This is a genomic window from Dyella ginsengisoli LA-4 (genome assembly GCF_000334915.1).
GTDB lineage: Bacteria > Pseudomonadota > Gammaproteobacteria > Xanthomonadales > Rhodanobacteraceae > Dyella_A > Dyella_A ginsengisoli_A.
In genome coordinates this window covers 1-45,701 of sequence record NZ_AMSF01000060.1, presented here as the reverse complement: position 1 = coordinate 45,701, position 45,701 = coordinate 1, and the positions used below count along the sequence as shown (strand labels likewise).

Genomic DNA, 45,701 nt, shown 5'->3' with positions numbered 1-45,701 from the left:
CCCCGCCGGTGGCGGGACTGCCGGATTCGCTCGGCGCGCAGTGGCAGGAGGACGGCAGCGGCTACCGCATCGAGCTGCGCCTGTCCGCTGCCGCCGGCATCACCGGGCTTGGCGTAGGTGTGTTCGATCCTTCCGATGGCGGCGATCCGATGGCGGTCGAGCAGCGCCCGTTGCTGGCCTATTCGGATGCGCTGTCGGCCGAGCTCGCACGACTCGCGCCAGACGATGTCTACGCCCGCGTGCTCTCGCCCCAGGGCTGGTTGATGGCACGCAGCGGGCGACTGCGACCGGAGGGCGGCGGCAAGCAGCCCGGTTGGTTCGCCGCCCTGATCTACCGCTCGCTGCTGGCCGACCGGGTACAGGCGGCCGAGCCGTGGATGCAGGATACGCCGCGGCTGGAGTCGCCCGAGGTCGCCCAGGCGCAACGCGGGCAAACGGCGGCGGTCTGGCGCGAGGGCGAGACGCGCGCTTCGGTGGTGCTCGACGCGGCCGTGCCGATCGAGCGCGGCGGCAAGGTGCACGGGGTGCTCTTGCTGGAACAGACCAGCCGGGCCGTGCCGTTGCTGGCGAACCGGGCATTGTTCGGCCTGCTGCTGACCAGCTTTGCCGTGTTGCTCGTGGCCGGCGGCATCCTGCTCGCGTTCGCTACCCGGCTCAGCCTGCGCCTGGGCAAGCTGCGCGATGCGGCCGAGCGGGCACAGGCGGCCGACGGCCGTCTGGACGGACTGTTCCAGCGCGGTCGCTTTCCGATGAGCGATGCCCCGGACGAGGTCGGCGACCTCGCACGCAGCTTCGAAAAGCTGTTCGAGGCGGTGGGTGGCTACACCGACTACCTGCGGACGCTGGCATCCAAGCTCTCGCACGAACTGAACACGCCGATCGCGATCGTCAAATCCTCGCTGGACAACCTGGAGCATGCGCTCGAGGCCGAGGGGGGCGTGCCCGCGGATGCTGCTTCCTATCTGGCTCGCGCCCGCGACGGTACCGCCCGGCTCGGCATGCTGGTGCGGGCGATGAGCGAGGCCAGCCGGATGGAGCGCGCGATCGCCGCCGCCGAGCCGGAGGACGTGGACCTGCGCGAGGTGGTGCGCGGCTGCGCCGAGTCGTACCGGGCACTCGCCGGCACGCGCCGCTTCGAATGCGTGCTGCCGCCGGCGCCGCTGCCGTTCCACGGCGCGCCCGAGCTGGTCGCGCAGGCGCTGGACAAGCTGTTCGACAACGCGCTCTCGTTCACCCCGGCGGACGGCTGGCTGCGGCTGGAGCTGCGTCCGCTCGAACGCGGCGCGGAGATCACCCTCGCCAACCAGGGGCCGCCGCTACCGGAGGCCATGCAGGGACGGCTGTTCGATTCGCTGGTCAGCCTGCGCGACAAGGCCACGCCGGGCGACGCGCCGCATCTGGGCCTGGGCCTCTACGTGGTGCGGCTGGTAGCCGAACGACACGGCGGGCAGGCGCTGGCCCGCAACATCGACGACGGGCAGGGCGTCGCCTTCACCCTGCAACTGCACGGGATGCCGCGCGCGCGGCTATAGCGCGGGCTTGTCCAGGTGGAAGCGCACCGGCACGCGGGTGCTCGCCGTGGTGGCATGACCGTCCGGTCCCAGTGCGCGAAAGCGCCACTGCCGGGCCGCGTCCAGTGCGGCGGCATCCAGTTCCGCGAAGCCGCTGGATTGCGCGACCCGGATGTCCAGCGGGCTGCCGTCCGAACCGATCGTGAAAGCCAGCAGCACCGTACCCTCGTGGCGTTGGCGCACGGCTTCGGCCGGGTACTTCGGCGCGGTACGGCTGACGATCTCCACCCTCGCCGCGCCGGGCGCACCGCCGTAGGTGAGCGCCCAGCCGCCGTCGCTCGGCTGCAGGCGCACGCGGAAGTGCTCCGCCGGATTGCACGAGGTGCCGGGGCTCTCGCAGCGCTGCACCGTGTAATCGATCTGACCCTGCGCATCGAGAGAGAAATCGAGCCGGGTATGGCGAGGGTCGACCGGCGGGTCCAGCGGCGTGCCGACGAAGACGCCGTCGTGGAACACATACAGCTGCACCGCGTCCGGACGGCAGCGGTCATCGCGCCCGACCACCGCCTCGGCCACATAGTTGTCTCCCTGGCGCTGGGCGCGACCGGTGAGCGAGCGCTCGCCTCCGGCCAGCAGGAAGCGGTCCTCGTCGCCAGTTGCCGCGGCGCCGGCCGCGTCCGGGCAATGCGTGGCCGGTGCGGCGGCCGCCATCGGCTGCAGCGGGCGTGGCACGTAGTGCACCGGAGGCGTGGCGGGCGGGGCAGGCGTGCGCAGGTGCAGCCAGATGCCGGCCAGCGCAACCACCACCGCCGCAGCCGCCAGCCAGCGTCCATGGCGACGCAGCAACCCCTTCGGCGGTTGCGGCCGCGCCGGCAGCGGTGGTGGTTCGCCAGCGGTCGGCAGCGGTGGGGGCATGATGGGCGGGGGCAGATCCTGCCAGCTGTCGTCACCGTCATGGCACCAGCGGTCGGCCGGTTTGCCGAAACGGCCCAGCACGCTGTCGGGCAGCGGTCCCAGCACGCGCTCGCCACGCAGCAGCCAGATCAGCGGCTGTCCGCCGGGCAGGGTCTCGGCCTGCGCGCCCAGCTCGCCGAGCTGCCCGCGCTGGCGCGTCGCGGTATCGGCATCGAGGCCCTGGCGAATGATCAGCGGCGCCCGCTGCCACACCTTCTGCTCGAACGCCTCGGGAGTCATGCCGAATGCCGCGGCCAGCCGGGCCCGGGCGGCCGCGGGGTCCGGATCGGTGAATTCGCCGGTGAGGATCAGGCAGTACGTGTCCATGCGCCACGCATTCCTCGGAGGTCTGTCCGCAAGCTTACCCAAGACCGCGGGTGGACCGCGCCGGCCTGCGACCCGACGCGGCACCGCTGCCGTCGCCTCAGGGGCGACAGCGGACCGGCAGGTACTGCGGCCGGATCGTGGTCTCGGGGCTGTTGCAGCTCCATTGCAGTTGTCCCTGGCCATCGCGATGCGGTTCCAGCACCAGAACCCTGCCGCGCAGCGTCGCAGTCGCCTGCGGCGAGTCGAAGTGGATCACCAGCTTGCCCGCGTCCACGTCGACGGCGGACACGTAGCGGCCCGTCAGCGAGTCCGCCGCGCCGATACCCGCGTCGGCGTTGTCCTTCGGCAGGTCGCCATGCTGGGCGTAGTACCCGGCCACGGCCGACTCGGCGCTGCGAGCGACCGAGAACGCTTCCGATACCTGTGCCCGCACCAGGTAACCCTGGTAGGACGGAATGGCGATCGCGGCGAGAATGGCCAGCCCGAAGGGAAACGCCCACAGCAGATAGAACACGCCCTTCGGCGGTGGCGGGGTGGTGCGGCCGGTCTCCTTCCAGCGGGCCAGCCAGCGCAGCTGGCCCTGCAGGTAGTACACGTTGAAGAAGAACAGGGTGATCCCGCCGATCCTCACCGCGGGGTTCCCGCGGCTGAAGTGCCGCTCCAGCGAGCCGGCCATCGAGAAGTAGGCGGCGATGAACAACACGAAATACGCCAGCATGAGCAGCGACCCGAGCATCGCGGTGCCGCCCGCCGATTCCCCACGCGGGACCGCGCCGGCGATGACCATGACGTAGCCGAGAACAAAACTGCCGAAAGCCAGCCCGAGCATCAGCGTGGCGCGGCTGCGCGGGTCGACCTTGCGCACCCAGCTGGACTGGATGAATGGCCAGACCAGGCCGAACAGGCCAAAGGTCACCATCACCAGCAGCAGCAGTACGCCCCAGTGCATCGAGGGTGGTGCGGGCAGGTCCGCGCGCCGCTGGCCGGACGCATCGGACGGGTCGCCGCTGAAGAAGTCTCCGGGCGGTGCGGCCGGAGCGCTGAACGGCGGCGGCGCGGCCGGCGTCAGGTCGGGGAACACCTGCGCCAGCGGCTGCCAGGTGGCCATGCCCTCACGCCAGGCCAGCGTCTCCAGGTCGAACCGGCCCTCGCCGATCCACTGGCGGACGTTCGCCTCGCTATAGGGTCCGAACTTCTGGCCGTTCCGGCCGATCCAGTATCTGGCCTCGCTACCCACTGCAGCACTCCTTTCCATGGTGATCGACAGGCCCGCTCCACCGGTTCGGCGGTCGGGTATGCGAAGTTCTCCGGGATGTCCGTCTTCGGGCACATGCGCGCCGCCGCGGCGACACCCGACAGGTGCCGCCTGGACCAAGGGCGATGGATCGATGACCCCCCTGAGTTCCCCCTCACGCAGCCTAGGAGCCCCGCCCTGCCGCCGCAACACCGGCGCGCCGTGCCCCGGGCCCGACGGGCTGGTATCTTGGCGCGGCTGTCTTTCCTGTCTGGATCGCTCCCCCGTGATTTCCCGCGACGAATTCGACGCGCTGGTGGCCCAGGGCCACACGCGCATCCCCCTGGTGCGCGAGGTGTTCTCCGACCTCGACACGCCGCTGTCGGTGTACCTGAAGCTGGCCGACGGCCCGTACACCTTCCTGTTCGAGTCGGTCGAGGGCGGGGCGACCTGGGGTCGCTATTCGATCATCGGCCTGCCGGCGCGCCGCGTGTATCGCCTGCGCGGGCACGAGCTGGAGGTGGAGGATGCCGGCGAAGTCACCGAGCGCCGCCACCTCGACGATCCACTGGCCGAGATCGAGAAGCTGCGCCAGCAGTACGACGTGCCGCGGCTGCCGCAGCTGCCGGCTTTCAGCGGAGGCCTGGTCGGCTACTTCGGCTTCGAGACGATCGGCTACATCGAGCCGCGGCTGGCGAAGTGGGACCGCCCCGACGAGCTGGGCACGCCCGACGTGCTGCTGATGCTGGCCGAGGAAGTCGCGGTGTTCGACAACCTCAAGGGCCGGCTGTACCTGATCGTGCACGCCGACCCGTCGCAGCCGCACGCCTACGCACAGGCGCAGCGCCGGCTCGATGCGCTGGTCTACCGGCTGCGCCAGGGCGGTGCCTCCTATCCGCAGCTCACCCAGTCGGTGGCGCTGGACGAGAGCGACTTCAAATCCTCCTTCACCAAGGCCGAGTTCGAGGCGATGGTGGAAAAGGCGAAGGAATACATCCGCGCCGGCGACATCTTCCAGGTGGTGCCGTCGCAGCGCCTCAGCGTGGGCTTCAACGCGCGGCCGGTGGACGTCTACCGCGCGCTGCGCGCATTGAACCCGTCGCCGTACATGTATTTCGTCGACCTCGGCACCACGCAGATCGTCGGCTCCTCGCCGGAGATCCTGGCGCGGCTGAAGGACGGCAAGGTGGTCGTGCGCCCGATCGCCGGCACGCGCAAGCGTGGCGCCAGCGAGGCCGAGGATGTCGCGCTCGAGGCCGAGCTGCTGGCCGATCCGAAGGAACGTGCCGAGCACGTGATGCTGATCGACCTGGGTCGCAACGACGTCGGCCGCATCACCGATACCGGCAGCGTGGCGGTCACCGAGTCCTTCGTGGTCGAGCGCTATTCGCACGTCATGCACATCGTCAGCCAGGTCGAGGGCGAGCTGCGCGACGGGCTGTCCTACATGGACGTGCTCAAGGCCACCTTCCCGGCCGGCACGGTCAGCGGCGCACCGAAGATCCGTGCGCTGGAGATCATCCAGGAGCTGGAGCCGGTCAAGCGCAACATCTACGCCGGCGCGATCGGCTGGATCGGCTGGTGGGGCGACGCCGACACCGCCATCGCGATCCGCACCGCGGTGATCCAGGACGGCCGCCTGCACGTGCAGGCCGGCGCCGGCATCGTCTACGACTCCGACCCGGCGTCGGAGTGGGAGGAGACGATGAACAAGGGCCGCGCGCTGTTCCGCGCGGTGGCCCAGGCGGCGAAGGGGCTGTGAGTCGCATGGTCCGTCACGGAGGCGCCGGCGTGCTGCTGGCTGGCGTGCTGGCTGCGGGCGTGCACGCCGACGGGGTGCCGCGGGCACCGGCCTGGCCCGACACCGCGCTGGCGCGCACCGAGGCGCTGGCCCTGCTGCAGACCCTCAATGCGGACCTGCTCAGCCACGACAGCGCCACGCTGACGCTGGAACGCTGGTGCGCGGCGCACGGCATGGCCTCGCCCGCCCGGGTCACCGCCGAGCACGTGCACGGCCCGGCCCGACCCTTGCCGGACGATCTGCGCGCGCAGCTCGGCATCGCCGCCGACGAGCCGGTGGCCTACCGCCGGGTCGCGCTGCGCTGCGGCGGGCGCACATTGTCCGAAGCGGAGAACTGGTACGTGCCGTCGCGCCTGACCGCTGCCATGAACCACACCCTGGAAACCACCGACACGCCCTTCGGCAAGGTCGTCCGACCGCTGCATTTCCGCCGCCGCACGTTGTCCGCCGAGCTGCTCTGGTCGCCGCTGCCATCCGGCTGGGAGCAGGCCGCCGAACTGCCGGCCGATCATGCCGGCCTGCTGCCGATACCGCCGCGCCTGCTGCAGCACCGTGCGCTGTTGTTCGATGGGGAAGGGCATCCCTTCAGCGCGCTGATCGAGACCTATACCGACCAGGTGCTGGCGTTCGAGCCCCCCTCCGCGCACCCGTGAAAGCGGGTTAACATGCTGATCGGCGCTGCCCAGGCGTCGAACCGCAAGGCCCGTCCGAGACCGCCATGTACGATCACGAACTCGCCCGTCTGCCCTATCGTCGCCCACCGATGAACCGCGGGATCGATCCGCAGCGGTTGAACTGGCTGTGGCGCCTGATCTGCGAACTGGGCGAGGTGCAGCCGGACGAAGTGGTCGAAGCCCTGCACGCGGCGGTGGTGCCGGTCGATGCGCATCGCGCGCGCAGCTGGACGGTCGGCGATCGGGACCCGGGCTTCTTTCCGATCACCCTGGCCGAACTCGAGCGCAACATGCGTGCGCTGATCGCCCTGCGCCAGGCCCGCGAACACACCGAGCGTGGCCTGCGGCGCGCCGTGGCCGACTCGGCCGCCCTTGACGGCGACCCGCCCGCCCGGGATCTGCCGCTGGAGTGGTGAATCCCGCCACCGTCGCAGCCACTGCGATGCCCCGGTGATGTGATGGCGGCCTCCTGCCGCCGGCTATCATCCCGACGATGCGACCTGCCCCCACGGACGAATTCCACCGCGGCCTGGTGATCTACCGGGCCAGCCGGCTCGAGGCCCTGCTCGACCCGCTGCTGCAGCTGCTCGACAGCGCGCCGCCGGCCCACGTGCTGGCGCCGCAGACGGTGATCGCCGCGCACCCGGGCATGCGGCACTGGCTGGCTGGCGCGCTGGCGCGCCGGCGCGGCCCCGGCGGCATCGTCGCCAACCTGCGCATCTCGCTGCCCAGCAGCTGGCTCGACGAGCTGGCGCTCAGCGTGCTCGGCAGCGGCGCGGTGGCGCTCACGCCGTACCGGCGCGACCGCCTGCGCTGGCGCATCCACGAACACCTGCCGGCGATCGACGACACCCGCGTGCAGGGCTACCTCGCCGGCGGCGACGCGGCGCGCCGCCGCTACCAGCTGGCCGACCGGCTGGCGCGGCTGTACACGCAGTACCTGGTGTACCGGCCGGACTGGCTCGACGGCTGGGAGCACGGCCGCGACGACGTGCCGGAACCCACCTTCATGGCGCCGCTGTGGCGCCAGCTGCGCGCGGAGATCGGCCTGCCGCACCGCGGCGAGCGCGTGCAGGCGCTGGTGCGCGAGCTGGCGCGCGATCCCGCCCGCCACGCCAGCGACGAGCCGCTGCACCTGTTCGGCATCAGCCATCTCGCCCCGGCCGAGCTGGCCCTGCTGGGCGCGGTGAGCCAGCTGCGTCCGGTGGTGCTGTACGTGCCCGATCCCTGCCGCGAGTTCTGGGCCGGCCTGCGCGGCGAGCGCGAGCAGCTGCGCGAGCTGGCCCGCGCCACCGATTTCAGCGCGGCGTCCGAGCAGCATTTCCTGCAGATGGGGCATCCGCTGCTTGCCGCCTGGGGGCGCATGGGCCAGCACTTCATGCTGAACCTGCAGCGCTTCGACGACGCCGTGGCGATGGACATACGCCACTGGCAGGACGAGGCGCCGCCGCCGGAGCCTTTGCCGGGCCTGCTGCAGCGACTGCAGGAAAGCCTGCGCCAGCTCGATCCGGCGCTGATCGATCCGCTGCGCGGCGGCACCAAGGCGACGCTGGCCGACCGCTCGCTGCGCGTGCACCTGTGCCACACCCGCCTGCGCGAGCTGGAGGTGCTGCGCGACGCGCTGCTCGCCGAGCTGGCCGCACGGCCGGACCTGAAACCCTCGGACATCGTGGTGATGGCGCCGGACATCGCCGCCTACGTGCCGCTGCTGCCGGCGGTGTTCGGCGAGGCCGGCCGTCACCAGGGGCCGCTGCCGTATCACCTGGCCGACGTGGCGGTGGCGCGCACGCACCCGCTGCTCGACGCCTTCAGCCGCCTGCTGGCGATGCCCGAATCGCGGCTCACCGCGCCGGAACTGCTCGACCTGATGCAGGTGCCGGAAGTGGCCCGCGCGCTGGGTTTGGGCGAGGGCGACCTCGACACGCTGGCCGGATGGCTGCGCCAGGCGCGCGTGGCCTGGGCGCTGGACGGCGCGTTCCGCGAAGGCTTCGGCGTGCCCGGCATCGACGAACACACCTTCGCCTGGGGCATGGACCGCCTGCTCGCCGGCTACGTGCTGGGCGACGCCGACACCGGCGACACCGGCTGGGCGTTGCCGGACGGCGAGCTCTGGCCGGCCGAAGGCGTGCACGGTCCGCAGGCGGCGATCCTCGGCGCGCTGGACCGCCTGCTGCTGGCGCTGGCCGAGCTGCATCGCGACGCGTCCGAGCCGCGCACCGCCTCGGCCTGGGCCACGCGGCTGGAGCGCCTGCTCGACACGCTGTTCCGCATTGATCCGCGCGACCGCGACGCGGTGGAAGCACTGTCGCTGCTGCGCCGCTTCCTGCAGGCGACCAAGCTGGAGACCGCCGACTGCGGGCTCGACCCGCTGCTGGAATTTTCCGTGGTGCGCGAGGTGCTGCGCGAGCGGCTCGCCGCCGCGCCGGAGCGCCAGCGCTTCCTGCTCGGCGGCGTCACCTTCTGCGGCATGGTCCCGCAGCGCGCGATCCCGTTCCGGGTGGTCGCCGTGCTCGGTCTCAACGACGGCGAGTTCCCGCGCAGCCCGGGCGACGCCGGGCTCGACCTGATGCAGCGCCATCGCCGTCTTGGCGACCGCGACGTGCGCAGCGACGACCGCTACCTGTTCCTGGAGACGGTGATGGCCGCGCGCGAGGTGCTGCATCTCTCCTACCTCGGCGAGGGCGTGCGCGACGGCAAGCCGCGCAACCCGGCCGCGCCGCTGGCCGAGCTGCTGCAGTGCCTGGACGACCGGGCCAACCTGCGCGACGTCGCGGCCGACGAGGACGACCGTCCGCCTGCGTCGGGCCGGCCGCGCACGATCCATCGGCCGTGGCGGATCAAGCACCCGCTGCAGCCGTTCGACCGTCGCTACTTCGATGGCAGCGACCCGCGCCTGTTCACCTTCGACGGCGGCAGCGCCGGCATGGTGCGTGGCGCGCCGGTCAGGCCATTCCTCGAGCCGGCCGAAGTGGCCCCTTCAGCGGCCGGCGACGACGCTGGCGTGATCGCGCTGCGCGAGGTGCAGGCCTATTTCCGCGATCCCGCGCGGCAGTTGCTGGCGCAGCGGCTGCATATCCGCCTCGACGCGCTGGAGGACGACCGCCTGCAGGCCGACGAGCCGCTGCAGCCGGGCTTCAGTGCGGTGGACCAGGTCGGGCGACGGCTGTTTTTCGAGGCGCTGGGCGAAGGCCGCTTCGATCTGCCGGAACAGGCCCCGGCCTGGCTGCGGCTGAGCGGCCTGCTGCCGGGCGGCCGGCTTGGCCTGGCCGCCTGGATGGCCGAGCGCGACGCGGTGAACGCGCTGCTCAAGGTTGCCGAAGCGCATCCCTTGTTCGCCGGTACGCTGCCGCAGCGCCAGCCGCGCGCGCTGGCTCTCTCGGTGGGCGAACACACGGTAGAAGGTTCGCTGGAGCGCGTGTTCGACACCGACGGGGCGTTATGGTTGTTCGAGGCCTGGCCTGGCAAGAAGGCTGAGTCGCTGACGTTCGCCCAGCGCGTGCCGCTGTTCCTCGACTGGACGCTGCTGCGCCTCGCCGCCGACGCCGCCACGCCGGTGCGGGTGGCGGTGTTCACCGCGGACGAAAAGACCGATGTGGGTGCCCCGTTCAATGCCTGGGACGAGGCGATGCTCGCCGCGGCGCCGGAGACGGCGCGCGCGATGCGCGAGGCGCTCGCCGCGCGCGTCGCCGCGCTGTTGACCATCTGGCGGCGGGCGCAGCAGCAGCCGCTGCCGTACTTCCCGCGCACCAGCTGGGCCGCGCTGGACGAGAAGGCCGACGCCGCGCGCCAGGCCTGGGAGGGCGGCTTCAATACCGGCGAGCGCGACTACGCGCCCGGCTACGCGCGCCTGCTCGCCGGTGAGACGAGCTTCGCCGACGGCCAGCCGCCGCACGCGGAATTGCTGGCGCTGGCGCTGCGCCTGGCGCGCCTGATCGACCCCGCCACGCTGGGCGAGGTGAACGCATGACCGGCACCGCCGAACACGCCGCCGCGCTGGACTGGTCCCAGCTGCAGCTGGCCGGCGATGGTCGCACCCTGATCGAGGCCAGCGCCGGCACGGGCAAGACCTGGACCATCGCCGTGCTCTACCTGCGCCTGCTGCTGGAGCAGGGCCTCAGTCCACGCGCGGTGGTGGTCACCACCTTCACCGACGCCGCCGCGCAGGAGCTGCGCGAACGCCTGCGCGCCAAGCTGGTGTGGGGCGAGATGGCCGCGGCGGACTGGCAAGCCGGCATCGCCGCAGCGAACGTCGGCGCCGACCTCGCCTGGCTGCAGGCGCGCTGGCAGGACGATCCCGCCCGGGCCGAACGCGACCGCCTGCGCCTGCGCCTCGCCCAGGCCGAGCTGGACCTGGCCCCGGTCGGCACCCTCCACGGCCTGTGCCGGCGCATCCTCGGCGACTTCCCCTTCGAGAGCGGCGCCGGCTTCCAGCTGGGCGAGATGGTGTCGTCCGAGGCGCTGCTGGACGAATGGTCGGCCGACCTGTGGCGGCGGCTGCAGCAGGGCGAGGTCGCGGTGCCGGAGGCGCCCGCGTCGCTGGCCGCGCTGCGCCGTCAGCTCAAGGCCTACCTGCAGCCCGGCGTGGCGTTGTGGGCGCCAGACGCCGCGTGCCTGGAGGCCGAACTGCCGCCCGCGCGCGCCGATGCACTCGAAGCGTTCGCTGCCGACAAGGCGAACTTCCTGCCGCGCAAGACCGCCCTGAAGAACGCGCTGCTGGTGCTGGCGCAGTGGCTGCGCGAACGCGGCGAGCCGCCCAAGGCCTCGGTGATCGGCAACCTGCTCGCCGCCGAAGCCGATGCCACGGAGCAACTCGCCGTCGAGGCGCTGGGCGCATCCGAGACACAGGCACTGCTCGCCTTCGCCACCCGCGCCGGCCGTCTGTTCGAGTACGCCGCCAAGGCCGACGAGGTGCGCGCCTGGCAGGGCTGGCTGGCGCAGGTGCAGGCCTGGCGCGAGGAGCGCCTCGCCGCGCGCGGCCAGCTCAGCTTTGACGAGTTGATCGCCCGCGTTGGCAGCGCGCTGAAGCGCGAGGACCGCGCGCTGGCCGACCGGCTGTTCGCGGCCTGGCCGGTGGCGCTGGTGGACGAGTTCCAGGATACCGACGGCCAGCAGTACGACATCCTGCGCGCGATCTACAGCGACGCGGCCGGCGTGCCGCGCGGGCACATGGTGATGATCGGCGACCCCAAGCAGGCGATCTACCGCTTCCGCGGCGGCGACATCCACACCTACCTGCGCGCCGCCGACGGCGCCGACCAGGTGCTGCGGCTGGACACCAACCACCGCTCCTCGCGCCCGCTGGTCGCGGCGCTGAACCAGTTCTACCAGGCCGCCGGCGAGGTGCTGAGCGCGGATCCGGAAGGCCGCATCCGCGTCGAGCCGGTCAAGGCCAGCGGTCGCCGCGACGACGCGCCGTACACGATCGACGGTGTGCCGCTGGCGCAGCCGCTGCAGCTCCACTGGCAGCCGAACTATCCCGCGTCGGTGCCCGCACGCGCGCGCGAAGCGCTGGACGCCTGCGCGCGGCAGATCGCCGAGCTGCTGGCCTCCGGCCGCCATCGCATCGACGATCGCGCCGTGCAGCCGGGCGACATCGCCGTGCTGCTGCCCGGCAACCAGGACATCACCGAGCTGCGCGCACGCTTGCAGCGCCTGGGCGTGCCCTGCGTCGGTGCCGGGCGCTCCAGCGTGTTCGCGCTCGACGTGGCGCGCGAGCTGCAGATCCTGCTCTACGGCATCGACCACGCCAGCGATGAGGGCGCGGTGCGCGCGGCGCTGGCGACGCGGCTGTACGGGCTCGGCTTCCACACGCTGAGGGCGCTGCGCGAGCAGCCGGAGGCGTGGCTCGACTACGAGCAGCAGTTCCAGCAGTGGCGGCTGCGCTGGCAGCGCGAGGGCGTGCTGGCGGTGGTGCGCGAGTTGATCGAGCATGCGGCGCCCGCGTTGCTCGCCGGCGATGACGGCGAACGCATGCTTACCGACCTGCGCCACCTCGGCGAGCTGCTGCAGGCGCAGGCGGATCAGCTGCACGGCAGCGAGCAGCTGCTGGCCTGGTTCGCCCGTCAGCGCGAGGGCGAGGCCGCCGGTGGCGACGCGGCGGACGAGCAACAGCTGCGCATCGAGTCCGACGCGCAGCGCGTGCGCCTGATGACTTTGCACGCCAGCAAGGGCCTGGAGTTCAACCTGGTGTTCCTGCCGCTGATGTGGGACCACACGCGCAACGCCAACGACACCTTGCCGGTGATCGACGAGCCGCTGTGCGGCCAGCGCGTGATCGGCTTCGGCAAGGCGGCCAAGGCGCAGTACGACCACGAGGGCCAGGACGAGCGCTTTCGCGTGCTCTATGTGGCGCTGACCCGCGCCGTCTATGCCTGCCACGTCTACGTGCTGCCGCCGGATCGTCCGGCGCGGGCCAATAGCGACAAGCCGGCCAGCGACCCGGAACGCGCGCCGCTGGATGTGTCGATCGAGCGCCTGCTCGCCGCGCGGGCCGCCGGACTCGATCTGGCGACGGCGGCGCCACAGCTCGGCTGGTCCGACGACGGCTGGCCGTGGCGCGGCGAACGCCTCGTGCCGGACGTGATGGAAGAGCGCGAGCGCGTGCCGCGCAAGGAACCGCCGCCGCATCCGGACGCGCGCGTCTACAGCTTCTCCAACCTGGTCCGCGGCGCCCACGAGGGCACGCTGGAAGACGCGGCCGCCAGCGACGAGGCGCCGGCCACCGATGCGGCTGCCGAGGCGCTCGACGCGGCGCTGCCCGCCGCCGAACCGGCGCCGCCGCATCCGGAGCTGCAGGCGCTGGCGGCGATCCGCGGCGCGGACATCGGCAACGCGCTGCACGCGATGTTCGAGCACCGCACCATCGGCGAGCCGATGACCCGCCAGCTCGGCCTGATCGATCGCGAGCTCGGCGACGCCGGCGTGCCGCTGGACGAGCGCGAGCGCCCGGCGTTGATCGAGCGGATCGCGCGGCGGCTGCAGGCGAACCTGGAGGCCGAGCTGCTGCCCGGCCTGCAGCTCGGCGACGTGCCGCCGCAGCGCCAGCTGGCCGAGATGGAGTTCCACTACCAGCTCGACGGCGCCACCATCGCCGCGCTGCGCGAGGCCTGCGCGCGCCACGGCGATCCGACGCTGGTGCCGTTCACCGCGGTCAACCAGCTGCGCGGGCGGATGACCGGCAAGATCGACCTGATCCTCGAACACGACGGACGCTTCCACGTGCTCGACTACAAGAGCAACTACCTCGGCGACCATCTGGACGGCTATACGCCCGACGCGCTGCGCGTGGCGATGGACGACCACCAGTACCGCTTCCAGGCGCTGCTCTACACCGTGGCGGTGGACCGCATGCTGCGCCAGCGCCTGCCCGGCTACCGCCGCGAGCAGCACCTGGGCGAGGCGATCTACCTGTTCGTGCGCGCGGTGGGGCTGGCGCCGCGCTCCGGCATCTGGCGCCACCGCTTCGACGATGCGCTGGTCGAGGCCGCCGACGCGGCGCTGGCCGGGCGCCTCGAAGGAGCCGCCGCATGAGCGCCTACCGCTTCGTGCCCTCGCCGCTGGAGCTGACGGCCGACGCGCCGTGGCGCCCGCTCGACCGCGCCCTGCTGCGCTGGACGCTCGGCCACGGCGGCTCGCCGCTGCTGGCGAAGATGGCGGCCTGGGCCAGCTACGCCGACGGCGAGGGCGACACCGCCCTGCCGCTCTCCGGCGACGGCCCGGGTCGCCACGGCATGCCGCGGCCGGACGCCGAGGCGCTGGCTGCGCTGCGCGCCGAGCCGATGGTCGGCGACGGCCGCGTGCCGACGCCGTACGTGATCGATGCTGACGATCGCTTCTACCTGTGGCGCAACCACGCGCACGAGGTGGCGGTGGCGAACGCGGTGCGCGCGCGTCGCGCGGCGGCCGAGCCCGCGACGATCGACGAAGCGCTGCTCGACACCCTGTTCCACGGCGACCGCTCGGACGCCGTGCAGCGCCAGCGCGAGGCGGTGGCGGCGGTCGCCGGCCGCCGGTTGTTCGTGCTCACCGGCGGCCCCGGCACCGGCAAGACCACCACCGTGCTGCGCATGCTGCTGGCGCTGCAGCGCCAGGCGGCCGGCGCGACGCTGGCGATCCAGGTGGCCGCGCCCACCGGCAAGGCGGCACAGCGGCTGGTGCAGTCGCTGCGGCAGGGCAAGCAGGCGCTGGCCGCACGGCTCGACGACAGCTGGAGCACCGCGCTGGCGGCGATCCCCGATGGCGAAGCCCTGACCCTGCATCGCCTGCTCGGCTACGACCCGCGCCGGAACCGCTTCACCCGCGACGCGGCGCATCCGCTGGCCGCCGACGTGGTGGTGGTGGACGAGGCGTCGATGGTCGACCTGGCGATGCTCCGCGCCCTGCTCGACGCGGTGCGGCCGCAGGCCACCCTGGTGCTGGTGGGCGATGCCGACCAGCTCACCTCGGTCGCCGCCGGCTCGGTGCTGATGGATCTGGTGACCGCGTTAGAGGCCGATCCGCGCGGCGACCTGGTGCGGCTGGAGCACAGCTTCCGCGCCGAGCGTCAGCTGGTGCCGATCAACCGGGCGGTGCGGGCCGGCGACGGGCGCGCCATGCACGCGGCGATGGAGGCCGCCGGCGACGACGCGCGCTGGCGCGAGGTGGCCGATGCCGCGGCGCTGCGCCGGGCGCTGGCCGGTTGGTGCGACGCGCTGGCGGCCCTGCCGATCCGTCCCGCGCTGGCGCCGCGCGAGGAGGACCACACCGAGGCACGGGCCGCGGTGGCCGTGCAGGCGCTGCGCGCGCTGGCGCAGCGGCAGCTGCTGTCGGCGCTGCGCGAGGACGCGTTCGGCGCGCTTGCGCTCAACGGCTGGATCGAGCAGCGCCTGAAACAGCTCTGGGGCGTGCCGCCGGACCGCCTCTGGTACGCCGGCCGCGCCGTGCTGGTGACCCGCAACGACTACGCCGCGCGCCTGTACAACGGCGACGTCGGCCTGTGCCTGGCCGAGCCGGACGGCTCGCTGCGGGTGTGGTTCGAGACGGTGGACGAGCACGGCCGCGCCAGCGCGCGCAGCTTCGCGCCCGGCACGCTGTCGCCGCACGAGGGCGGCTTCGTCATCACCGTGCACAAGAGCCAGGGCTCCGAGTACGACCTTGCCGCCGTGCTGCTGCCTCCCGATTCCGAACACCGCCTGCTGTCACGGCAGCTGCTCTACACCGGCCTGTCGCGCGCCAAGCGGCAGGTCGAGCTGTGGGGTACGGCGGAGGCCATCGCGGCCGCGCTGGATCGGCCGGTGCAGCGCGCCGGCGGGCTGGCTGCGCGGCTGCTGGCCGGCCGCTGAGTCGGGCTCAGCGCGCGGGTCCGGTCGCGGCGTCGGTGCTGATCGGCAGCGCCGGTGCGGCACAGGCATTGCCGCCGCCGTCGATCTGCTGCGCGAGGTTGTAGAGGATCCGCGCATCCTCCGCGTCCAGCGTCTCGCCCTGCATTGCGCGGAAGTGGTGGTGGAACGAGCGCACCGCGCCCGGGCGGTCATCCAGCGGGTAGCCGACCACGGCCAGCGCCATCCACGGGTCGAAGCCGGCGGGCGGGTCGCACAGCGGCCCCTTCGGCCACAGGCCGAAGCCGGCCTGGGCCAGCGTGCTCCACGGGAAGTATGGGCCCGGGTCGTCCTTGCGCGTGGGCGCCAGGTCTTCGTGGCCGATGATCTGCGTGGGCGGGATGTGCAAGCGCGTGGTGAGGTCGCCGAGCAGGCGCAGCAGGCTGTCGATCAGCGGCTGGCTGAAGGGCTCGTGGCCGTTGTTGTCCAGCTCGATGCCGATGGATGCGGAGTTGAGGTCGGTGATGGTGCCCCAGCGGCCGCCGCCGGCATGCCAGGCGCGCAGCTGGTCGCTGACCAGCTGGTAGATGCGACCGTCCCTGCCGATCAGGTAGTGCGCGCTGACCGGGCCGCCGCTGTTGCGCGTGCGCAGGGTCTCCAGCGCCTGCTGCGCCGAGTCCTCGTCGGTGAAGTGCACCACGATCAGCACCGGCCGGCGGATGTCGTGGTTGGGCGAGGGCACCCAGGTCGCCAGCGGATTGCGCGGCGGTGCGTGCGCGCAGGCGGCGAGCAGGGCGATGGCGGCCAGCAGGCCGAGGTGGCGGATCGTGCGGGGCGGGGACGGACGGGACATCGGTGCAGCGTTCCTTCGGGTGTGCATCAGGTGCGTGAAGCGCAGCGTCAGTCGACCAGCCAGGGCCGGGCGATCTTCAGCACGGTCTGGTAGGGCTCGGGGTCGTTGCGGTTGCTCAGCAGGATCACGGTGAGGTGCCGCTTCGGCCATCGCACGATCACGTTGCGGAAGCCCATGCTCTCGCCGGAGTGCCACAGCGTGTCGCCGGTGATGCGCCAGCCGAAACCGTACTGCGCTTCGTACGGCTCGCCGGTGACCTTCACGTGCGGGCTGAAAGCGAGCTGGCGCGAAGCGGCGCTGAGCAGGCGGTCGTCGTACAGCGCGGCATCCCACCTGGCGAGGTCGTCGATCGACGCGTAGATGCCGCCGTCGCCGCGGGTGGCCGAGGTGACGCTCTGGTCGGTGCGCTGCCAGTGGCCGTCGACCAGGCTGTAGCCGTAGGCGCGGTTCGGCACGGCCGGGCCGCGTTGGTGTTCGTAGAGCAGGGTGTGGTCCATGTGCAGCGGCGCGAAGATGCGCGCTTTCAGGAACGCCGGCAGGGTCATGCCCGACGCCTTCTCGATCACCAGGCCGAGCAGCACGTAGCCGGTGTTGCTGTAGCGGTAGGCCGAGCCGGGCGGGAAGTAGCCGTGGTCGGTGCGTGCGATCAGCCGCAGCACCTCGGCGTCGCTGACCTGTTCGGTCTGCGTGGCCGGGATCAGGTCCTCGTAATCGAGCAGGCCGCCGGTGTGGTCGAGCAGCTGGCGCAGGGTGATGCGGTCGGCGAACGGCGGCAGCGTCGGCAGCCAGTGGCGGACGGAGTCGTCCAGCGACAGCCTGTGGTCCTCGGCCAGCAGCAGGATCGCCGCGGCGGTGAACTGCTTGCTTACCGAGGCGAGCCGGTAGTCGGTGGTCGGCGTGGCGGGCACGTGGTGCTCGAGATCGGCGTAGCCGAAGCCGCGGCGGATCACCGGCTTGCCGTCCTTGAGGATCAGCAGCGAGGCGCCGGGGACGTCGCCGGTGTAGGGCTGCATGAGCTTTGCGACGGAGGCCGGCAGCTCGTCGGCGCGGCAGGGCGCGATGAGGGCGAGGGCGGCGAGCAGGATCAGTGCGAGGCGCATGCTTGTTTCACCTCATGTGCGTGGCGCTGCGGAAGGCGCTGGATGCCAGCTTGACCAGCCATTCGGCTGTTCGGAGCCGCTGGCATGACGGGGATCGGGGTGATCGGCAAGCCTCCCGCTCGTCGTCCCAGCGAACACTGGGACCCGGCGCCTTTGTGAACAGCATCCATCACCGGATCGGCACGTCGTACATCGTGTGCGGCGTGGGCTCGGGCTGGAAGGTGTAGTGCCACCACTCCATCGGGTAGTTCTTGAAGCCTTCGCGCGCCATGGCGTGCAGCAGGCGCTGGCGGTTGGCGCGCTGTGCGGCGGTCACTTGCTGGTTGTCGGTGTTGGCGCGCAGGCCGAACCAGTCGAAGCCGGTACCCATGTCCAGCGGTTTGCAATGGCGATCGTGCGCGTCGCACTGCTCCAGGGTCAGGTCGGTGGTGGCGCCGCGGCTGTGGCCGGAGACCGGGGCGATGTAGTCGCCGAGCAGCTGCGACTTGTCCAGGTTGGGATAGTGCGCGGCCTTGGTCTTCTGGTCGGACAGGTCGTGCGCCCAGCGCACGAAGTCGGCGACCGCGCGGGCCGGGCGATAGCAGTCCCACAGACGCAGACGCGCGTGCTCGCGGCGCAGGTCGTGTTCGACGCGCGCCAGCGCTTCGGCTACGGGTCTCAGCAGCAGGCATTTCGGCGCGAGGTAACCGTCCACCGGGCGGCCGACGAAGTTGTCGTGACCGGCGTACTTGATGTCCTCATGGATGTCCGGCACCAGGCTGCGGACGTCGACCAGGTGCGCTTCGGCAGCGGTTCTGGCGGGTGAGCGCGTGACGGGCTGGTCGGCGGGGGCTGGGATGGCAATCGCCAGCAGAACCCACGCGATCACGCGGGCATGTCGAAGGTTCACGGGCAGTCTCCGCTGCGCGTGAAGTGCAGGTCCTCGTAGTCGGAGCTGAAATCGGCGAGCGCGTCGACCTTGGCCATCGTCAGGGTCACCGGCGTGCCGGGATGCACGTCGAGCCAGGCGTCGGGGTAGACGGTGGCGTCGTCCCAGTGCACCAGCAGGCGACCGTCGAGGCGACGCATCTCGCCGGCGAGCTTGGGCGACTTCTCCACCGCGAAGCGCACGCGATCGCCGGCAGTGCACAGCGTCATCTCGCCCAGCCAGGGATCGCGGTAACGGCCGGTCCATGCCGTCGCGTCCGCGGGTACCACCGGCACGGCGTGCGAGGTGTCCGGCGCCGGGGTGCGGTGACTGTCGGCCTGGTTGGCGCGGTCCAGCGCAGCGGCGTACCAGGCGGCATCGCGCGTGTCGTGCGGCGCGGTGAAGTGCTTGAGCAGCAGTTCGCCCAGCACGGTGCGCGCGTCCTCGGCCTCGCCGTTGATCAGGAACACGAAGCCGCTGCGCTGGTCCGGCAGCAGCATCAGCTCCGAGTACATGCCCGACAGCGTGCCGGTGTGCCACACGGTCCAGTGGCCGTCGACGTCGGCCATGCGCCAGCCGTAGCCGTAGGCCATCACGTGGCTGTGGTCCCACACGCGGCGCTGCTTCGACACCGGGATCAGCATGTGCGGCGACTGCAGCACGCGGCGCTGCTCTTCTGACAGCCAGGCCAGCTGCGCCGGCGTCGGCGCCAACCAGCTCCTGGCCCAGGTGAGCATGTCGGTGAGATCGCAGCGGATACCGCCGGCCGGTGCCGAGGTGATCGCCGGGATCGTCGCGCCATCCTCGCGGATCGGCTCGTTGCGGCCGTCGACCTGGCGATGCGGCTGCGCCACGTCGCCCACCGCGTCGCGGTTCCACGTGCCGACCTGGCAGCGGCCGAGGCCGAGCGGCTGGAACACCTCGCGATGCATCAGCGTCTCGTACGGCGCACCGCCCGCCGCGGCGGCGACTTCGCCGGCCACCACGTAGAGCAGGTTGTCGTACTGGTATTTGGAGCGAAAGCTGTAGCCCGGCGCGATGTAGCGCAGGCCGTGGATGATGTCCTGCCGCGTGTAGGCGTTCGGCTCCGGCCACAGCATCAGGTCGCCGCCGCCTTCGGGCAGGCCGCTGGAGTGGGTGAGCAGATCGGCCACGCGCATGTTCTTCGTCACCCACGGATCGTGCATGGCGAAGTCGGGCAGGTACTTCGTCACCGGGTCGTCCCAGTGCAGCTTGCCCTGGTCGACCAGGCGGCCGAGCAGGGCGGTGGTCATCGCCTTGCTGTTGGAGGCGATCTTGAACAGCGTGCGGGCGTCGATCTTCTGGCCGGATCCGGCGACCGTCTCGCCGCGGGTGGCGGTGTAGACGACCTTGCCGTGGTCGATCACGCCGACGGCGATGCCGGGGAGGTGGTAGCGGGCGACCACGCTGTCGAGGATGTGGTCGTAGGTTTCCTGGCGAGAAGAGGCTGTCGCGGTGGATGTGGCCAGAGTGAGGAGCAGGGCAAGGCAAAAGCGCCCCCTCACCCCGGCCCTCTCCCCCTGCATTGCAGGGGGAGAGGGAGCACAGGCGGAGCGCGCTCTGACTCCCTCTCCCCCCGCCCCGAGGGGGGAGAGGGTTGCGGTGAGGGGGCGCTCTTGATGGAGCTTCACCTCACCGCTCCGCATCACGTTCCACCTCGCCCCACACCCGCAGCAGATTGCCGCCCCAGATCTTGGCGATGTCCTGCTCGCTGAAGCCGGCGCGCCGCAGCGCGGCGGTGAGGTTGCGGGTCTGGCTGGCGTCGGCCCAGCCGGTGATACCGCCGCCGCCGTCGAAGTCCGAGGCGATGCCGACATGGTCGATGCCGGCGACCTCCACCATGTGGCGGATCTGCTTCACGTAGTCGTCCACCGTGGGCAGCGGGTAGGTCTTCTCGATCTCGGCCATGCCTTCGGCCATGGCCGGCAGGTAGTCGTGCTTGTCCGAGTCGTATTCCTTGTCGCCGGCTGCGCGGGCGACCTGCGCCTGAAGTTTCTTCTCCGCCGCCTCGCGGCCGGGGTCTTTCTTCAGGAATTCCTTGTACGCCACTGCCTGGACCACTCCGCCTTTCGCCGCGATGGCGCGCAGCAGGTCGTCGGGGAGATTGCGCGGGTGGTCGAGCACGGCGCGGGCGCCGGAGTGCGAGGCGATGAGCGGCGCGGTGGAGACGGCGAGCACGTCGCGCACGCAGCGGTCCGACGCGTGCGAGATGTCGACCATGATGCCGAGCCGGTTGGCGCGCTTGACCACCGCGCGGCCGAAGTCGGTCATGCCGTGGTCGCCGGGGCCGTTCATCGCGCTCTCGCCGTGTTCGGTATCGGGCAGCGAGCTGGTGCAAAGGTCGTTGTCGCCCACGTGCACCAGGCCGACGTAGCGCGCGCCGCGGTCGTAGGCGGCATCGAGCCGGTGCAGGTCGTGGCCGAGCGAGTAGGCGTTCTCGATCCCGATCATCGCCGACAGCAGTCCGGCCTTGTGGTTGGCCATCACCTGCGCCGGCGTGGTGGCCAGGCGGATGCGGTCGGGGTACTTCATCAGCATGTCGCCGATGGCGTCGTACTTCTGCTCGGCCTGGCGCATCGCCTCGGCGTAACCGGCGGCATCGAGCCGATGCTGCGGCACCCAGACGATGAAGAACGCCGCGTTCAGGCCGCCGCGCTCCATCTTGCCCAGGTCGACCCGCAGCGGCGTGTCCCTGCCGACGTCGAAGCGATCCTCGTGCATGTAGGTGAACGGGATATCGACGTGGGTGTCCAGGGTGATCGGCGGATCGTCCTGGGCCGGCGCGGCGCCGGCCAGCACGTTGCCGGCGAAGGCGAGGGCGGTGAGGCAGGCCAGGCGTCGGAGCATGGTTCGGGTTCCCTCTGGGTCAGGTCGTAAGCCAGTGTCGCGCAGCTTGCTCGCCGGCGGTCATCTCGCGCCAGCTCTGGCGGCGCCGGACCTCGGCGTAGCGTCCGGAGTCCAGCAGCACTTCGGCGGCCAGCGGGCGCGAGTTGTAGGTGGAGGCCATGGATGCGCCGTAGGCGCCGGCGGTGCGGATCATCAGCAGGTCGCCGGCGGTGCAGCGCGGCAACGTGCGGGCGCGGGCGAAGGTGTCGCCGGTTTCGCACACCGGGCCGACCACGTCGTAGGTCGCGGGCGGGCGCGGTTCCGCGCCTACCGGCTCGATGTCGTGCCAGGCCTCGTACAGGCTGGGGCGCAGCAGGTCGTTCATCGCCGCATCCAGCACCAGGAACGGATGATTCGCGCCCGGCTTGATGCGGATCACGCGGGTCAGCAGCACGCCGGCCTCGGCCACCAGCCAGCGCCCCGGCTCCAGCATCAGCCGCCCGTCGAAACCGGCCAGCGCCTCGCGGATCGCCGCCACGTAGTCGACTGCGGCGATCGGTCGTTCCCCTTCGCGGTAGCGCACGCCGAGCCCGCCGCCGACGTCGATGCTGGTGATCGCATGCCCGCTGTCGCGCAGCTCGTGCCAGAAGGCGGCGACCCGCTGCAGCGCCTGGCGGATCGGGGCCAGTTCCAGCAGCTGCGAACCGATGTGGGCGTGCAGGCCGTCCAGCCGCACGTTCGGGAAGCCCGCGGCCTGGTCGAACCAGTCGCGCGCCTCGTCCAAGCCCACACCGAACTTGTTTTCGGCGCGTCCGGTGGAAATCTTGGCGTGGGTGCGGGCATCCACGTCGGGGTTGATGCGTACCGCGGCGCGGGCGACGGTGTTCATCGATGCGGCGACCGCCTGCAGCGTCTCCAGCTCGTCGCGCGACTCCAGGTTGAAGCGGCCGATGCCTGCCTCCAGCGCCTCGGCGATCTCGCCGGCCGTCTTGCCGACGCCGGAGAACACGATGCGCTCTGGCCGGATGCCTGCCTGCAGGCAGCGCCACAGTTCACCGGCGGACACGATGTCCGCGCCCAGTCCGCGTTCGGCCATCAGCTGCAGGATCGCCACGTTGCTGTTGGCTTTCGCGGCGTAGCAGACCTGCGCATCCGTGCCGGTGAGCGCGGACAGCAGCTCGTCGATCCGTGCACGGATCGCGTTGGCCGAATAGGCGTAAGTCGGCGTGCCGACGCGGGAGGCCAGGGCGACCATGTCGACACCGTCGAACAGGGGGACGGATCCGGCCCGGGAGGTGATGTCGGGAGTGGAGGAACGGTGCGTGTCGTGCGTCAGCAAGCGGGCGTCCATCGTCGGCGGGCAGGGTTGAAAAAAAAGCGGCCCGCACACGCGGTGCGGGCCGGGCGGGGAGGGTGTGCCTCAGAAGTCCACTGCGACGGTGAGCTGGGTGAAGCGCGGGCTCTGGAAGCCGAGCGGTCGCAGGAAGGTGGGGTTGGTGGAGCTGGAGATGTCGGTCTGCAGGTCCTGGTCCACCTGCACCGTGCGTTGCTGGTTGAGCAGGTTGTAGACCGACAGCTTCACCCGCAGGTTGCCGCCGTTGAACGGACGCAGGTAGCTCAGGCTGGCGCCCAGCGTGTAGGTCCACGGCAGGCGACCGTACTTGCCGCGCGGCGAACGCTCGTAGACGCGGTCCTCCGACACTGGCGACTCGCAGTTCTGCACGCAGATGAAGTAGCTGTGGTAATTGGTTGCGTCATACGGATTGCCGACGCCGAAACCGGTGATCGGGCCGCCGGAATGCACGTCCAGGTCGCCGCCGACCTGCCAGTGTGGGGTGAGCGCGTAGGTGCCGCGCAGCTTGAGCTGGTGGCGGCGGTCGTTCGGCAGGTAGCCGTTGCCGCCGAGGTTCACCCACGGATCGTCGAAGTTCTCGGTGCGGCCGGTGTCGTCGAAGTTGGTGTCCGAGTTCACCGGACCCTCGGCATTGCCACGGTTCCACGACATCACGTAGGACGCGTTGAGCGCCCATTTCTCGTCCCAGGCGCGGTTGAGCTGGAATTCCAGCGCCGCGTAGGTGCGCTTGGGCTTCACCCAGCCGCGCTGGCCGAGGTAGTTGCCGTCGGCGTCGTACATCGCCCAGCCCTGCTTGGAGGTGTCGATGGTGATGTAGCCATCGGCGGTGCCATCGCAATTGGTGTCGCCCCAGACGGTGACGTTCTTGCCCGGGTTGGCCATCACCCAGCCGACGTAGCCGTCGCCACCGCACTGCGGGGTGGCGCTGATCTCCATGTCGTCGATGGCGTTGTGCAGGCGGCGGTAGGTGCCGCTGACGCCCCACGACCACTGGGCATTCAACATCTGCTGGAAGCCGAGGATCGCCTCGTCCTGGTAGACCGGGTCCATGTTCCGGTCGACCTCCGAGCGCAGGTCGCCGACTGTGCCGTCACCCTGCGAGGTGTCCACGTTGCCCAGTTGCGGGCCCAGCTTGGGTACCGCGTACTGGGTTCCGTCGAGGGTCTTGATCTCCCAGCCGTCGAATGCGTAGTAGGTGCGCTCGTCGAGCAGGCCGCCGGCCTGCTTGATGTTGATCACGTTGGCCACGGGCAGGTAGTAGCGGCCCAGGTTGCCGAACAGCTTGGTGCTGCCGTCGCCCTTCATGTCCCAGGAGAAGCCCAGGCGCGGGGCGATCTGCTTGTCCATCTTGATGTAGCTGTGGCCCGCAGCGTCCTGGTTGTCGAAGCTGTCGTTGCGCAGGCCGGCGTTGAGTACCAGGTTCGGCGTGATCTGCCAGTTGTCCTCGAGGTAGTAGGCCGAGTCCACCGTGGTGAAGGTGCCGGCGATCTCGTAGCGGCGGGCGCGCACGTAGCCGTCGTAGCCAGCCGGAAGGGTGGCGCCGTTGGGAATCGTGGCGCCGGCGGTGGCGGCATACACGTTGTAGTAGTAGGCGCCCGGGCCGGCGTAGTGGCGGGCGTAGTCGGACGTGTTGTTCTCGTGGTCGTAGCCGAAGCGCAACAGGTGGTCGCCCAGCGTCCATTCGAAGTCCGCGCGCCCCTGCTTGCGCACGTCGTTGCGCTTGTAGACGGTGGAGCTGGTGGTGCAGCCCAGCGGCACGCCCGGGTCGGTGATGTCCAGCAGCGCGCTGCTGGCCGCCACCACGTTGCACGCCAGGTCGAGCTGCGAGCGGGTAAATGACTCGCGCTCGTTGCGGCCGACCATCAGCTTCATCGACAGGTCGTTGGTGAGGTAGCTGGTCCAGGTCAGCGCCCAGTTGCGGCCACCGGTGTCGGTGAAGATGCGGTTGGTCTTCTTGCCGCGGGTGTCGGTGTCGAAGTCGTAGGCGTAGACCTCGCCGACGTTGTGGTTCTTGTCGGAGAAGGCCATCAGCGACAGCGTGTTGTTGTCGGTGACGTTCCAGTCGATGGTGGTACCCCAGAAACCGGTGTCGGCCTGGTTGTCGGTCATCACCGTGCCGGCGTTGTTGGTATTGCTGGGGCTGTTGCCGCGCGCCTCGTACATGGCGAAGAAGAACAGCTTGTCCTTCACGATCGGGCCAGAGGCCCAGACGTTGGTCTTGATCAGCGATTCGGTGTCGCGACTGGCGGTGATGTAGCGGCGGCCGTCGGGGGTGTAGTGGTCGTCGGCCGAGGAGTGCCAGCTCGACGGTTCCATGGTGATCTCGGTGCCGGCATGGAACTCATTGGTGCCCGAGCGCGCCACCGCGTTGACCACGCCGCCGGTGGTGCGGCCGAACTCCACCGAATAGCCGCCGGTCTTGACCTGGAACTGGTCGTAGAAGGCGAACGGTGCCTCGGAGAAGCCGTTGCGGTTGTAGAAGTCGGTGACGTTGAGGCCGTTCACGTAGAACGCGTTCTCGGCCACCGATGATCCGCCGAAGGAGATGCCGCCGAAGTTCGAGTTGCCCTTCACCACGCCGGGCGCCAGCAGCGCGACCGAGGTGACGTTCTGGTCCACCGGCAGGCGGCTCAGCTCGGCGCGGGAGACGATGGTGGCCGACTCGGTGGAGCTGACGTCAATCACCGGCAGCACCGAACTGGTGACGCTGATCGCCGAGAGGTTGGTCGCGCGCACCGAGCCGATGTCCACCGAGGTGGTGGTGCCCAGTGCGACGGTGACGTTGCGGCTCGGCGCCACCGGCTGGCCGTCCGCCGTGGCGGAGACGGTGTACTGGCCCACCGGCAGGAACGGGAAGCGGTAGTTGCCGTTGGCGTCGGCGGTCACCGTGCGGGTCAGGCCGGTCTCCGGGTTGGTCACGGTGACCACCGCGCCGGCCTTGGTGTGGCCGGATACCGAGCCGTCGTTGTTGGCCGCGTGGGCGGCCGGGAACGCCACCGCCAGGCCCAGGCCCAGCGCGATGCTCAATGCGGTCTTGCGCACATGCCGACTGCTGCTCATTGCCCCATCTCCCCTCTCGCTTTGTCGGGCCGCGTGTGGTCGCGGCCGGTTAGTTGTCGGAGCGTCCCTGCAGTGGCAGCCGCTTCCAGGCGAAGTGGTAATTCCACTGGTTGAAGTACAGATTCCCGCCCTTCCACTCGATCTCGCCGCGCTGCGAGTCGACCGTCTCCGAGCGCGGGAAGGTCTTGGCCGGCACGAACGGCCGGCTGAAGTCGCTGTTGAAGGCGATGCGGTAGGCGTCGAGCCCGCCGAGGTAGAACCAGCGCAGCGCCGGGTCGTCGCCGGGTCCGGGCTCGAGCTGGCCGAAGGTCACGTCCACCGGCACCCAGCCGTAGGGCGGCAGGTACAGCTGGCCCCAGTCGTGGATGTCGTCGTAGTGGCCGTCGGAGAACATCCAGCCGGACTGCCAGCGGCTCGGGATGCCGTTGAGTCGCAGCAGGGTCATCAGCAGCAGGGTCTGCTCGCCGCAGTCGCCGTGGCCGGCGTGCAGGGTGTAGTCGCTGATGTTGCTGATGGTGGAGTACTCGCGCGCGCCGGCCCAGGGAATCCGGTCGACCGCGGCGAACAGCTTCTGCGCGATGCGGTAGGGGTTCTTCTCGTCGCCGACCACCTTGCGCGAGAACGCGCGCAGGTCGTCGGTGAACACGATGTGCGGCGGCCGCTCGGCCACGTAGGGCGCCAGCGCGGGGGGGATGGTTTCGGCGCTGACCTTGTCCGGATCGATGCGGTGGTACTGCGCCAGCACGGTCACGTCGTAGGTGATCGAGAACACGGTGGGCTGGCCGGCCACCGCCTTCTTTTCCAGGTAGGCGGTGCGCTGTGCGGTGGACGGTGGTGCGATGTGCGCGCCGGAGGGCACGCTGCCGACCAGGCGGATCGCCTCCTGCTGCCCCGGGATCGCCTGTGGGTAGGGAATCCAGGCGCGCAGGGTCTGGCCGGCGGGCACCGCATCGGCGTCGACCGTCAGCGTCTGGGTCACTTCCACCCGCAGCGGGTCGACGCCGCTGCGGCCGCTGGCCAGCGCGTCGCGCACCACGCTGCGATGGTGGTCGTTGAGTACGCCGTTGGGCGTGTCGTCGAACGGCCTGGGGTCGGCACGGCGGGCACGGGCCTCGGCGCTCAGCCGGAACAGGTTGCCCGGCGAGCGGTTGAAGTAGAAGGTGTGCCCGTCGATGACCAGGTGCTCGAACAGGCCGGCGCGGTTCCAGCGGTCGAACTCGGCCTGGCTCAGGTCGGGAATCTCCTTGCGCACGCGCGCCTCGACCTGGTCGGCATCGAGACGGAAATCGAGCCGGATGCGCCGCATGCGCTCGCGCTGGAAGGCCAGCGCCTCGCGCTGTGCGGCGGACAGGCCCGGCTGCTTCAGTGCCGCGGTGATCGCCGCATCCGCGTCATGGAAATGTCCGGCGTCGATCTGGGCGATGATGGCGGGCAGGGAATCCTGACCGGGGGTGGCGGCCGGCGAGGCGGCGGGCAGCGCGAGCACAAGCAGGGTGGCGAGCAGTAGCGGGCGGGTGCGACCGGCCCGGCCGGCCATGGCCGCGCGGCGGTTTCCCGTGCCGGTCGACCGGTGATGCGGCAATCTGCTCCCCGTCATGCGTGCTTCCCCCGACATGAACTTGCGAAACCGTTGTGTAGCACGCTTGCAAAACAGCGTCAATAATTTATGCTGCTTTTGAATTCTGTAGGAATGACATATTCCAAAACGGCACGCGGACCAGGTGCCGGACGGGGGCGCGAGTGATCCAGACGGTGTGGCCGTTCGTCGGCCTGATGCTGGTGGTGGCGGGGATGTTTCCGGCGCTGGAGCGCCGCTTCGGCTGGCGCATCTTCCAGGTGCTGCCGCCGATCGTGATGGTCTATCTGCTGGTCACCACGCTGGCGATCGCCGGGGTGTGGCAGGTGAATGCGCCGATCAAGGCGGCGCAGTCGCTGCTGGTCGGCCATCTGGTGCCGGCGCTGCTGTTCCTGCTGATGATCAACTGCGACCTGCGCGCGATCTTCCGGCTCGGGCCGCGCGTGCTGGCGGTGTTCGCCTGCACCACGCTCAGCCTGTTCGTGGCCTTCCTGGCCACGTTCATGATCTATCGCCACTGGTTGCGCGGCGACGACTGGCATCCGCTGGCCGCGCTGTCGGGCAGCTGGGTCGGCGGGACCGCCAACATGATCGGTGTAAAGCAGGCGATCGGCATGTCCGACCCGCACCTGGCGATGTCGCTGCTGACCGATGCGATCTGCTACTCGATGTGGGTGGTGGTGCTGTTCTCGGTGGCGCGGCTGGCGCCGGCGTTCAATCGCTGGACCCGCGCCCGTTCCAGCGGCGACCTGCAAGTGGCCGAGGTCGCCGCCACCGGCCCGACCACGCCGGAGAACGTGCTGCTGTGGCTGGGCGTGGCGCTGCTGGTGACCGCGCTGGCGCGCCTGCTCGGCGGGATGCTGCCGGCGTCGGCGATGGTCAGCGCCACCACCTGGACGATCCTGCTCGCCACCGGCGCCGGCCTGGTCGTGGCGCACACGCCGCTGGCGCGGTTTCCGGGCGCCGGCAGCATCTCCGGCGCGATGCTGATCTTCGTGGTGGCGGTGCTGGCTTCGCAGAGCAACTTCCACGGCCTGGGCGAAGCACCGCTTTACCTGCTGTGCGGCGTCACGGTGATCGTGCTGCACGCGCTGGTGCTGATGGTGCTGGCGCGGTTGTTCCATTTCGACCTGTACCTGTGCGGCATCGCCTCGCTGGCGCACATCGGTGGCGTCGCCGCCGCGCCGGTACTGGCGGCCAGCTACTCGCGCGCGCTGGTGCCGGTGGGCATCCTGCTGGCCTTGCTGGGCTACATCCTGGGTACCGGCTTCGGTCTGCTGATGGCGTCGCTGATGGCGTCGCTGGCGCTGCCGTGAGCTCTCGACGACGGAACACGACCATGCCTATCTCCTCCCTTCGCGCCCTGCTCCTCGGCCTGCTGCTGGCCGGGCCCGCCTTCGGCCGGGCGACGGTCGACCGACCCCTGCCGGTGCCGCCGTCGGGCGTGCTCGGTGTGGAAGCGGCGCAGCTCACACCCGATTTCTGGATCGGCCTGCGCCCACACCCGGATGCGGTGCTGCTGACGCCGGCGCAGATCGCCGCGCAGAACGCGAAGCTGCTGGCCGACGACCCGTCGATGCACGACCTGCGCGCGCTGCCGGCCACGCTGGACCGCGCCCGCGTCGATGCCTGGCTGGACAGCGTCTCCACGCCGCCGACCCGCCCGCTGTACGACGTCGACGGCAAGCCGGTGGCGGCCGCCACGTTGCGGGCGATCGTCGCCAACGCCGATCGCGACGCGGTGCCGGCCAGCGCGCCGACGCGCTACGGCCTGGTGGTGAAGCGCGCCGCGCTGCGCAGCTTCCCGACCGACCTGCGCGTATTCAGCCATCCGGGCAATACCGACATCGACCGCTTCCAGGAGACCGCCGAGTTTCCGGGCACGCCGGTGGTGGTGGCGCACACCAGCCGCGACGGCCGCTGGCTGTTCGTGGTCAGCCCGCGCTATGCCGCCTGGACCCACCGCGACAACATCGCCATCGGCAGCGCCGATCAGGTGTTCGGCTACGCCGACCGGCGGTCCGGCCGCGTGGTCACCGGCGGCACCGTGCACACCGTCTACACCCGCGAGCAGCCGGCGGTGTCGCAGCTGCAGCTGGACATGGGCGACCGCGTGCCGCTGGCCAGCGGATTGGCGCCGGACCAGCCGGTCAACGGCCAGACCCCGTACACCTCGCACGTGCTGGAACTGCCGATCCGCCGCGACGACGGCTCGCTGGCCTTCGTGCCGGCACTGCTGCCGATCACCACCGACACCCGCGCCGACTACCTGCCGCTGACCGAGGCGAACATCATCCGCCAGGCGTTCAAGTTCCTCGGCGAGCGCTATGGCTGGGGTCATGCCTACGACGGCCGCGACTGCTCCGGCTTCGTCTCCGACGTCTACCGCTCGATGGGCGTGCAGATGCCGCGCAACACCAGCCGGCAGGCGATCAGTCCGGCGCTGGACCATCGCACCTTCACCGACAGGGACAGCCACGCCGCACGGCTCGAGGCGGCCATGGCGCTGAAAGTCGGCGACCTGGTCTACATCCCCGGCCACGTGATGCTGGTGATCGGCCAGTGGCAGGGCCAGCCGTGGGTGATCCACGACGTGCTGGGCATGAGCTACCGGCTGCCCGACGGCGGCACCCGCCACGTCAAGCTCAACGCGGTGTCGGTGACGCCGCTGCTGCCGATGCTGTACGGCAAGGACGGCTCCACCTTCATCGACCACATGACCAGCATCGTGCACATCCGGCACTGAGCACGGCCACCCCGAAGAACAAGAAGCGACGATCCCCCATGAAGATCACAGACATCCAGTTCGGCATGCTGCGGGTGCCGCTGAAAACGCCGTTCAAGACGGCGCTGCGCACGGTGAGCCAGGTCGAGGACATCGTGGTGATGATGCGCACCGACACCGGCCATGTCGGCTATGGCGAGGCACCGGCCACGGCAGTGATCACCGGCGACACCCACGGCTCGATCGTCGACGCGATCCGCCACTACATCTCGCCGCGGCTGATCGGCCAGGAGGTGGCCGACCTCAACCGGCTCACCGGATTGATCCAGGGCTCGATGGAGAAGAACTCCTCGGCCAAGGCGGCGGTGGAGATCGCCCTGTACGATCTGTGGGGCCAGCTCTACAACGCGCCGCTGTACCAGCTGCTGGGCGGCGGCGATCCGGTGATCACCACCGACATCACCATCAGCGTGGACTACATCGACAAGATGGTGGCCGATTCGATCGCCGCGGTGGAACGCGGTTTCGAGTCGCTGAAGATCAAGGTCGGCAAGGACATCGGCGTCGACATCGAGCGGGTCAAGGCGATCTACGCCGCCGTCGAGGGCCGCGCGCTGCTCAGGCTGGACGCCAACCAGGGCTGGACCGCCAAGCAGGCGGTGTACGCGCTGCAGACGCTGGAGGATGCCGGCATCAAGCTGGAGCTGGTCGAGCAGCCGGTGAAGGCGCGCGACCTGGCCGGCATGCGCTACGTCACCGAGCGGGTACACACCCCGGTGATGGCCGACGAGAGCGTGTTCGGGCCGATGGAGGTGATCGAGCTGATCCGCCTGCGCGCGGCGGACATCATCAACATCAAGCTGATGAAGACCGGTGGCATCTCCAACGCGGTGAAGATCGCCGACATCGCGGCGATGCACGGCGTGGACTGCATGATCGGCTGCATGCTGGAAACCTCGATCAGCGTCGCCGCCGCCGTGCACGTGGCGGTGGCCAAGGCCGACGTGATCACCAAGGTGGACCTCGACGGCCCTTCGCTGTGCGCGTTCAATCCGGTCGACGGCGGGGTACTCTTCAACGAATCGGAGATTTCCGTGACCGATGCCCCGGGGCTGGGCATCCGCGAGATCCGTGGCCTGGAGCCGGTGTCGGAGTGAGAGCGTGAGCGCGAGCATGTCACCACTGGTGAAGATCCGTTCCGAGCGCGACCAGATGTCGGCGGTGGAGCGCCGCATCGCCGACTTCATCGTCGAGAACGCGCAGCTGCTGCGCGACTACTCCTCGCAGCAGCTGGCCAATGCGCTGGGGATCAGCCAGTCCAGCGTGGTGAAGTTCACCCAGAAGCTGGGTTTCAAGGGGTACCCCGACCTCAAGTACTCGATCGGCGAGGCGATCGCCCGCGCCGCACCGGGCGAGACCGCCACGGTGTCGCCGACCCAGGAGGCCGCCAGTTCGGGGCTGGCCGACCGGCTGTGGCGACGCAAGTGCGCGGCGGAGGAGGAGACCCGGGTGATCAATGCGCCGGAGACGATCCAGGCGGTGGTCGAAGCGATCGACCGCGCCGGCCGCAGCGGCCGCGTGTTCCTGCTCGGCATGGGCGACGACGACGTGCTGGTGCGCGCCTTCGCGCTGCGCCTGGCCACGCTGGGCATCCTCAGCGTGCACAGCTTCGACATGGTGCGGATGACCTCCAACGTGGCGGCAGCGCAGGCCGGCGACGTGCTGGTGGTGATCTCCGAGTTCGGCCAGCACGCCGCGCTGGGCAAGATTGCCCGGCAGTTCCGCGAGCGGCGCGGCCAGCTGGTCACGCTGACCCGGCACACCGCCAACCCGCTGCGCACGCTGGCCGACCTCGCGCTGGTGGTGTCCGCGCACGACGAGCAGCCTTACATCCAGCCGCTGCTCTACCAGTCGGCGATGCAGCACCTGCTCGATGGCATCTTCGTGCGCCTGTGCGAGGGCCACGACGACCGCCGCACGCAGCTGCTGGGCAACCTGGAACGCATCCAGCACATCCTCGAACCGTAACCGCTTCGGCAGGCAGGGCTCCCGATGACCTCCACGCTCACATTCCTGCGGCGCGCCGCCGTGCTCGCCGCGCTCACGCTTTCCGCCCAGGCCTTCGCCGCGCCGGCCGCGCTCCCGTGGCAGGGCGCGCGGCAGCTGGTGCTGGTGACCATCGACGGCTGGAACACCGATCAGGGCACGCTGCGCCGCTTCGTGCGCGAGGACGACCGCTGGATCGCGGTCGGCGCCCCGTGGCCGGTGGTGATCGGCAAGGCCGGCGCAGCCTGGGGCCTCGGCCTGCAGCCGCCAAGCGAGGACGGCCCGGTCAAGCGCGAAGGCGACAACCGCAGCCCGGCCGGCGTGTTCCGCATCGGCACCACGTTCGGCTATGCGCCGCAGATCGCCACGGCGATGCCATACCGCGCGCTCAGCGCCACCGACTGGTGCATGGACGTGGTCGAGTCGCCCTACTACAACCGCATCGTCGACGCGAAGCAGGTCGGCGCCGCCGCGGTGAAAGGCTCGTCCGAGCCGATGCGCCGGGACATCCACGTGCACGGCGACCAGCGCTACCGCATGGGCTTCGTCATCGACAGCAACCCGGACGCGAAGCCCGGCGCCGGCAGCTGCATCTTCGGCCACCTGTGGGCCTCGCCGACCACCGGCACCGCCGGCTGCACCGCGATGACGCCGGAGTCGATGCGCAACCTGCTCGGCTGGCTCAAGCCCGAGGATCATCCGGTGTTCGTGCTGTTGCCGCGCAAGGCTTATGCCGCCGTGCGCGACGACTGGCAGTTGCCGGTGCTGGAGGGCGGTCGATGAGTCCTACCGCACGCGTGTTGCTGGGCCTGGCGCTGGGTGCCGCGATCGGCCTGGCGCTGGCGGCGCTCGATCCGTCGATGGCGCAGACCGTGGCATCGGTGGTGCAGCCGGCCGGCAAGCTGTGGCTGGCGGCGCTGCAGATGACCGTGGTGCCGCTGGTGCTGTCGCTGGTGGTGGTGGGCGTGAATACCGCCAGCGATGCGGCGGCCTCCGGCCGCGTGGCGCGGCGGGCGATCGTGGTGTTCCTGGTACTGCTCACCGGCGGTGCCTTTCTTGCAGCGCTGCTGGCGCCGTGGCTGTTCCGGCTGTTCCCGCACAACCCGGCGCTGAGCGAAGCGCTGAGCCACGCCACGGTTCCGCTGTCCGCGCGCACCGCGCCGACCGGCTGGGTGGAGGCGGTCACCTCGATCGTGCCGACCAACGCGATCGCCGCCGCGGCACAGAGCGCGATGCTGCCGCTGGTGGTGTTCGCGCTGTTCTTCGGTTTCGCGCTCACCCAGATCCAGCCGGAGCGGCGCGCGATGCTGGTGGAATTCTTCCAGTCGATCGCCGACGCGATGATCGTGATCGTGCGCTGGGTGCTGTGGGTGGCGCCGCTGGGCGTGTTCGCGCTGATCCTGGCGGTGTGCGCCCGCGCCGGCGCCAGCATGCTCGGCGCGCTGGGCATCTACGTGCTGGTCGAATGCCTGCTGTACGTCGCGGTGACGCTGGCGATGCTTGCGGTGGCAGTGACCTGGGGCGGCGAGAAGCTGCGCCGCTTTGCCGCCGCGCTCGTGCCGGCGCAGGCGGTGGCGCTGAGCACGCAGTCGTCGCTGGCCTCGCTGCCGGCAATGCTGGAAAGCGCCAACGGCCGGCTGGGTTACCCCGAACGCGTCACCGCGCTGGTGCTGCCGATGGCGGTGTCGCTGTGCCGGCTGACCAGTCCGGTGCAGTACGTGGTGTCGGCGTCGTTCATCGCCTGGGCCTACGGCATCGACCTGTCGCCCGCCGCGCTGTGCGCCGGTGCCGCGCTGGCGGTGGTGATCAGCCTGGGTTCGGTCGGTCTGCCGGGGCAGGTCACCTTCATCGCCACCAACCTGCCGGTGGCGCAGGCGATGGGCGTGCCGGTCGGGCCACTGGGCCTGATGCTGGCGGTGGACACCTTGCCGGACACGCTGGCCACGCTGGGCAACGTCACCTGCGATCTCACCGCGACCAGCGTGGTCGCCCGCCAGTCCGCCGGAGAAGATGCATGAGCGTCGAGCAGGCCGATGCCATCGTGATCGGCGCCGGCATGGCCGGCGCGTCGGTGGCGTATTTCCTCGCGCCGCATGCGCGGGTGATCGTGCTCGAACGTGAGCCGTATGCCGGCATGCATTCCACCGGTCGCTCGGCGGCGCTGTTCTGCGAGACCTACGGCACGGAGCAGGTGCGCGCGCTGACCCGCGCCACCCGGCCGTTCCTGGCCGGTCCGCCGGAGGGTTTCGCTGCGCAGCCGATCCTCACCTCGCGCGGTGCCACGGTGATCGGCCGCGCAGACCAGGTGGAGCAGGTGCGCGCGATGTTCGAGACCATGCGCCGCGACACGCCCGATCTGGAGCTGCACGACGGCTCGCGCGTCCGCGACGACGTGCCGGTGCTGCGCGCGGAAGCGGCGGCGATCGGCCTGCACGAACCGGGCGCCGCCGACATCGACGTCAACGAACTGCACCAGGGCTTCCTGCGCGGTATGAAGGCGCGTGGCGGGGTGCTGCACGTGGACCAGGCGATCACGGCGATCGAGCGCGATGGCAGCGGCTGGGCGGTGAGCGTGGGTGATCGACGCTTCCATGCGCCATTGCTGCTGGATGCCGCCGGCGCCTGGGCCGATCAGGTGGCCGCGATGGCCGGCGTGACGACGCTGGGACTGATGCCCAAGCGGCGCTCGGCGTTCGTGTTCGAGCCACCGACCGGGCTGGCCGCCGCTGGCTGGCCGTTCGTCTGTGACCTCGACGAGACCTTCTACTTCAAGCCCGATGCCGGTCAGCTGCTGGGTTCGGCGGCGAATGCCGACCCGACCCATCCGCACGACGTGCAGCCGGAGGAGTTCGACATCGCGCTGGGCATCCATCACATCGAGGAGGCCACCACGATGACGATCCGCCGCCCGACGCGGACCTGGGCCGGACTGCGTTCCTTCGTCGCCGACGGCGACCTGGTCGGCGGCTTCGCGGCGGATGCGCCCGGGTTCTTCTGGGTCGCCGCGCAGGGCGGCTACGGCATCCAGACCTCGGCGGCGATGGGCGAGGCCTGCGCGAACCTGGCACTGGGCCGTCCGCTGCCGGCGCACCTGCAGGATGCGGGGCTCACCGCGGCGATGCTGGCACCCGACCGGCCTGGTCTGACCCGCTAGGTGCGACGGTCAGTGATGACCGCTGGCCACTGAGGGGGCGCTGCCCACGGACGCCCAGCCTTCGGCGACTCCCCGGGCAAACGGCCCGAGATTCCCCGACAGGAACAGCAGCAGTGCCGCAGCGACCAGCCAGCCACGCCGGTTGCGCCGGTAGCCGAGCACGAGCAGCACGAAGCCGGCGAGCAGCAGGGCGATTTCCACGTAGTCCATCTCACGGATCCTTGTGCCTGATGACGCCGGAGCATGACGCGATCGGGGGCTCCGGCGCAAAGTGCGCGGTACCGCGCCTGCACGAGCCGGCGCCGGCTGGCTATCATGGCCGCTCCACGCTTCCGGCCATGCGGCGTTCCCCATGCTCTTGATGATCGACAACTACGACAGCTTCACCTTCAACCTCGTGCAGTACCTGGGCGAGCTGGGGCAGGAGGTGAAGGTGGTGCGCAACGATGCGCTGGACGTGTCGGCAGTCCGCGCGCTGAAGCCGTCGCACATCATGATCTCGCCCGGGCCGGGCACCCCCGACGACGCCGGCGTGTCGCTGGCGATCCTGCGCGAGATGGCCGGCGAGCTGCCGATCTTCGGCGTCTGCCTGGGCCACCAGGCGATCGGCCAGGCGTTCGGCGGCAAGGTGATCCGCGCCAAGCAGATCATGCACGGCAAGACCTCGCCGGTGCGTCATCGCGGCCAGGGCGTGTTCGCCGGGCTGCCCGATCCGTTCGAGGCGACCCGCTACCACTCGCTGGTGGTCGAGCAGGGCTCGTTGCCGGACTGCCTGGAAGTGACCGCCTGGACCGAGAACGCCGACGGCTCGATCGACGAGATCATGGGCCTGCGTCACCGGACCCTGCCGATCGAGGGCGTGCAGTTCCACCCCGAGTCGATCCTGACCCAGCACGGTCACGCCATGCTGGCCAACTTCCTCGGCCTGCCGGCACGGAAGCTCGCCGCATGACCCTGCGCGAAATCACCATCACGCCGCAGGAAGCCCTGCAGCGCACGATCGAACACCGCGAGATCTTCCACGACGAGATGATCGCGCTGATGCGCCAGATCATGCGCGGCGAGGTCAGTCCGCTGATGACCGCGGCGATCATCACCGGCCTGCGCGTGAAGAAGGAGACCATCGGCGAGATCACTGGCGCGGCGCGCGTGATGCGCGAGCTGTCGGCCAGGGTGGAGGCGCCGCCGCACGACCATTTCGTCGACATCGTCGGCACCGGCGGCGACGGCGCGTCGAGCTTCAACATCTCCACCGCCTCGATGTTCGTCGCCGCGGCGGCCGGCGCGCGCGTGGCCAAGCACGGCGGGCGCAGCGTGTCGTCCAAGTCCGGCAGCGCCGACGTGCTGGAGGCGCTGGGCGCCTCGATCGACCTCAAGCCCGATCAGGTCGCCGCCTGCATGGCCGAGACCGAGATCGGCTTCATGTTCGCGCCGAACCATCACCCGGCGATGAAGGTGGTGGCGCCGGTGCGCAAGGAAATGGGCGTGCGCACCCTGTTCAACATCCTTGGGCCGCTGACCAACCCGGCCGGCGCGCCGAACATCCTGATGGGCGTGTTCCATCCCGACCTGGTCGGTATCCAGATCCGCGTGCTGCAGCAGCTGGGCGCGAAGCACGCGATGGTCGTATGGGGCCGCGACGGCATGGACGAGATCTCGCTGGGCGCCGCTACCCTGGTCGGCGAGCTGCGCCACGGCCAGGTGCGCGAATACGAGATCGAGCCGGAGGATTTCGGCCTGGCCATGGCCTCCAGCCGCAACCTCAGGGTGGACAGCGTGGCCGAGTCGCGCGCCATGCTGGAGGATGCGCTGAACGGCGTGCATGGGGTGGCGCACGATATCGTCTGCCTGAACGCCGGCGCGGCGCTGTACACGGCCGACGTGGTCGACAGCATCGACGATGGTATTGCCCTGGCGCGCCAGACCATCGCCAGCGGCGCTGCCCGTGCGAAAATACAGCAGTTCGTCGCCACCACCCGACGCCTCGCCGGTACCTGACGCCCCGACCCGGGCGCGGTGCCCTGTTTGACAGCCGCTGCGGCGGCGCCCAACGACACCACGACCATGGCCGACATCCTGCAACGCATCCTCGCCCGCAAGACGGAAGAAATCGCCGAGCGCAGCGCCATGCTGTCCCTGGACGAGCTGGCCGCGCGCGTGGCCGGCATGCCGGGCACCCGTGGCTTTGCCGCCGCACTGGAGGCGAAGATCGATGCCGGCCTGCCGGCGGTGATCGCCGAAGTGAAGAAGGCCAGCCCGAGCAAGGGCGTGATCCGCGCCGATTTCGACCCCGGTGCGATCGCACGCAGCTACGAGGCCGCCGGCGCGGCCTGCCTGTCGGTGCTGACCGACAAGGATTTCTTCCAGGGCAGCGAGGAGTTCCTGCGCCAGGCGCGCGAGGCGTGCTCGCTGCCGATCCTGCGCAAGGATTTCGTGATCGATCCCTACCAGGTGTACGAGGCGCGGGCGATCGGCGCGGACTGCATCCTGCTGATCGTGGCCGCGCTCGGCGACGCGGAGCTGATGAACCTCTCGCTGCTGGCGGCCGAGCTGGACCTGGACGTGCTGTGCGAAGTGCACGACGCCGAGGAGCTCGAGCGCGCCCAGGCGCTGCCGGTGCCGATGATCGGCGTGAACAACCGCAACCTGCGCACCTTCGAGACCACGCTGGAGACCACGCTGGAGCTGCAGCCGCTGGTCGAGTACGACCGGATCCTGGTGGCCGAGTCCGGCATCCACACGCCCGAGCATGTACGCCAGTTGCGCGACGCCGGCGTGCACGCGTTCCTGGTCGGCGAGGCGTTCATGCGGGCGGTCGACCCGGGGACCGAACTGAAGCGGTTGTTCGAAGCGGACTGAACGCGATGGAAGACCCGGGAGTGGCGTTGCCGGACGACGCGGTGCCGACGACGACGGCCGGCGGGCCGCGCGTGGTGCTGTTCGATTTCGACGGCGTGATCACCGTGGCCGACTCGTTCGGGCTGTTCATGCGCGAGCGCTATGCCGGCGTCGGGCGCAAGCTGCTGTTGCTGCCGGCCCTGCCGTGGCTGCTGCTGGTGCGGCCGTTTTCCTGGCGGGCGGCGGTGCGCACGGTGGTCCACGTCGGCCTGCTGGGGCTGGACGAGCACCGCTACCGTGCACGGGCCCAGGACTTTGCCGGTCGGCTGGTGCGGCGCCCGAAACAGTTCCAGCGCGATGCGCTGCAGGCCCTGCGCTGCCACCAGGCCGAGGGTGCCCGGGTCATCGTCGTCACGGGGTGCGAGCGGATCCTCGCACGCGGGCTGCTCGACGAGCTGGGGCTGCCCGAGGTGGAGCTGGTGGCCTCGGAGCTGGCGCCGGGCTGGCTGGGCATGCGCGTCAGGCGGCACAACATCGGGCAGCGCAAGCTGCAGTCGCTGGCCGAGGCTGGCGTGGCCCGCTGGGATCGGGCCTACGGCGACTCGGCGCTGGATATCCCGATGCTCAAGGAGGCGGCCGAGCCGGTGCTGGTGAACGGCTCGCCCAAGCTGTGCAAGCAGGTCGAGCGGGCGCTCGGACGCAGCGTCGAGCGGGTGGCCTGGTACTGAGCCAAAGAAAAAGCGGCGCCGGGCGCCGCTTTCTCCTGGTGCGATCGCGGGATCGGCTCAGCGGGTGCCGAGCACCACGATGGTCTTGCCCGATACGGTGATCATGCCCTGCTCCTCGAGCTGCTTGAGCACGCGGCCGACCATCTCGCGCGAGCAACCCACGATGCGGCTGACCTCCTGGCGGGAGATGCGGATCTGGGTGCCGTCCGGGTGGGTCATCGCGTCCGGCTCCTGGCACAGGTCGAGCAGGGTACGCGAGATCCGGTTGGTGACGTCCATGAACGCCATGCGGCTGACCTGGCGCGAGGTGCGCAGCAGGCGGTTGGTGAGCTGCGCGCCGATGGCGAAGAGGATCTTCGGGCACTCCTCGCGCAGCTGGCCTTCCATCAGCTGGAACAGGCGTTCGTAGCTGATTTCGGCCATCTCGCACGGCGTGCGGGTTCGCACCATCGATTCGCGCTGGGCCTGCTCCACGAACAGCCCCATCTCGCCGATGAACTGGCCGCGGCTGATGTAGGCCAGGATCAGCTCGCGCCCCTGTTCGTCCTCGGTGCAGACGGCCAGCGAACCCTCGATCACGTAATAGAGCGTGTTGGCCGGGTCGCCGGGGCGGATGATCGCGGTCTTGCCCGGGTATCGGCGGCGATGGCAGAGCGCGAGGAAGCGCTCCATGGAAGCCGGGTCCGGGGCGAAGCCCAGGGGGGCCTGGGACCGCTCGAATGCTTGCTGCAGTTGATATTTGAGTTGCGCCACGGTGTTTCCCGCTGTCTGAAATGCCTAGGGCTGCTCCCGATGAGCGGGCCGGCCCGACGTGAGCGTACGCGTTTATCCCCTGTGACGTCGCATTATGGCAAACCGTGGCGGGAACGCCACTTTCAGTTTTGCGCCGTTTTACCTCATACTTGGCGGTCTTCCAGCACCGGCGACGTGTCTCGCGTCGGTCACAAGGGTCGCGGAAGCTTGCCTTTCGTGCCGTACCATCCAGCGGGGACCCTTGTCGCTAACCCGCCTCTTTTGCTGGCCGCCGTGCGGCCATGGAGAGTTGTCGTGGTGAAACCACTCCCGCGCCTGCGTCTGCAGGGCTTCAACAACCTGACCAAGGCCCTGAGCTTCAACATCTACGACATCTGCTACGCAGTGTCCGAAGAGCAGCGCCAGCGCTACATCGAATACATCGACGAGCAGTACGACGCCGATCGCCTGACCCAGATCCTCACCGACGTGGCGGAGATCATCGGCGCGAACATCCTCAACATCGCGCGCCAGGACTACGACCCGCAGGGTGCCTCGGTCACCATCCTCATCTCCGAGGAGCCGGTGGTGGAGAAGCTCGGTCGCGACTCGATCGCCGGCGCGGTGGTGGCGCACATGGACAAGAGCCACATCACCGTCCACACCTATCCGGAAACGCATCCGCACAACGGCATCGCCACCTTCCGCGCGGACATCGACGTGGCCACCTGCGGCGTGATCTCGCCGCTGAAGGCGCTGAACTACCTGATCGACAGCTTCGAGTCGGACATCGTGATCGCCGACTACCGCGTGCGCGGCTTCACCCGCGACGTGAAGGGCAAGAAGCACTTCATCGACCACAAGATCAACTCGGTGCAGGACTACCTGGCGCGCCACATCCGCCAGAAGTACGAGATGTTCGACGTCAACGTGTATCAGGAAAACATGTTCCACACGAAGATGCACATCAAGGACTTCGACCTGGATACCTACCTGTTCGAGGCGCATGCCGACGACCTCTCGTTCAAGGAGCGCCAGCGCATCGAGTCGCTGCTGCGGCGGGAGATCGAGGAGTTGTTCCACGGCCGCAACCTGATGTGAAAAAAGACCCGCCGCGAGGCGGGTCTTTCGTTTCCGGGGTCGGCGCGGCGTGCGGTCAGATGCGGTAGGCGACCTTCTTCATCAGCAGCGAGGTCAGCTGCATCAGCGGCGGGATCGGGAAAGGCAGCTCCACGCCGCCGCGCGCCTCGGCCTCGTCGGCATGACGAACCTCGTCGGCCTGCATCTGGCGCAGCACCGCGCGCGAGCGCTGATCCTGCTCCGGCAGCGTCTCGAGATGTTCGGCCAGGTGCGCTTCGACCTGGCGCTCGGTTTCCACCACGAAGCCCAGGCTTACCGGATCCCCTGCCAGCGCAGCTGCCGCGCCCATCGCGTAGCTCCCCGCGTACCACAGCGGATTGAGCAGGCTGGGCCGGCTGTCCAGCTCGCGCAGGCGCTCGGCGCACCAGGCCAGGTGGTCGGTCTCTTCGGACGCGGCGTGCAGCAGGTGACGACGGGTCTCCTCCGATCGCGCGAGTGCAGCCTGGCCGTCGTACAGCGCCTGGGCGCAGACCTCACCGGTGTGGTTGATGCGCATCAGCCCCGCGGCATGGCGTCGCTCGGCCGGGTCCATCCCGCTTTCGCCGATGTCCAGCGCGGGTGTGGGGCGGACCGCCTGCGGCGCGCCGGCGACCGTCTCCAGGGCGCGCTCGAAGCCGGCGATCAGGCGGTCCAGGGGCGAGAGGTGGCGTACCGGCATGGGGATCCTCCAGAGGTGCTGCGCAGTCCCGTTATTGGACGACATGCCCGTGCTCCGGCCAAGCGGCATGTCGCCGCCGGCGGGGCGCGCCCGGATATTCCGGGGGGTTTTCAAATTTTCGGTGACCCGTGCTATCCTTTCCGGCCCGCAGCTCACCAAGGGTGGGCTTGTGCAGAGGGTGAAAGCTCGGCTATCATCCCGCACCTTTGTTTGACCCGATTCCCTCACCGCCTCCTTGGCGGCCTACAGGTATCCCGAAATGAAAACGTTCAGCGCCAAGCCGGAAAGCGTCAAGCGCGACTGGTTCGTGATCGACGCCACGGACAAGACGCTCGGTCGTCTGTCCACCGAGATTGCGCGCCGCCTGCGCGGCAAGCACAAGCCGGAGTTCACCCCGCACGTCGATACCGGCGACTACATCGTCGTGGTCAATGCGCAGAAGGTGGCGGTCACCGGCGCGAAGCTGGACGACAAGATGTATCACCGCTTCACCGGCTACGTCGGCAACCTGAAGACCACCAACCTGCGTGATCTTCTGGCCACCCACCCGGAGCGCGTGATCGAGATCGCGGTCAAGGGCATGCTGCCGAAGAACCCGCTGGGCCGCGCGATGTACCGCAAGCTCAAGGTGTACGGCGGCGCCGAGCACCCGCACACCGCACAGCAGCCGCAGGCGCTGGAAATCTAAGGAACCATCATGGCGATTCAGCAGAATTACGGCACCGGCCGCCGCAAGACCTCCGCCGCCCGCGTGTTCCTGCGCAAGGGCAGTGGCGCGATCACGGTGAATGGCAAGACCCTCGACCAGTTCTTCGGTCGCGAGACCTCGCGCATGATCGTGCGTCAGCCGCTCGAACTGACCCAGAACTCCGACAAGTTCGACATTACCGTCACCGTCGCTGGCGGCGGTATCACCGGTCAGGCCGGTGCGATCCGTCTCGGCATCGCCCGCGCGCTGGTGGAATACGACGAGGCCCTGAAGCAGCCGCTGCGCAAGGCCGGTTTCGTGACCCGCGACGCCCGTGAGGTCGAGCGCAAGAAGATCGGTCTGCACAAGGCACGTCGTGCCACGCAGTTCTCGAAGCGCTAAACTACGTTTCATAGCCCCGTCGCCAAGCGGTAAGGCACCTGACTCTGACTCAGGCATTCGGTGGTTCGAATCCATCCGGGGCTGCCAAACAAGACACCGGTCAGCACGACCGACCGGTACAAGAAACCCGCCTTCCGGCGGGTTTTTTGTTGGCCGCGCGCCGCAATGGGGGGAGCCTCGGGTGGGGCACCGGGCGAAGCCGCCCGGTGCCCGGGTCGCCGATTCAGACCTCGCGGTCGCCGACCAGCACCACGTCCGCGCCACGGCGGGCAAACAGCCCCACGGTGACGATGCCGGGAATCTGGTTCAGGTCGGCCTCCAGCGCCACCGGGTCGGTGATCTGCCAGCCGTGCACGTCGATCACCCAGTTGCCGTTGTCGGTGACCACGCCGTCCCGCCACACCGGATGACCGCCGCGGCGGGCGATCTCGCGACCGACCAGGCTGCGCGCCATCGGAATCACCTCGATCGGCAGCGGAAACTTGCCCAGCACGTCCACCTGTTTGCTCGAGTCGATGATGCAGATGAACTTGCCGCTGGCCTCGGCGATGATCTTCTCGCGGGTCAGCGCGGCACCGCCACCCTTGATCAGCCGCTTGTGCGGATCGCACTCGTCGGCGCCGTCCACGTACAGGGTGAGCTCCCCGGTGGCATTGAGATCGAGCACCTCGATGCCGTGCTTCTTCAGCAGGGCGGTGGACTGCTCCGAGCTGGAGACGGCGCCCTTGATGCGGTCGCGGATCGTGCCCAGTGCGTCGATGAAGTAGGCCACCGTCGAGCCGGTGCCGACGCCGACGATGGCGCCGTCCTCGACGAAGCGGAGGGCGGCTTCGCCGGCGAGTTTCTTTTCGTTGCTCATGGTTGGGGGTTCCGGAACGGTAGGGAAAGGCGGGGCCGGGTCATTCCAGGCCGAGGATGGTCTTCCACTCGCTGGCCTTCACCGGCATCACCGAGAGCCGGTTGCCCTTGCGCACCAGCGGCATCTCCGCCAGCGCGGGCAGGGCCTGCAGCTCCCTGAGCGTGATGGTGCGCTTCAGCTTGCGCACGAAGCCCACGTCGACCAGCATCCAGCGCGGATTGTCGCGGCTGGCGCCCGGGTCGAAATAATCGCTCTTCGGATCGAACTGGCTGGGGTCCGGATAGGCGTCGGAAACCACTTCGGCCAGTCCGACGATGCCCGGTTCGGCGCAGTTGGAGTGGTAGAAGAACACGCCATCGCCCACCCGCATGCCGTCGCGCATGAAGTTCCGCGCCTGGTAGTTGCGCACGCCGTCCCAGGGCTCGCGGCCGCGCCTGGCCAGGTCGTCGATGGAGAAGGTGTCCGGCTCGGACTTCATCAGCCAGTGGGCGATGCGGGCAGGGCTCATGCGTGGGTCTCGTTCTCGCGTTCGGCGTGGCAGTCGATCAGCTCGCGGTCGGTGGCGACGAAGTCCAGTGGCACGTCCCAGCGCGCGGGTTCGATCGCCGGCACCTCCTGGAAGTCATAGGCGATGCCGACCAGCAGCGGCTCGGTCGGGCGAGCCTGTTCGTTGAGAAAGGCGAAGCTGCGGTCGTAGTAGCCGCCGCCATAGCCCAGGCGCTGGCCGCGCCGGTCGAACGCCACCAGCGGCACCAGCACCAGGTCGAGCTGGAACGGGGCCAGCGGGCGCTCCACCCGAACCGGCTCGGGAATGCCGTGACGGTTCGGTTCCACCGCTTCGCCCGCCTGCCACGGCGCAAACCGCAGCTGGTGTCCGCTTTCGAGCAGGGGCAGCAGGAACTGCTGGCCGCGTGCCAGCAGGGGCGGGATCACCAGGTTCAGTGCCAGCTCGCCGTTGACGGCCCAGTAGCCGGCCACGCGCGCGTCGGTGTGGTACTCGGGCAGCTGTTCCAGGCTGCGCCGCAGCCCCTGGGCTGCGGCGATCCGCTGTTGCGGGGTGAGTGCCTTGCGCTGCTCGGTCAGGCGATGGCGAAGCTCGCGTCGCTGGGCGGTGGCATCCACGGTCGCGCGTCTCCCGGTAGGGCGCGCCAGGTTCGGCGCGCCGATAGCACGCCGGCCGACGCAGAACGTCGGCCGGTGCAGGAAAAGGTGGCGTCAACCGCGATGCCGCTGCCCACCAAACGACCTTGATCCACGATGGATCAGGTGGGAGGGCTTATCGGGCCTCGAGGCTTTCCGCACGCGGCGGACATGCACAACAGCCAGAAAGAAACCGACCCGGGGCCGTATTTAGGAACAAGGCAAATGTAAGAGTGTGCTGGCGCACACCGCAGAAAACGCCGGGACCGATTTTACCAGCAACCGGTCATCGCTGTGTGCATGCCGGTGCGCAGGATTCAGCCGCGCGGCGGGGCCGGTTCGAGCGCCGCCTCGAGCTTGCGGCGCAGCGCGGCGATGCGGTCGGTCACGCTCTGGTCCGCGCCGGAGTGCTGCTTGCGCAACGCGAGAAACTCGTGGGTCACGCTGATCGCCGCCAGCACGGCGAGGCGGTCGAACCCCGGCGTCTTGGCGTTGGCGCGCAGCTCGCGCATCTTGCGGTCGAGATAGCCGGCCGCCTCCAGCAGCCCTTCGCGCTCTTCCGGAGCACAGGCAATCAGGAATTCGCGATCGATCAGTCGCAGCGCGACCGGTTCGCTGGCTGGAGCATTCATGTCAGCTGTTGTTCTCGAGGGCTTTCAGGCGCTGGATCATTGCTTCCACCCGCCCGCGGGCCTGCTCGTTGCGGGCCATCAGCCCGGCGCGCTCGGTAGCGAGCTGCTCCTGGCTGTGGCGCAGGCTGCGGTTTTCCTCGGTGAGCCGCCGCACGGTGTCGACCAGCTGATCGACCTGGCGGTTCAGTGCATCGAGTTCCTGCTGGAGGTCGAAGGGCGTGCTCATGCCGGCAGACTATACCAGTGCGTTCGCCCAAAACAGCCGGCTGCGGCACGCTCCGCCGACGAGGCGTTAGACTGCCGCTTCAATCCCCAAGGAGCCCGCCATGACGGCCCCCGCCCGCGTCGAATTCGACGACCTGGACGACCTGACCCATCGCCTGAAGCTGGCGACCGAGCCCAGCGAGCTGGACGGCTCGGTCTGCGGATTCCTGGCGGCTGGCGGCCGCTTCGGCCGCCAGCCGG

General features: G+C 70.0%; 39 protein-coding genes, 1 tRNA gene and 1 other RNA gene. 22 read left to right on the top strand and 19 right to left on the bottom strand.

The window, feature by feature from the left end:
* Positions 1-1,532: sensor histidine kinase (locus C693_RS0114830; protein WP_017463059.1), on the top strand; the 1,532-nt coding region annotated here is incomplete at its 5' end.
* On the opposite strand, the gene C693_RS24275 is transcribed toward C693_RS0114830, so the two are convergent.
* Positions 1,527-2,792 carry an energy transducer TonB gene (locus tag C693_RS24275; RefSeq protein ID WP_017463058.1) on the bottom strand — a complete coding sequence of 422 codons (1,266 nt, stop codon included), beginning with the start codon at positions 2,790-2,792 and terminating at the stop codon, positions 1,527-1,529. The two genes, C693_RS0114830 and C693_RS24275, sit on opposite strands and share 6 nt — an antisense overlap.
* 97 nt (positions 2,793-2,889) lie before the next feature.
* Positions 2,890-4,029, bottom strand: coding sequence for a pilin (locus C693_RS22705; RefSeq protein ID WP_017463057.1), 1,140 nt, complete (start codon positions 4,027-4,029; stop codon positions 2,890-2,892).
* A gap of 283 nt (positions 4,030-4,312) precedes the next feature.
* Here C693_RS22705 and trpE point away from each other — a divergent pair, with 283 nt between their 5' ends.
* The 6 genes from trpE to recD all read left to right on the top strand — a co-directional run bounded on the left by trpE (position 4,313) and on the right by recD (position 15,821).
* A complete protein-coding gene (trpE, locus tag C693_RS0114815) occupies positions 4,313-5,788 on the top strand; it encodes an anthranilate synthase component I (RefSeq protein WP_017463056.1) in 1,476 nt (491 codons plus the stop codon).
* Between the two features lie 5 nt (positions 5,789-5,793).
* Entirely contained in the window at positions 5,794-6,480 is a 687-nt protein-coding gene (locus C693_RS0114810) for a hypothetical protein (protein ID WP_043598808.1), read from the top strand.
* Positions 6,481-6,545: 65 nt separating this feature from the next.
* Complete coding sequence (locus C693_RS0114805; RefSeq protein ID WP_017463054.1) at positions 6,546-6,917, top strand: hypothetical protein; 372 nt, start codon at positions 6,546-6,548, stop codon at positions 6,915-6,917.
* Between the two features lie 77 nt (positions 6,918-6,994).
* A complete protein-coding gene (gene recC / locus C693_RS0114800; RefSeq protein ID WP_017463053.1) occupies positions 6,995-10,468 on the top strand; it encodes an exodeoxyribonuclease V subunit gamma in 3,474 nt (1,157 codons plus the stop codon).
* Complete coding sequence (locus tag C693_RS0114795) at positions 10,465-14,031, top strand: UvrD-helicase domain-containing protein (RefSeq protein WP_017463052.1); 3,567 nt, start codon at positions 10,465-10,467, stop codon at positions 14,029-14,031. Before recC ends, C693_RS0114795 begins: the two co-directional genes overlap by 4 nt.
* Entirely contained in the window at positions 14,028-15,821 is a 1,794-nt protein-coding gene (gene recD, locus C693_RS0114790) for an exodeoxyribonuclease V subunit alpha (protein WP_017463051.1), read from the top strand. The genes C693_RS0114795 and recD overlap by 4 nt, the downstream gene beginning before the upstream one ends.
* A gap of 7 nt (positions 15,822-15,828) precedes the next feature.
* Here recD and C693_RS0114785 read toward each other — a convergent pair whose 3' ends face one another.
* From C693_RS0114785 to C693_RS0114750, 8 genes are all read right to left on the bottom strand, one after another.
* Positions 15,829-16,650, bottom strand: coding sequence for an N-acetylmuramoyl-L-alanine amidase (locus tag C693_RS0114785; protein WP_017463050.1), 822 nt, complete (start codon positions 16,648-16,650; stop codon positions 15,829-15,831).
* 47 nt (positions 16,651-16,697) lie between these two features.
* A complete protein-coding gene (locus tag C693_RS0114780; RefSeq protein ID WP_017463049.1) occupies positions 16,698-17,750 on the bottom strand; it encodes a serine hydrolase domain-containing protein in 1,053 nt (350 codons plus the stop codon).
* Between the two features lie 169 nt (positions 17,751-17,919).
* On the bottom strand, positions 17,920-18,618 hold the full coding sequence (locus tag C693_RS0114775; protein ID WP_430536809.1) for a M15 family metallopeptidase: 699 nt from the start codon (positions 18,616-18,618) through the stop codon (positions 17,920-17,922).
* Positions 18,619-18,635: 17 nt separating this feature from the next.
* Complete coding sequence (locus C693_RS24270) at positions 18,636-20,204, bottom strand: serine hydrolase domain-containing protein (RefSeq protein ID WP_430536808.1); 1,569 nt, start codon at positions 20,202-20,204, stop codon at positions 18,636-18,638.
* 106 nt (positions 20,205-20,310) lie between these two features.
* Positions 20,311-21,525, bottom strand: a complete 1,215-nt coding sequence (locus C693_RS0114765; protein ID WP_017463046.1) for a dipeptidase — start codon at positions 21,523-21,525, stop codon at positions 20,311-20,313.
* Between the two features lie 19 nt (positions 21,526-21,544).
* Complete coding sequence (lysA, locus tag C693_RS0114760; RefSeq protein ID WP_017463045.1) at positions 21,545-22,843, bottom strand: diaminopimelate decarboxylase; 1,299 nt, start codon at positions 22,841-22,843, stop codon at positions 21,545-21,547.
* A gap of 81 nt (positions 22,844-22,924) precedes the next feature.
* Positions 22,925-25,918 (bottom strand): TonB-dependent receptor, encoded by a 2,994-nt coding sequence (locus tag C693_RS0114755; protein ID WP_017463044.1) that lies wholly within the window; start codon positions 25,916-25,918, stop codon positions 22,925-22,927.
* A 49-nt stretch (positions 25,919-25,967) separates the two neighbouring features.
* The gene (locus tag C693_RS0114750; RefSeq protein ID WP_017463043.1) at positions 25,968-27,455 is read right to left on the bottom strand and encodes a transglutaminase-like domain-containing protein; all 1,488 of its coding nucleotides are present in this window, start codon (positions 27,453-27,455) and stop codon (positions 25,968-25,970) included.
* A 203-nt stretch (positions 27,456-27,658) separates the two neighbouring features.
* Here C693_RS0114750 and C693_RS0114745 point away from each other — a divergent pair, with 203 nt between their 5' ends.
* Genes C693_RS0114745 through C693_RS0114715 form a run of 7 tightly spaced genes read left to right on the top strand, consistent with a single transcriptional unit; the run spans position 27,659 to position 35,419 of the window.
* Positions 27,659-28,810, top strand: coding sequence for a DUF819 domain-containing protein (locus C693_RS0114745; protein WP_017463042.1), 1,152 nt, complete (start codon positions 27,659-27,661; stop codon positions 28,808-28,810).
* A 23-nt stretch (positions 28,811-28,833) separates the two neighbouring features.
* Entirely contained in the window at positions 28,834-30,240 is a 1,407-nt protein-coding gene (locus tag C693_RS0114740) for an SH3 domain-containing protein (RefSeq protein ID WP_017463041.1), read from the top strand.
* Positions 30,241-30,278: 38 nt separating this feature from the next.
* Positions 30,279-31,376, top strand: coding sequence for a dipeptide epimerase (locus C693_RS0114735; RefSeq protein ID WP_017463040.1), 1,098 nt, complete (start codon positions 30,279-30,281; stop codon positions 31,374-31,376).
* Between the two features lie 16 nt (positions 31,377-31,392).
* Entirely contained in the window at positions 31,393-32,247 is an 855-nt protein-coding gene (locus tag C693_RS0114730; RefSeq protein WP_017463039.1) for a MurR/RpiR family transcriptional regulator, read from the top strand.
* 24 nt (positions 32,248-32,271) lie between these two features.
* On the top strand, positions 32,272-33,048 hold the full coding sequence (locus C693_RS0114725; RefSeq protein WP_017463038.1) for a L,D-transpeptidase family protein: 777 nt from the start codon (positions 32,272-32,274) through the stop codon (positions 33,046-33,048).
* Entirely contained in the window at positions 33,045-34,283 is a 1,239-nt protein-coding gene (locus C693_RS0114720) for a dicarboxylate/amino acid:cation symporter (protein ID WP_017463037.1), read from the top strand. The genes C693_RS0114725 and C693_RS0114720 overlap by 4 nt, the downstream gene beginning before the upstream one ends.
* A complete protein-coding gene (locus C693_RS0114715; RefSeq protein ID WP_017463036.1) occupies positions 34,280-35,419 on the top strand; it encodes an NAD(P)/FAD-dependent oxidoreductase in 1,140 nt (379 codons plus the stop codon). Before C693_RS0114720 ends, C693_RS0114715 begins: the two co-directional genes overlap by 4 nt.
* Positions 35,420-35,428: 9 nt before the next feature.
* On the opposite strand, the gene C693_RS0114710 is transcribed toward C693_RS0114715, so the two are convergent.
* Entirely contained in the window at positions 35,429-35,629 is a 201-nt protein-coding gene (locus C693_RS0114710; protein WP_017463035.1) for a hypothetical protein, read from the bottom strand.
* 142 nt (positions 35,630-35,771) lie between these two features.
* Between C693_RS0114710 and C693_RS0114705 the strand changes: the two genes are divergently transcribed.
* From C693_RS0114705 to C693_RS0114690, 4 genes are all read left to right on the top strand, one after another.
* Positions 35,772-36,371 carry an anthranilate synthase component II gene (locus tag C693_RS0114705; RefSeq protein WP_017463034.1) on the top strand — a complete coding sequence of 200 codons (600 nt, stop codon included), beginning with the start codon at positions 35,772-35,774 and terminating at the stop codon, positions 36,369-36,371.
* Complete coding sequence (trpD, locus tag C693_RS0114700; RefSeq protein WP_017463033.1) at positions 36,368-37,417, top strand: anthranilate phosphoribosyltransferase; 1,050 nt, start codon at positions 36,368-36,370, stop codon at positions 37,415-37,417. Before C693_RS0114705 ends, trpD begins: the two co-directional genes overlap by 4 nt.
* Positions 37,418-37,483: 66 nt before the next feature.
* Positions 37,484-38,278, top strand: coding sequence for an indole-3-glycerol phosphate synthase TrpC (gene trpC, locus C693_RS0114695; protein WP_017463032.1), 795 nt, complete (start codon positions 37,484-37,486; stop codon positions 38,276-38,278).
* Between the two features lie 5 nt (positions 38,279-38,283).
* The gene (locus tag C693_RS0114690) at positions 38,284-38,985 is read left to right on the top strand and encodes an HAD family hydrolase (protein ID WP_052329402.1); all 702 of its coding nucleotides are present in this window, start codon (positions 38,284-38,286) and stop codon (positions 38,983-38,985) included.
* A 57-nt stretch (positions 38,986-39,042) separates the two neighbouring features.
* On the opposite strand, the gene crp is transcribed toward C693_RS0114690, so the two are convergent.
* The gene (gene crp / locus C693_RS0114685; RefSeq protein ID WP_026107441.1) at positions 39,043-39,738 is read right to left on the bottom strand and encodes a cAMP-activated global transcriptional regulator CRP; all 696 of its coding nucleotides are present in this window, start codon (positions 39,736-39,738) and stop codon (positions 39,043-39,045) included.
* 294 nt (positions 39,739-40,032) lie between these two features.
* Between crp and speD the strand changes: the two genes are divergently transcribed.
* Positions 40,033-40,818, top strand: coding sequence for an adenosylmethionine decarboxylase (speD, locus tag C693_RS0114680; protein WP_017463029.1), 786 nt, complete (start codon positions 40,033-40,035; stop codon positions 40,816-40,818).
* Positions 40,819-40,873: 55 nt separating this feature from the next.
* On the opposite strand, the gene coq7 is transcribed toward speD, so the two are convergent.
* Positions 40,874-41,515 (bottom strand): 2-polyprenyl-3-methyl-6-methoxy-1,4-benzoquinone monooxygenase, encoded by a 642-nt coding sequence (coq7, locus tag C693_RS0114675; RefSeq protein WP_017463028.1) that lies wholly within the window; start codon positions 41,513-41,515, stop codon positions 40,874-40,876.
* A gap of 259 nt (positions 41,516-41,774) precedes the next feature.
* Between coq7 and rplM the strand changes: the two genes are divergently transcribed.
* The 3 genes from rplM to C693_RS0114660 all read left to right on the top strand — a co-directional run bounded on the left by rplM (position 41,775) and on the right by C693_RS0114660 (position 42,692).
* The gene (gene rplM, locus C693_RS0114670) at positions 41,775-42,203 is read left to right on the top strand and encodes a 50S ribosomal protein L13 (protein WP_017463027.1); all 429 of its coding nucleotides are present in this window, start codon (positions 41,775-41,777) and stop codon (positions 42,201-42,203) included.
* A gap of 9 nt (positions 42,204-42,212) precedes the next feature.
* Positions 42,213-42,605 carry a 30S ribosomal protein S9 gene (gene rpsI, locus C693_RS0114665; protein WP_017463026.1) on the top strand — a complete coding sequence of 131 codons (393 nt, stop codon included), beginning with the start codon at positions 42,213-42,215 and terminating at the stop codon, positions 42,603-42,605.
* A 12-nt stretch (positions 42,606-42,617) separates the two neighbouring features.
* A tRNA-Gln gene (locus C693_RS0114660) sits at positions 42,618-42,692 on the top strand.
* 136 nt (positions 42,693-42,828) lie between these two features.
* On the opposite strand, the gene rpiA is transcribed toward C693_RS0114660, so the two are convergent.
* The 6 genes from rpiA to C693_RS0114635 all read right to left on the bottom strand — a co-directional run bounded on the left by rpiA (position 42,829) and on the right by C693_RS0114635 (position 45,462).
* On the bottom strand, positions 42,829-43,464 hold the full coding sequence (gene rpiA / locus C693_RS0114655) for a ribose-5-phosphate isomerase RpiA (RefSeq protein ID WP_017463025.1): 636 nt from the start codon (positions 43,462-43,464) through the stop codon (positions 42,829-42,831).
* A 40-nt stretch (positions 43,465-43,504) separates the two neighbouring features.
* Positions 43,505-43,972 carry an EVE domain-containing protein gene (locus C693_RS0114650; protein ID WP_017463024.1) on the bottom strand — a complete coding sequence of 156 codons (468 nt, stop codon included), beginning with the start codon at positions 43,970-43,972 and terminating at the stop codon, positions 43,505-43,507.
* Complete coding sequence (locus C693_RS0114645; RefSeq protein ID WP_017463023.1) at positions 43,969-44,586, bottom strand: 5-formyltetrahydrofolate cyclo-ligase; 618 nt, start codon at positions 44,584-44,586, stop codon at positions 43,969-43,971. Before C693_RS0114645 ends, C693_RS0114650 begins: the two co-directional genes overlap by 4 nt.
* Positions 44,587-44,676: 90 nt before the next feature.
* Positions 44,677-44,864: non-coding RNA, 6S RNA (gene ssrS, locus C693_RS23120), on the bottom strand.
* 57 nt (positions 44,865-44,921) lie between these two features.
* Positions 44,922-45,236 (bottom strand): cell division protein ZapA, encoded by a 315-nt coding sequence (locus C693_RS0114640; protein ID WP_017463022.1) that lies wholly within the window; start codon positions 45,234-45,236, stop codon positions 44,922-44,924.
* Position 45,237: 1 nt separating this feature from the next.
* Positions 45,238-45,462, bottom strand: a complete 225-nt coding sequence (locus tag C693_RS0114635; protein WP_017463021.1) for a TIGR02449 family protein — start codon at positions 45,460-45,462, stop codon at positions 45,238-45,240.
* Between the last annotated feature and the right edge of the window lie 239 nt (positions 45,463-45,701).

What these genes read in the sequence shown, in the direction of transcription:
- C693_RS24275 (WP_017463058.1), bottom strand. Translation starts at nt 2,792, where the DNA reads ATGGACACGTACTGCCTGATCCTCACCGGCGAATTCACCGATCCGGAC.
- C693_RS0114810 (WP_043598808.1), top strand. Translation starts at nt 5,794, where the DNA reads ATGGTCCGTCACGGAGGCGCCGGCGTGCTGCTGGCTGGCGTGCTGGCT.
- C693_RS0114805 (WP_017463054.1), top strand. Translation starts at nt 6,546, where the DNA reads ATGTACGATCACGAACTCGCCCGTCTGCCCTATCGTCGCCCACCGATG.
- recC (WP_017463053.1), top strand. Translation starts at nt 6,995, where the DNA reads ATGCGACCTGCCCCCACGGACGAATTCCACCGCGGCCTGGTGATCTAC.
- C693_RS0114795 (WP_017463052.1), top strand. Translation starts at nt 10,465, where the DNA reads ATGACCGGCACCGCCGAACACGCCGCCGCGCTGGACTGGTCCCAGCTG.
- recD (WP_017463051.1), top strand. Translation starts at nt 14,028, where the DNA reads ATGAGCGCCTACCGCTTCGTGCCCTCGCCGCTGGAGCTGACGGCCGAC.
- C693_RS0114785 (WP_017463050.1), bottom strand. Translation starts at nt 16,650, where the DNA reads ATGTCCCGTCCGTCCCCGCCCCGCACGATCCGCCACCTCGGCCTGCTG.
- C693_RS0114780 (WP_017463049.1), bottom strand. Translation starts at nt 17,750, where the DNA reads ATGCGCCTCGCACTGATCCTGCTCGCCGCCCTCGCCCTCATCGCGCCC.
- C693_RS24270 (WP_430536808.1), bottom strand. Translation starts at nt 20,204, where the DNA reads ATGCAGGGGGAGAGGGCCGGGGTGAGGGGGCGCTTTTGCCTTGCCCTG.
- C693_RS0114765 (WP_017463046.1), bottom strand. Translation starts at nt 21,525, where the DNA reads ATGCTCCGACGCCTGGCCTGCCTCACCGCCCTCGCCTTCGCCGGCAAC.
- C693_RS0114755 (WP_017463044.1), bottom strand. Translation starts at nt 25,918, where the DNA reads ATGAGCAGCAGTCGGCATGTGCGCAAGACCGCATTGAGCATCGCGCTG.
- C693_RS0114750 (WP_017463043.1), bottom strand. Translation starts at nt 27,455, where the DNA reads ATGGCCGGCCGGGCCGGTCGCACCCGCCCGCTACTGCTCGCCACCCTG.
- C693_RS0114740 (WP_017463041.1), top strand. Translation starts at nt 28,834, where the DNA reads ATGCCTATCTCCTCCCTTCGCGCCCTGCTCCTCGGCCTGCTGCTGGCC.
- C693_RS0114735 (WP_017463040.1), top strand. Translation starts at nt 30,279, where the DNA reads ATGAAGATCACAGACATCCAGTTCGGCATGCTGCGGGTGCCGCTGAAA.
- C693_RS0114730 (WP_017463039.1), top strand. Translation starts at nt 31,393, where the DNA reads ATGTCACCACTGGTGAAGATCCGTTCCGAGCGCGACCAGATGTCGGCG.
- C693_RS0114725 (WP_017463038.1), top strand. Translation starts at nt 32,272, where the DNA reads ATGACCTCCACGCTCACATTCCTGCGGCGCGCCGCCGTGCTCGCCGCG.
- C693_RS0114720 (WP_017463037.1), top strand. Translation starts at nt 33,045, where the DNA reads ATGAGTCCTACCGCACGCGTGTTGCTGGGCCTGGCGCTGGGTGCCGCG.
- C693_RS0114715 (WP_017463036.1), top strand. Translation starts at nt 34,280, where the DNA reads ATGAGCGTCGAGCAGGCCGATGCCATCGTGATCGGCGCCGGCATGGCC.
- C693_RS0114710 (WP_017463035.1), bottom strand. Translation starts at nt 35,629, where the DNA reads ATGGACTACGTGGAAATCGCCCTGCTGCTCGCCGGCTTCGTGCTGCTC.
- C693_RS0114705 (WP_017463034.1), top strand. Translation starts at nt 35,772, where the DNA reads ATGCTCTTGATGATCGACAACTACGACAGCTTCACCTTCAACCTCGTG.
- trpD (WP_017463033.1), top strand. Translation starts at nt 36,368, where the DNA reads ATGACCCTGCGCGAAATCACCATCACGCCGCAGGAAGCCCTGCAGCGC.
- trpC (WP_017463032.1), top strand. Translation starts at nt 37,484, where the DNA reads ATGGCCGACATCCTGCAACGCATCCTCGCCCGCAAGACGGAAGAAATC.
- C693_RS0114690 (WP_052329402.1), top strand. Translation starts at nt 38,284, where the DNA reads ATGGAAGACCCGGGAGTGGCGTTGCCGGACGACGCGGTGCCGACGACG.
- coq7 (WP_017463028.1), bottom strand. Translation starts at nt 41,515, where the DNA reads ATGCCGGTACGCCACCTCTCGCCCCTGGACCGCCTGATCGCCGGCTTC.
- rplM (WP_017463027.1), top strand. Translation starts at nt 41,775, where the DNA reads ATGAAAACGTTCAGCGCCAAGCCGGAAAGCGTCAAGCGCGACTGGTTC.
- rpsI (WP_017463026.1), top strand. Translation starts at nt 42,213, where the DNA reads ATGGCGATTCAGCAGAATTACGGCACCGGCCGCCGCAAGACCTCCGCC.
- rpiA (WP_017463025.1), bottom strand. Translation starts at nt 43,464, where the DNA reads ATGAGCAACGAAAAGAAACTCGCCGGCGAAGCCGCCCTCCGCTTCGTC.
- C693_RS0114650 (WP_017463024.1), bottom strand. Translation starts at nt 43,972, where the DNA reads ATGAGCCCTGCCCGCATCGCCCACTGGCTGATGAAGTCCGAGCCGGAC.
- C693_RS0114640 (WP_017463022.1), bottom strand. Translation starts at nt 45,236, where the DNA reads ATGAATGCTCCAGCCAGCGAACCGGTCGCGCTGCGACTGATCGATCGC.
- C693_RS0114635 (WP_017463021.1), bottom strand. Translation starts at nt 45,462, where the DNA reads ATGAGCACGCCCTTCGACCTCCAGCAGGAACTCGATGCACTGAACCGC.